This is a genomic window from Roseateles sp. GW821-FHT09G09, from assembly GCF_059415965.1.
The window spans coordinates 116,604-174,274 of sequence record NZ_JBWKOG010000009.1; the positions used below are offsets into that span (position 1 = coordinate 116,604).

The 57,671-nt window shown below is 67.5% G+C and carries 36 protein-coding genes (2 of these 36 cut by a window edge); 29 read left to right on the top strand and 7 right to left on the bottom strand.

From position 1 onward, the window contains the following. Positions 1 to 2,118: the 5' portion of a TonB-dependent siderophore receptor gene (locus AC07O8_RS22910; protein WP_495050241.1), read on the bottom strand. The gene continues 99 nt to the left of window position 1, outside the view; 2,118 of the gene's 2,217 nt are visible here — the first part of the coding sequence; its start codon is at positions 2,116 to 2,118; its stop codon lies beyond the left edge, outside the window. Positions 2,119 to 2,344: 226 nt separating this feature from the next. Here AC07O8_RS22910 and AC07O8_RS22915 point away from each other — a divergent pair, with 226 nt between their 5' ends. Further along, positions 2,345 to 2,824, top strand: a complete 480-nt coding sequence (locus AC07O8_RS22915) for a VOC family protein (protein ID WP_495050242.1) — start codon at positions 2,345 to 2,347, stop codon at positions 2,822 to 2,824. A 117-nt stretch (positions 2,825 to 2,941) separates the two neighbouring features. Beyond that, the gene (locus tag AC07O8_RS22920) at positions 2,942 to 3,724 is read left to right on the top strand and encodes an SIR2 family NAD-dependent protein deacylase (RefSeq protein ID WP_495050243.1); all 783 of its coding nucleotides are present in this window, start codon (positions 2,942 to 2,944) and stop codon (positions 3,722 to 3,724) included. A gap of 79 nt (positions 3,725 to 3,803) precedes the next feature. On the opposite strand, the gene AC07O8_RS22925 is transcribed toward AC07O8_RS22920, so the two are convergent. Next, a complete protein-coding gene (locus tag AC07O8_RS22925) occupies positions 3,804 to 4,610 on the bottom strand; it encodes a response regulator (RefSeq protein ID WP_495050244.1) in 807 nt (268 codons plus the stop codon). Further along, the gene (locus tag AC07O8_RS22930; RefSeq protein WP_495050245.1) at positions 4,603 to 5,994 is read right to left on the bottom strand and encodes an ATP-binding protein; all 1,392 of its coding nucleotides are present in this window, start codon (positions 5,992 to 5,994) and stop codon (positions 4,603 to 4,605) included. The genes AC07O8_RS22925 and AC07O8_RS22930 overlap by 8 nt, the downstream gene beginning before the upstream one ends. A 228-nt stretch (positions 5,995 to 6,222) precedes the next feature. Here AC07O8_RS22930 and AC07O8_RS22935 point away from each other — a divergent pair, with 228 nt between their 5' ends. The 10 genes from AC07O8_RS22935 (at position 6,223) to AC07O8_RS22980 (ending at position 31,590) form a co-directional block, all read left to right on the top strand. After that, positions 6,223 to 7,629 carry an efflux RND transporter periplasmic adaptor subunit gene (locus AC07O8_RS22935; RefSeq protein ID WP_495050246.1) on the top strand — a complete coding sequence of 469 codons (1,407 nt, stop codon included), beginning with the start codon at positions 6,223 to 6,225 and terminating at the stop codon, positions 7,627 to 7,629. A gap of 4 nt (positions 7,630 to 7,633) precedes the next feature. After that, positions 7,634 to 10,798, top strand: a complete 3,165-nt coding sequence (locus AC07O8_RS22940; RefSeq protein ID WP_495050247.1) for an efflux RND transporter permease subunit — start codon at positions 7,634 to 7,636, stop codon at positions 10,796 to 10,798. A gap of 107 nt (positions 10,799 to 10,905) precedes the next feature. Then, positions 10,906 to 12,321 (top strand): efflux transporter outer membrane subunit, encoded by a 1,416-nt coding sequence (locus tag AC07O8_RS22945; RefSeq protein ID WP_495050248.1) that lies wholly within the window; start codon positions 10,906 to 10,908, stop codon positions 12,319 to 12,321. A 181-nt stretch (positions 12,322 to 12,502) separates the two neighbouring features. After that, positions 12,503 to 13,426, top strand: a complete 924-nt coding sequence (locus tag AC07O8_RS22950; RefSeq protein WP_495050249.1) for a spherulation-specific family 4 protein — start codon at positions 12,503 to 12,505, stop codon at positions 13,424 to 13,426. A gap of 124 nt (positions 13,427 to 13,550) precedes the next feature. Further along, positions 13,551 to 15,767 (top strand): type I secretion system permease/ATPase, encoded by a 2,217-nt coding sequence (locus AC07O8_RS22955; RefSeq protein ID WP_495050250.1) that lies wholly within the window; start codon positions 13,551 to 13,553, stop codon positions 15,765 to 15,767. After that, positions 15,764 to 17,260 (top strand): HlyD family type I secretion periplasmic adaptor subunit, encoded by a 1,497-nt coding sequence (locus AC07O8_RS22960; protein ID WP_495050251.1) that lies wholly within the window; start codon positions 15,764 to 15,766, stop codon positions 17,258 to 17,260. Before AC07O8_RS22955 ends, AC07O8_RS22960 begins: the two co-directional genes overlap by 4 nt. Next, the gene (locus AC07O8_RS22965) at positions 17,260 to 18,543 is read left to right on the top strand and encodes a glycosyltransferase family 4 protein (protein ID WP_495050252.1); all 1,284 of its coding nucleotides are present in this window, start codon (positions 17,260 to 17,262) and stop codon (positions 18,541 to 18,543) included. Before AC07O8_RS22960 ends, AC07O8_RS22965 begins: the two co-directional genes overlap by 1 nt. Continuing rightward, positions 18,543 to 19,403 carry a hypothetical protein gene (locus AC07O8_RS22970; RefSeq protein WP_495050253.1) on the top strand — a complete coding sequence of 287 codons (861 nt, stop codon included), beginning with the start codon at positions 18,543 to 18,545 and terminating at the stop codon, positions 19,401 to 19,403. Before AC07O8_RS22965 ends, AC07O8_RS22970 begins: the two co-directional genes overlap by 1 nt. 8 nt (positions 19,404 to 19,411) lie before the next feature. Next, entirely contained in the window at positions 19,412 to 20,320 is a 909-nt protein-coding gene (locus AC07O8_RS22975) for a hypothetical protein (RefSeq protein ID WP_495050254.1), read from the top strand. A 125-nt stretch (positions 20,321 to 20,445) separates the two neighbouring features. Next, the gene (locus AC07O8_RS22980) at positions 20,446 to 31,590 is read left to right on the top strand and encodes a calcium-binding protein (RefSeq protein WP_495050255.1); all 11,145 of its coding nucleotides are present in this window, start codon (positions 20,446 to 20,448) and stop codon (positions 31,588 to 31,590) included. A 114-nt stretch (positions 31,591 to 31,704) separates the two neighbouring features. On the opposite strand, the gene AC07O8_RS22985 is transcribed toward AC07O8_RS22980, so the two are convergent. Beyond that, positions 31,705 to 33,354 (bottom strand): glycoside hydrolase family 64 protein, encoded by a 1,650-nt coding sequence (locus AC07O8_RS22985; RefSeq protein WP_495050256.1) that lies wholly within the window; start codon positions 33,352 to 33,354, stop codon positions 31,705 to 31,707. A 385-nt stretch (positions 33,355 to 33,739) separates the two neighbouring features. Here AC07O8_RS22985 and AC07O8_RS22990 point away from each other — a divergent pair, with 385 nt between their 5' ends. The 3 genes from AC07O8_RS22990 to AC07O8_RS23000 all read left to right on the top strand — a co-directional run bounded on the left by AC07O8_RS22990 (position 33,740) and on the right by AC07O8_RS23000 (position 38,238). Beyond that, positions 33,740 to 34,954 (top strand): MFS transporter, encoded by a 1,215-nt coding sequence (locus AC07O8_RS22990; protein ID WP_495050257.1) that lies wholly within the window; start codon positions 33,740 to 33,742, stop codon positions 34,952 to 34,954. A 44-nt stretch (positions 34,955 to 34,998) separates the two neighbouring features. Next, on the top strand, positions 34,999 to 35,643 hold the full coding sequence (locus AC07O8_RS22995) for a GNAT family N-acetyltransferase (RefSeq protein ID WP_495050258.1): 645 nt from the start codon (positions 34,999 to 35,001) through the stop codon (positions 35,641 to 35,643). 183 nt (positions 35,644 to 35,826) lie between these two features. Next, on the top strand, positions 35,827 to 38,238 hold the full coding sequence (locus AC07O8_RS23000) for a TonB-dependent receptor plug domain-containing protein (protein WP_495050259.1): 2,412 nt from the start codon (positions 35,827 to 35,829) through the stop codon (positions 38,236 to 38,238). 67 nt (positions 38,239 to 38,305) lie between these two features. Here AC07O8_RS23000 and AC07O8_RS23005 read toward each other — a convergent pair whose 3' ends face one another. Then, on the bottom strand, positions 38,306 to 39,046 hold the full coding sequence (locus tag AC07O8_RS23005; RefSeq protein WP_297524854.1) for a LuxR C-terminal-related transcriptional regulator: 741 nt from the start codon (positions 39,044 to 39,046) through the stop codon (positions 38,306 to 38,308). 93 nt (positions 39,047 to 39,139) lie between these two features. Continuing rightward, the gene (locus AC07O8_RS23010; protein ID WP_495050260.1) at positions 39,140 to 40,117 is read right to left on the bottom strand and encodes an NADPH:quinone oxidoreductase family protein; all 978 of its coding nucleotides are present in this window, start codon (positions 40,115 to 40,117) and stop codon (positions 39,140 to 39,142) included. A gap of 116 nt (positions 40,118 to 40,233) precedes the next feature. Between AC07O8_RS23010 and surE the strand changes: the two genes are divergently transcribed. The 9 genes from surE to AC07O8_RS23055 all read left to right on the top strand — a co-directional run bounded on the left by surE (position 40,234) and on the right by AC07O8_RS23055 (position 52,550). Further along, positions 40,234 to 40,989 (top strand): 5'/3'-nucleotidase SurE, encoded by a 756-nt coding sequence (surE, locus tag AC07O8_RS23015; RefSeq protein WP_495050261.1) that lies wholly within the window; start codon positions 40,234 to 40,236, stop codon positions 40,987 to 40,989. Further along, positions 40,986 to 41,831: a protein-L-isoaspartate(D-aspartate) O-methyltransferase gene (locus AC07O8_RS23020; protein WP_495050262.1), complete on the top strand. Its 846-nt coding sequence runs from the start codon at positions 40,986 to 40,988 to the stop codon at positions 41,829 to 41,831. The genes surE and AC07O8_RS23020 overlap by 4 nt, the downstream gene beginning before the upstream one ends. A gap of 78 nt (positions 41,832 to 41,909) precedes the next feature. After that, a complete protein-coding gene (locus AC07O8_RS23025; protein ID WP_495050263.1) occupies positions 41,910 to 42,791 on the top strand; it encodes a peptidoglycan DD-metalloendopeptidase family protein in 882 nt (293 codons plus the stop codon). 375 nt (positions 42,792 to 43,166) lie between these two features. Beyond that, positions 43,167 to 44,093, top strand: a complete 927-nt coding sequence (gene rpoS, locus AC07O8_RS23030) for an RNA polymerase sigma factor RpoS (RefSeq protein ID WP_495050332.1) — start codon at positions 43,167 to 43,169, stop codon at positions 44,091 to 44,093. 80 nt (positions 44,094 to 44,173) lie between these two features. Next, positions 44,174 to 45,694, top strand: coding sequence for a 23S rRNA (uracil(1939)-C(5))-methyltransferase RlmD (gene rlmD / locus AC07O8_RS23035; RefSeq protein ID WP_495050264.1), 1,521 nt, complete (start codon positions 44,174 to 44,176; stop codon positions 45,692 to 45,694). A 120-nt stretch (positions 45,695 to 45,814) separates the two neighbouring features. Further along, complete coding sequence (gene aroC, locus AC07O8_RS23040; protein WP_495050265.1) at positions 45,815 to 46,924, top strand: chorismate synthase; 1,110 nt, start codon at positions 45,815 to 45,817, stop codon at positions 46,922 to 46,924. A 300-nt stretch (positions 46,925 to 47,224) separates the two neighbouring features. After that, positions 47,225 to 48,379, top strand: coding sequence for an efflux RND transporter periplasmic adaptor subunit (locus AC07O8_RS23045; RefSeq protein WP_495050266.1), 1,155 nt, complete (start codon positions 47,225 to 47,227; stop codon positions 48,377 to 48,379). An 80-nt stretch (positions 48,380 to 48,459) separates the two neighbouring features. Next, a complete protein-coding gene (locus AC07O8_RS23050; RefSeq protein ID WP_495050267.1) occupies positions 48,460 to 51,720 on the top strand; it encodes an efflux RND transporter permease subunit in 3,261 nt (1,086 codons plus the stop codon). A gap of 116 nt (positions 51,721 to 51,836) precedes the next feature. After that, positions 51,837 to 52,550 carry a hypothetical protein gene (locus tag AC07O8_RS23055; RefSeq protein ID WP_495050268.1) on the top strand — a complete coding sequence of 238 codons (714 nt, stop codon included), beginning with the start codon at positions 51,837 to 51,839 and terminating at the stop codon, positions 52,548 to 52,550. A 16-nt stretch (positions 52,551 to 52,566) separates the two neighbouring features. Here the strand turns inward: AC07O8_RS23055 and gntR are convergent, their stop codons facing one another. Then, positions 52,567 to 53,589 (bottom strand): HTH-type transcriptional regulator GntR, encoded by a 1,023-nt coding sequence (gntR, locus tag AC07O8_RS23060; protein ID WP_495050269.1) that lies wholly within the window; start codon positions 53,587 to 53,589, stop codon positions 52,567 to 52,569. Positions 53,590 to 53,864: 275 nt separating this feature from the next. Between gntR and AC07O8_RS23065 the strand changes: the two genes are divergently transcribed. From AC07O8_RS23065 to AC07O8_RS23085, 5 genes are all read left to right on the top strand, one after another. After that, positions 53,865 to 54,359 (top strand): gluconokinase, encoded by a 495-nt coding sequence (locus AC07O8_RS23065; RefSeq protein ID WP_495050333.1) that lies wholly within the window; start codon positions 53,865 to 53,867, stop codon positions 54,357 to 54,359. Then, the gene (locus AC07O8_RS23070) at positions 54,356 to 54,898 is read left to right on the top strand and encodes a TRAP transporter small permease (protein WP_495050270.1); all 543 of its coding nucleotides are present in this window, start codon (positions 54,356 to 54,358) and stop codon (positions 54,896 to 54,898) included. Before AC07O8_RS23065 ends, AC07O8_RS23070 begins: the two co-directional genes overlap by 4 nt. Before the next feature lie 18 nt (positions 54,899 to 54,916). Further along, positions 54,917 to 56,209, top strand: a complete 1,293-nt coding sequence (locus AC07O8_RS23075; protein ID WP_495050271.1) for a TRAP transporter large permease — start codon at positions 54,917 to 54,919, stop codon at positions 56,207 to 56,209. 106 nt (positions 56,210 to 56,315) lie between these two features. Further along, on the top strand, positions 56,316 to 57,356 hold the full coding sequence (locus AC07O8_RS23080; RefSeq protein ID WP_495050272.1) for a TRAP transporter substrate-binding protein: 1,041 nt from the start codon (positions 56,316 to 56,318) through the stop codon (positions 57,354 to 57,356). A gap of 203 nt (positions 57,357 to 57,559) precedes the next feature. Beyond that, positions 57,560 to 57,671, top strand: partial view of a substrate-binding periplasmic protein gene (locus AC07O8_RS23085; RefSeq protein ID WP_495050273.1) — the beginning only. Its footprint extends 767 nt past the window's final position; 112 of the gene's 879 nt are visible here — the first part of the coding sequence; its start codon is at positions 57,560 to 57,562; its stop codon lies beyond the right edge, outside the window.

Below are 57,671 nucleotides of genomic sequence, written 5' to 3' on the forward strand. Positions count from 1 at the left end.
CTCGCCGTTGACCTGGACGGACACCTTGGGCGAGACCTGGTACCGCGCCATCAGCGACAGGTTGGTGACGCTGCCTTGACGCAGCGTCGTCCCGCCGCCGGGCGAGCCGACCGCGGTCGAGCTCGCCGACTGCCAGTTCACGCCGCCGCCCAGCGTCAGGCCGGACACCCATCGGTAGGCCTCCCAGGTCGCGAACAGGCGCACCTGCGTGTTGGGGATGAAGGTGCGGATGGTCTGCCCGTCGGCGTCCTTCGTCAGATGGCGCGTCCAACCCAGCGAGGCCTGCACGCCGTCGGTCAGGCGGCCGGCCACCTCGACCTCGAAGCCGCGCGTGCGCGTGCCGTCGACGCCCTGCGTCACCGACGACCCGTCGGGCAGCAGCAGCGGCTCGCCGGTCTCCGGATCGAACACCGGCGCGGCGATGTTGTTCTGCTTCGTCTTGAAGAAGGTCAGCGCGGTGTTCAGGCGCTTGTTGAAATGCTCGCCCTTGATGCCGACCTCCATCGAGGTGCCGTCGATCGGATCGAGGTAATGGCCGTTGATGTCGCGGCTGTTCTGCGGCTTGAAGATGCCGGTATAGCTGGTGAAGACCGAGTAGTCGGGCAGCACGTCCCACACCAGCCCCGCATACGGGATCGCCTTCGCGTAGTCGTAGCGCGAATCCTCCGGCGAGTCGTAGACGTAGAAGGAGTCGATCTTCCAGCGCCCGTAGCGCGAGCCGCCGATCAGCTTCAGCGAGTCAGTCAGCGACAGCCGCGCCGCCGCGTAGACGGCGTCCTGGTTGATCTTGATGTGCGCGGCCGTCGTGGGCTCGCCCCAGACGGGTTCGGGGTAGCTGCCGTTCCATTGGAAGAAGTTGCCGACGGGCGCGAGCTCGCCGTCGGGCGACTGCTCGGTGCCGACGTTCTTCATGCGCGAGCCGTTGTAGCCGACGACCAGCTCGTGCCGGCGTCCCATCAGCTCGAAGGGGCCGGCGGCGTGCAGGTCGAGCGAGGTCTCGGTGATCCTGCTCTTGCTGCCGTAGGCCGAGGGCTCCAGGCCTTCGCCGGTGACCGGGTCGGGGAAGCCGAAGACGTAGAAGAGCTTGGCGTCTTCCTTGTAGGTGCGCCGGCTCAGCGTCGAGCGCAGCGCCCAGCCGTTGTCGAACTTGTGCTGCAGCTCGCCGAAGACGGTCTGCGTGCTGCGGTCCCAGTAGGACCAGTCCGGCGCGGTGGTCACCGACCTCGACCAGTTCGCGGGCGTTCCGTCGCCCAGGAACAGCGGGAACGAGCCCCAGGTGACGCCGCGCGGCTTGTTCTGCTGGTAGTCGAAGCCCAGCGATACGCGCGTGGCCGGGGTCAGGTCCGCGTCGACGATGCCGTAGAGGATGTTGCGGCGCTTGTGATAGATCGACTGGTAGGACTCAGTGTCCTCGACCACGGCCACGCCGCGTGCGCGGATGCGGCCGTCGGCGCTCAGTGGCACGGTCGCGTCGAGTTCGGCGCGGCGGTTGCGCCACGAGCCCAGCGACAGGTCCAGCGACGCGGTTGCCGTGCGGCTGTCCGCGTGCTTGCGCACCAAGTTGATCGACGCTGCGGGATTGCCGGCGCCGGTCATCAGCCCGGTGGCGCCTCGCACGACCTCGATGCGGTCGTAGAGCGCGGTGTCCAGCGTCTCGTCGATGGAGCCGGTATTGAAGTTGCTCGTCGCCGGCACGCCGTCGTACATCAGCGTGTCGATGAGGAAGCCGCGCGCGTAGAACAGCACGCGCTCGGAGTCGTAGGCGTTCGAGTAGACGCCGGGAGTGATGTCCAGCACCTGGCGCAGGGAAGTCAGGTTCTGGTCGTCCAGCCGCTGGCGGGTGATCACCGTCAGCGACTGCGGCGTCTCGCGCGGCGTCAGCGTGAGCTTGGTCGCCGACGCCGTCTCGGCGGTCGTGTAGCCCGCGCCGCGCTGGCCGCTGACGGTCACGGGGGCGATGACGACGGGCTTGTCGGCGGAGATGGGTGGGTCGTCCTGGGTGGCTGCCGACGAGGCCGACGAGGCCGACGAGGCAGGCGCGGTTTGTGCCGCGACCGTGGCGGCGAGCAGCGATGCCGCGGCGGCGGCGGCGGTCCGGGAAGCGAGGCGATGTCTCATGGCGAGGGCACGCGTCCGGAACGGTTGCCGGACGGTGTTCGGAAAGTGCGAAGTTGTTGATAGTAATTCGCAAATGAGAAGTTATCTCATTGACGGCGTACGGGCGACGTGTCGAGGTGTTGTTGCGCTGTTGTCGCGCTGATGTCGCGCTGATGTGCGGGACTGTCGAAATCGCCCGTGGCCGCTCGTCGTGTCTACGATGACCCCCCAACCCCAAGGAGACCCCATGCAAGCGAAGAACACGATCTGCGTCTGGTACGACAAGGACGCCGAGGAGGCCGCGCGCTTCTACGAAAAGACCTTCCCGGACAGCCAGGTGGGCCGCATCGCGCGGGCGCCGGGCGACTATCCCTCGGGCGTGGAGGGCGACGTGCTGGTTGTCGAATTCACGGTGATGGGCATTCCCTGCATCGGCCTCAACGGTGGCCCGGCCATGAAGCACAGCGAGGCGTTCTCGTTCCAGGTCGCGACGGACGACCAGGCCGAGACGGACCGCCTCTGGAACGCGATCGTCGGCAACGGCGGTCAGGAGAGCGCTTGCGGCTGGTGCAAGGACAAGTGGGGCATCTCGTGGCAGATCACGCCGCGCGTGCTGTCCGAGGCGCTGAACAATACGGACCGTTCAGCGGCCAAGCGTGCCTTCAGCGCGATGATGGAGATGCGCAAGATCGACGTCGCGAAGATCGAGGGGGCGTTGAAGGGCTGACGGGCTGCTGGCTGCTGCCTCCTGGCTCCTGGGTCCTGGCTGCCGGGCCGAGGAGGCCGCCGTCCTCGGGCCGTTTCGCGCGGAAAGCACGCCGTGCAAATGGACTGACTTCCGAAAATGAATGGCAAGAACGAATGGGCTGACCTGCCCGCAACATTGAGTCAACTGCTGAATCGCCGCTTCGAGCACATCGTCGTGTTCAGCGGCGCCGGCATGTCGGCCGACAGCGGCATCCCCACCTTCCGTTCAGGCAGCAACGGGCTGTGGGGGGAGTTCGATCCGCAGCAGCTGGCAACACCCGACGCCTGGCAACGCGACAAGGAGACCGTGTGGGGCTGGTACGAATGGCGCCGCGGCCAGGTGATGGCCGCAACGCCCAATCCTGGCCATGTCGCGGTGGCGCGCCTGCAGCGCGAATTCGGCGCGCAGGTGGTGACGCAGAACGTCGACAACCTGCACGAGCGAGCGGGCGTTGAAGGCGCGTTGCATTTGCATGGCAGCCTCTTCGCCGCCCGGTGCGACCGGTGCGGCGCGCGCGCGAGCTTGAAGGACCCGCCGCCGAAGGCACAGCGACGGCTGGCGCCGCCGACCTGCGCGGCGTGCGGTCACGGATCGATCCGGCCAGGCGTCGTGTGGTTCGGTGAGCAACTCGACGACGAGGTCGTGAACGCGGCGGCGCAGCGCATCGCCGACTGCGACCTGCTGCTGATCGTCGGCACGTCCGGCGTCGTTCAGCCGGCCGCGGGCATGGTGCGGTTGGCGCCGAAGGACGCGGTGATCGTCGAGATCAATCCGCAGCCGGGGGAAGTGGCCGCGAAGCTCAGCCACCGGTGGCAGACGACCGCGGCGGCCGGGCTGCCGGCTGTCGCCGCACGCTTGTCGGCGGCCGCCTCCGTCTGACCGGTGGACTGCCCAGGGCGCTGGCCCTCACCCCCGCCCTCTCCCGCAAGCGGGAGAGGGAGTCATACGGCAAGACCTGTCACCGCTCGAAGCGGTAGCCCACGCCGTAGATCGACCGGATCCGGTCGGTGCCGGCGCCCGCGCGCTCCAGCTTGCGCCGCAGGTTCTTGATGTGGCTGTCGACGGCGCGCTCGGTGACCTCGCGGCCGTCGACGTGCAGCAGGTCCAGCAGCTGCGTGCGCGCGTACACGCGCCCCGGCTGGGCCGCCAGGATGTGGAGCAGGCGGAACTCGATCGGCGTCAGGTCCAGCGGCTCGCCGCGCCAGCTGGCGGTCCAGCCGGCCTCGTCGATGAGCAGCGCCTCGCTGCCGGCCGCGAAGGCGGCCACGGCGGCGGCCGTCGCCATCTCGTGCGCGCGACCGCGGCGCAGCGCCGCCTTCACCCGCGCCATCACCTCGCGCGGGCTGAACGGGTTCTTCGCGATGTAGTCGTCCGCCCCGGTCTCCAGGCCGGCGAGCCGGTCCGACTCGTCCGCCCGCGCCGTCAGCATCAGGATCGGCACGCTGCTCATCCCGCGCAGCGTGCGGCACAACGTCAGCCCGTCGATGCCCGGCAGCATCAGGTCGAGCAGGATCAGGTCGTGCCGCCGCGCCGTCCACGCCGGGATCACCTCGCGGCCGTCGGCCACGCACTCGGCCTCGTGCCCGGCCGCGCGCAGGTAGTCCGCCAGCAGCGCCGCGAGCTTGGGTTCGTCCTCGACCACCAGCACCCGCGACGGGCCCGGCTCCATCGGCATCGGCGCCAGGCCCGATCCGGATCCCGATCCCGATCCGGAGCTCGACCCAGAACTCGATCCGGTCCCCGATTCGACAGCGTTCTCAGCCATGGACCGGCAGCTCCACGCGCATCCACAGGCCGCCCAGCGGCGAGGGGCGCGCCTCGATGCGGCCCTCGTGCGCCTCCGCGATGCGCTGGCAGATCGACAGCCCCAGCCCCGATCCGCCGCCGCGCCGGCTGCGCGAGGCGTCGACGCGGAAGAAGCGCTCGAACAGGCGCGGCAGGTGCTCCGGCCCGACGCCGGGCGAGGTGTCCTGCACGTCGATCACCGCGTGTTCGCCGCTGCGCCGCGCGCTGATGCTCAGCGCGCCGCCCGCGTCGGTGTAGCGGCAGCTGTTCTCGACGAGGTTGCCCAGCAGCTGCCGCAGGCGGCGCTCGTCGCCGAAGACGCGCAGCGGTTGCTCCGGCAGGTCCAGCTGCAGCTTCAGCCCGCTGCCGTGCAACCGCTCGCCGAAGGCGCCGGCCGTCACGTCGATCAGCTCGCGCAGGTCGACCTCCGACTTGCGGTAGGCGAGGGCGCCGACGTCCGCCATCGAGAGTTCATGAAGATCGTCGACCAGCTTGTGCAGGATCGCGACCTCGCCCTGCAGCGAGCGCAGCGCCTGCGCGTCGAGCTTGCGCACGCCGTCCTCCAGGGCCTCCAGCTCGCCGTGCAGCACGCCCAGCGGCGTGCGCAGCTCGTGCGAGACGTCGGCGAGGAACTCGCGCCGCATCGCCTCGTTGCGCTGCAGGGTCAGCGCGAGCTGATTGAAGTCGCGGCCCAGGCCGGCGATGTCGTCGTTGCGGCGCGTCTCGGGCACGCGGACCTCGAAGTCGCCCGCCGCCAGCCGGTGCGTGGCGACGGCGACGCGCCGCACGGGGCTCAGCAGCCGGCGCGAGATCCAGTACGCGACCGCGCCGGCGAGCAGCACCGCCGCGCCGCCGACCACCCACGCCGAGCGCAGCTGCGCGTCGTAGAAATGCTTTTCGGCGCCCGGGCTCACCGATTCGATCGGGGTCAGCGTCAGCCAGCCCACGGTCAGGCCGTCGACGATGATGGGCCGCTCCACGGTCGGCTCCACCGGGCCGGCGTAGCCGGCGACGCGTTCGCGGTTCTCGTCGAAGAGCGTGAAGCGCCGCGTCGCGCCCGTCAGCTCGGCGGGCCCATGCTTGACCGCCGGCATCTCCGCCTCCGGCACCAGCGGGCGCAGCAGGCGGCCCCAGAGCTCCGGTTTCTCGCGCAGGAAATCCCAGCTCTTCCCGTGCTCGCGGTAGCCGGCGGTGACGCTGGTGCGGGCCAGTTCGAGCCGGTTCACGCCCTGCTCGTTGAGGTAGCCGATGAAGTCCCGGTTCAGGTTGATGTGCGAGAACACGCCCATCGCCAGCGCCACCGCCATGGCGGTGCTGAAGACGGCGGCGAAGAGCCGGGCGGTGAGGGTGAACGAGAGCTTCATCCGGAAGAGGGGCGAGAACGCGGCACGGACCGCGGAACGAGCGGCGCCAATCGCGTTGGCGCGGGAGGGGTCGACACGGGTGGCAGTGTGCCGAAAGTGATGGGACCACCGTCGACGGACGGGATGATGAGGGCGTCGGCGTGCGACGGGCAAGCCATCCGGGCGGAGGCCGCGCGCCTGACGCGATCTTCAAGGTCTCTCCACATTCATGGCCGAGCATCCGCCGCCATGCCGAAGAAGATTCTGACATCCACGTCCTCGCTGTCGATGGACGCGTTGAAGCCGTCCCACGCGCCGCGCGCCCCGACCCTCGGACCGGTCGCCGCGGCGCTGGCCGCCCTGGCCGTGCTGGTGCTCGCCGGCTGCGGCGAGAAGAAGGAGGAGACCGCCAAGCGCGCCCCGCCGGAAGTCGGCGTGGTCGTGGTCACGACGCAGGACGCGCCCTTGGCGCTGGAGCTGCCGGGCCGCCTGTCCGCCAGCCAGGTGGCCGAGATCCGCCCGCAGGTGACCGGCATCGTGCAGAAGCGGCTCTTCGAGGAAGGCAAGCTGGTCCGTGCCGGCCAGCCGCTGTACCAGCTCGACGCCGCCACCTACGAGGCCGAACGCGCCCGCACCGCCGCCGCGCTGCAGAAGGCCGAGGCCCAGGTGGCCGTCGCCCGCAGCCGCGCCGAGCGCGACGCGGAGCTGCTGAAGGCCGACGCCCTCAGCCGCCAGAGCGCCGACGACAGCGCCAGCGCGCTGCGCCAGGCGCAGGCCGACGTGGCCGTCGCCCGCGCCGCGCTCGACGCCGCGCGCGTGCAGCTGGACCGCACCCGCATCACCGCGCCGATCGCCGGCCGCATCGAGGTGTCCGCGGTGACCGCCGGCGCGCTGGTCACCGCCGCCCAGACGCAGGCGCTGACGACGGTGCAGCAGCTCGACCCGATGCATGTGGACATCGTCCAGAGCAGCGCCGAGATCCTGCAGCTGCGCCGCCAGCTCGATGCCCGCAGCGGCAGCAGCAGGATCAAGCTGGTGCTGGAGGACGGCACCGAATACGCCCGTCCCGGCACGCTGCAGTTCAGCGGCGTGACGGTGGACCGCGGCACCGGCGCGGTCACGCTGCGCGCGATCGTGCCCAATCCGGACGGCGCGCTGCTGCCCGGCATGGTGGTCCGCGCGAAGCTGCTGGCCGGCGTCGACAGCGGCGTGATCCTGGTGCCGCAGCAGGGCGTGACGCGCTCGCCCACCGGCGAGGCGACCGCGCTGGTCGTCGGGCCGGAGAACAAGCTGCAACTGCGCCAGCTGGTGCTGACCCGCGCGGTCGGCAACCAGTGGCTGGTCGCCAGCGGCCTCAAGGCCGGCGACAAGCTCGCCATCGAAGGCCTGCAGCGCGTGCGCGCCGGCCAGCCGGTGACGCCGGTGCCGGCAGGCATGAAGAAGGGCGGGGCGGCCGGTTCGGCGGGCTCCGGCGGCAAGCCGGCCGCGGCCTCCGCGGCGGCCGCCGTCGCGGCGGAAACCGGCGGGCCGGCTGCTTCGGCCGCCACGCAACCTGGATCGCCTGGATCGCCTGGATCGCCTGGGGCGCCTGGGGCGGCGACGTCCGGTCCGATGCCTGGGTCGAGCTCCGTCTCGGCCTCCGGCGCGGGACGCTGACACCATGGCTTCGTTCTTCATCGACCGGCCCATCTTCGCGTGGGTCATCGCGATCGTGATCATGCTGGCGGGCGCCGCCGCGGTGCGCATCCTGCCGCTGGAGCGCTATCCCGACATCGCGCCCACCCGCATCTCCATCAACACCAGCTACCCGGGCGCGGCCGCCAAGGCGATCGAGGACTCGGTGACGCAGGTCATCGAGCAGAACCTCAAGGGCATCGACGGCCTGTTCTCGATCGAGTCCAACAGCAACGCCTCCGGCGGCGCCAGCACCGTGCTGAGCTTCGTCGCCGGCACGGATCCGGACCTGGCGCAGATGCAGGTCCAGAACAAGGTCTCGCAGTCGCTGTCGCGGCTGCCGCAGGCGGTGCAGGCGCAGGGCGTGCGCGTGACCAAGGCCGGCACCGAGAACCTGATGGTCATCATGCTGACCAGCGACAACCCGGCCGTGACCTCGGCCGACCTGGGCGACTACCTGTCCAGCACGCTGCTCGACATCGTCAGCCGCATCGAGGGCGTGGGCGACATCAACGTCTTCGGCTCCGGCTACGCGATGCGCATCTGGCTGGATCCCGCGCAGCTGCAGCGTTACGCGCTGGTGCCGGGCGACATCCGCAACGCGCTGCTGGCGCAGAACACCGAGGTCTCGGCCGGCCAGCTCGGCGCCCAGCCGGCACCGGAAGGCCAGCGCCTGACGGCCATCATCACCGCGCGCGCCAAGCTGACGACGGCCGAGCAGTTCCGCAACATCGTGCTGCGCGTGCAGCCGGACGGCTCCGCGCTGAAGCTGGGCGACGTCGCCCGCGTCGAGCTGGGCCGCGACAGCTACACCACCAACGTCAAGAGCACCGGCCAGACCGCGGCGGGCATGGCCATCCTGCCGGCCAGCGGCGCCAACGCGCTCAAGACCGCGGAGCTGGTGAAGGCCAAGCTGGCCGAGCTCGAGCCCTTCTTCCCGCACGGGATGAAGTCGACCATCACCTACGACACGACGCCCTTCATCAGCGTGTCCATCGAGGGCGTGGTGCACACGCTGATCGAGGCCATGGTGCTGGTCGTGGCGATCATGTACCTGTTCATGCAGAACCTGCGTGCGACGCTGATCCCCGCGATCGCCGTGCCGGTGGTGCTTCTGGGGACGTTCGGGGTGCTGGCGGTGGCGGGGTACTCGATCAACTCGCTGACGATGTTCGGGCTGGTGCTGGCCATCGGCCTGCTGGTGGACGACGCGATCGTGGTCGTCGAGAACGTCGAGCGCCTGATGCGCGAGGAAGGCCTGAGCCCGCGCGACGCGACCCGCGAGAGCATGAAGGAGATCAGCGGCGCGCTGGTCGGCATCGCGGTCGTGCTGTCGGCGGTGTTCATCCCGATGGCCTTCTTCGGCGGCTCGACCGGCATCATCTACCGCCAGTTCTCGATCACGGTCGTGAGCGCGATGATCCTGTCGGTGCTGGTGGCGATGAGCCTGTCGCCGGCGCTGTGCGCGACGCTGCTCAAGCCCGTGCACCAGGGCGAGCACGCGGCCCACGGCGGTCCGTTCGGCAAGCAGCTGGACTGGTTCTTCGGCGGCTTCAACCGCCAGTTCGACAAGTTCAGCGACCGCTACGTCGTGCGCGTGCGCTGGCTGACGGCGCGCGGGGTGCGCAGCTTCCTCGTCTACCTGCTGCTGATCGGCGGCATGGCGCTGCTCTACAGGTCGCTGCCGACCTCCTTCCTGCCGGACGAGGACCAGGGCAGCCTGCAGATGCAGGTCCGCATGGCGCCGGGCGCCACGGCCGAGCGCATGGAAGCGGTCGCGCAGGCGATGGAGGCCTACCTCGCCGAGCAGAAGGAAGTGCAGTTCTACAACCTCGTGCGCGGCGCCAACGGCGACCAGGGCTCGGGGCAGGGCTTCATCCGGCTGACCGACTGGAAGGAGCGCCCCGAGAAGCAGCAGGGCGCCGCGGCGCTGGCCGAGCGCTTCAGCCGCGAACTCGGCAAGAAGGTGCGCGACGCCAACATCTTCATCGTGCAGCCGCCGACGGTGCGGGGGCTGGGCGGCAGCGCGGGCATCCAGCTCTTCCTGCAGGACCTGGGCGGCGTCGGCACCGAGGCGCTGGCCGAGGCGCGCGAGCGCCTGATCGACGAGGCCAACAAGCATCCCGAGCTGGCGCGCGCCCGCATCAACAGCCTGACCGAGACGCCGCAACTGCAGATCAACATCGACGACCAGAAGGCCGGCACGCTGGGCGTGGCGACGACGACGATCAACGACACGCTGTCGATCGCGCTGGGCAGCAGCTACGTCAACGACTTCATCGACCGCGGCCGCGTCAAGCGCGTGCTGGTGCAGGGCGAGGGCGCCTACCGCGCCGATCCCGACGCGCTGCGCCACTGGTACGTGCGCAACGCCAGCGGCGCGATGGTGTCGTTCAACGCCTTCGCCACGGCGACCTGGCAGAACGGGCCGCGTCAGTTGGTCCGCTACAACGGCAGCGCCGCCTACGAGATCCAGGCCGACGTGCCGCCGGGCGTGAGTTCCGGCGCGGCGATGAAGGCGATGGAATCGATCCTGCGCGAGATGCCGCCCGGCATCGGCTTCGAGTGGGCCGGCCGCAGCTACCAGGAGCGGCTCTCGGGCGACCAGGCGCCGATGCTGTATGCCGTGTCGGTGCTGTTCATCTTCCTGTGCCTGGCGGCGCTGTACGAGAGCTGGTCCGTGCCGTTCAGCGTGATGCTGGTCGTGCCGCTGGGCATCATCGGCGCGCTGGCGGCCAGCCACCTCGGCGGGCAGCAGAACGACGTGTTCTTCCAGGTCGGCCTGCTCACGACGGTGGGCCTGTCGGCGAAGAACGCGATCCTGATCGTGGAGTTCGCCGAGACCCTGCGCGGGCAGGGGATGGGCGTGCTCGAGGCGACCTTGAAGGCGTGCCGGCAGCGATTGCGGCCGATCCTGATGACCTCGTTGGCCTTCATGATGGGCGTGCTGCCGCTGGCCTTCGCCAGCGGCGCGGGCTCCGGCTCGCAGCGCGCCATCGGCGTCGGCGTGCTCGGCGGCATGGGCAGCGCGACGCTGCTGGGCATCTTCTTCGTGCCGCTGTTCTACCTCTGGGTGAAGCAGCGATTCAGCCGGGCGAAACACCCGGCCACGCCGTCCGAAGGACACAAGGATCCGGAGGTGCGGGCATGAGCCGCGTTCTGGCACTTCGCCCGTCGGCGCAAGCCGGCCCGGGGGCTCCTCATACGCTGTCGCAAATCGTCTCCCCCGGGCCGGCTTGCGCCGACTCGACATCGAGCGTGTTCACGAGGTGCCTCCTGCTGCTGCCGGTGGTGCTTGCGCTGAGCGGCTGCGGCAGCCTCGTTCCGAGCACCGACACACCGCGTCCCCCGCTTCGGGAAGACTTCCGTCCGAAGGCTGCATCGGCCGCCGAGCCGGCGGCTTCTGCGGCTGCGGCCTCGCACGAGTGGCGCGGCTTCTTCGCCGATGCGCGGCTGGACGAGGTCGTCGCGACGGCGCTCGACCAGAACCGCAGCCTGCGCGTGAGCGCGGCCGCTGTCGAACGCGTGCGGGCGCAGTACCGCGTGACCGCCGCCGAGCGACTGCCCGAGATCGGCGTCGGTGGCTCCGTCACGCGTCAGCGCACGATCAACGGCGAAGGCGCGACGACGACCTACGGCGTCAACCTCGGCTTGGCGAGCTACGAGATCGATCTGTTCAACCGCCTGGGCAGCCTGGAAGGCGCGGCACTGTCGCGTTTCCTGGCCGAGCAGGAGACGCAGCGCAGCACGCGACTGAGCCTGGCCGCGGAAGTCGCGACCGCCTGGCTGTCGCTCGCGGCCGCGCAGCAACGCCTGGCCCTCAACCAGGAACTGCGCGACAGCCAGCAGCGCTCGCTGGACTTGGCGGAGCGGCAGTACGCGCTCGGCGCAGCGTCGGGGCTGGATCGGGCGCGCGCTCGCGCGGCCTTCGAGTCCGCGCGCGGCGACGCGGCGGAAAGCGTCGGCGCAGTGACGCAGGCGCGATTGCAGCTGGAGCTGCTCGTCGGCCAGCCGGTGCCGGATCGGCTGCTGCCGACCGCGCAAGGCACGTCGTCCACGACGGGCGGCGTCGACATCACGGTGCTGCCGGCGGTGCCGGGCGGATTGCCCGCCGACGTGCTGCTGCAGCGACCCGATCTGCGAGCGGCCGAGCAGCGCCTGCGCGCGGCGGCCTTCGACGTGGGGGCGGCGCGCGCGGCGCGTTTCCCGCGCCTGACGCTGACGGCCAGCGCCGGCACGCGCAGTCCGGACCTGGACGGCTTGTTCAAGAGCGGCAGCGGCGTGTGGAGCATCGTGCCGCAGATCGACCTGCCGATCTTCGACGGCGGCCAACGCCGCGCGCAGGTCGAGGTCAGCGAGGCCAGCCGGCAGGAAGCGTTGGCGGGCTACGAGTCCGCGCTGCAGTCGGCGTTCCGCGAGGTCGCGGACGCGCTGGCGGTGCGCGATCAACTGGCCGAGCGGCTCGCTGCGCAGCAGGCGCAGGTCGATGCGGCCGAGCAGTCGCAACGCCTCGCCGAGCGCAGCTACCGCCTCGGCGGCAGCAGTCAGCTGGAGCTGCTCGATGCGCAGCGTCAGTTGACGACCGCGAAGCGCGCGCTCGTGACGCTTCGTCAGACCGAGCAAAGCAATCGCGTAGCGCTGCTGAGAGCGCTCGGCGGTCGCTGGACGCAGTGACCGGACGATGCGGCGCGCCGGAGCCAGATCGATCAGCCAGAGCTTTCGCTTTCGAATAAATCGAAAATAAAACTTTCGATTTATCTTGTAAGGAAAGAAAAAAACGTGGCGTAAACCATATTCGAAAGAATTCGATGACTTCCTAGACTCCGCTGGTCATTCACCACGACCAGGGGATCTCATGAAGCAAGCCACACGGCCGACCTCGCGTCTGAACGTCTCGTTCAGCACGTTCTCCCGACTTTCCGCCGTCGTCGCGCTCGCGGGCGCGGCGGCCGGTTTCGCGACCACGGCCACGGCGGCGCCGACCGGTTTCGGGCTGATCGCCTACTGGGGCGAGACCGCCAGCACCTATGGCGGTCAGGTGCCGACCGGCAGCTACGTCGTCATCAATCCCAACAGCGGCGCGCAGGGCCTGAGCGCGAGCCAGATCACCAACTGGAAGGCGGTCATCGCCAACATCCGCGCGCAGGGCGGCAAGGTGCTGGGCTACGTGCCGACCGGCTACGACCGCAACACCGCCGACGAGCTGACCCGCTACAACGCGATCCCGACGGAGCTGTCGGCCTACAAGAACACGCTGGGCGGCGTGGACGGCTTCTTCTTCGACGAGGCCGCGCACGACGACGCGTCCCTGACCGATGCGCAGAAGTGCAGCGGCACGCCGACCAAGTGGGCCAACGTGCGCTCGATGGTGTCGGGCTCCGGCGCGGGCGGCATCAAGGTCTGGAACGCGGGCTGGCCGGGCGCGAGCGGCTGCTTCGTCAGCGCGGCGCAGTCCGGCGAGCACATCGTGATGTACGAGGCTGCGTATGCCGACTACCTCAACGGCGCGAGCTGGCTCAACGGCGACGTGCAGAACCTGGCGACCTCGCTCAACGTCAAGACCTGGCTCCTGATCCACTCCGCGACGCAGGCGCAGATGCAGGCGGCGCTGCGCGGCACCACGGCCAACTACGTCTACGTGACCAGCATGACCTACAACCCCAGCTTGCCGTGGGGCGGTCCGATCTGGAACTACACGCCCACCTATTGGGGGAACGACACGACCAGCGGGACGGAGCGGTGGTGTCTGAAGAGCTTGAAGAGCGGCGGGAGCTGCTGACGGTCGACGTTTCCCTGACACCCCTCCGAGGAGGGGGTATCCCTGGTACTCGGGTCCGTTAGCATCCCGTTGCTTTGACATTAAGCCGCCGCAGACGGCAACAGGGATGGCCTCAAATCAGGGAATGGCGGACGCGCTCGGGTGCGCGTCCGGCTCGGCTGCCGCATTGGCGACCGGAGAGGGTGTCGATGGCACGTCGTCGTCGACGGACCGGGACGGACCGTTGCGCGCGCTGTGCATCGTGGCGCGGATGCACCATGTGGCGGCCGACGCGCCGTCGCTGCGTCACGGGCTCGGCCTAGGCGCCAGCGATGCGCCGACGACCCAGGACCTTCTCCTGGCCGCCAAGCGGCTGGGACTCAAGGCCAAGCGTTCAAGCACGACGATCGACCGGCTGAGCCTGGCGGCGCTGCCGGCGCTCGCGACGCTGCGGGACGGACGCACGATGGTGCTGGCGCAATGCGACGGCAAGCGGGTGCTGTTCATGGATCCGACTGGCGATGAATCGTCGGCGCGACCCACGATCGAGCCTGTGGAGACCTTCGCCGCCGAATGGACCGGCGAGCTGATCCTCGTCACCAGCCGCGCCAGCCTGGCCGGCGATCTCGCCAAGTTCGACTTCTCCTGGTTCATCCCGAGCATCGTCAAGCACCGGCGCCTGCTGGGCGAGGTGCTGACGATCTCGCTGTTCCTGCAGCTCTTCGCGCTGGTCAGCCCGCTGTTCTTCCAGGTCGTGATGGACAAGGTGCTGGTGCACCGCGGCCTCACCACGCTGGACGTGCTGGTGATCGGACTGGTCGTGATCATGGTGTTCGAGAGCGCGCTGAACATCCTGCGCGCCTACGTGTTCAGCCACACGACCAGCCGCATCGACGTGGAACTCGGCTCGCGGCTGTTCCGGCATCTGCTGAGCCTGCCGCTGGCCTACTTCCAGGCGCGTCGCGTCGGGGATTCCGTGGCGCGGGTGCGCGAGCTCGAGAACATCCGCCAGTTCCTGACCGGCAACGCGCTGACGCTGGTGCTGGACGTGCTGTTCTCTGTGATCTTCATCGCGGTGATGTTCAGCTACAGCGCCACGCTGACGCTGATCGTGCTGATCTCGCTGCCGCTGTACCTGATCCTGAGCCTGTCGATCGTGCCGGTGCTGCGCGGGCGCCTGAACGAGAAGTTCGCGCGCGGCGCGGAGAACCAGAGCCTGCTGGTCGAGACGGTGACCGGCATCCAGACGGTGAAGGCCAGCGCGCTGGAGCCGCAGATGGCGCGCAAATGGGACGAGCAGCTGGCCGCGTATGTGTCGGCCTCGTTCCGGACGCAGACGCTGGCGCAGTACGGCAACGAGGGCATCAACCTGATCGGCAAGCTGGTGAACGCTGCCACGCTCTGGTGGGGCGCCCACCTGGTGATGCAAGGCGACCTGAGCGTGGGCCAGTTCATCGCCTTCAACATGTTCGCCGGCCGGGTCGCGCAGCCGATCATGCGCATCGCGCAGATGTGGACGGACTTCCAGCAGACGGGCATCTCGATGGCGCGGCTGGGCGACGTGCTGAACACCCGCACCGAGCTTCGCTCGCAGAGCGCCGGCGCGATGCCGCGCGTGCGCGGCGACGTGACGCTGGAGAACGTCACCTTCCGCTACCGGCCCGACGCGCAGCCGGTGCTGCGCGGTGTGGACCTGTCGGTGACCGCGGGCGAAGTCATCGGCATCGTCGGTCGCAGCGGCTCTGGCAAGAGCACGCTGACCAAGCTGCTGCAGCGGCTGTACGTGCCGGAGTCCGGCCGCGTGCTGGTCGACGGCCAGGACATCGCGATGGCGGATGCGACGCAGCTGCGCCGCCAGGTCGGCGTGGTGTTGCAGGAGAACATGCTGTTCAACCGCTCGGTGCGGGAGAACATCGCGATCGCCGATCCGGCCGCGCCCATCGAGGCGGTGATGCAGGCGGCCAAACTCGCTGGCGCGCACGACTTCATCGCGGAGTTGCCCGAGGGCTACGACACCGTGGTGGGGGAGCAGGGCACGGGCCTGTCGGGCGGACAGCGGCAGCGCATCGCGATCGCGCGGGCGCTGTTCGGGCAGCCTCGGGTGCTGATCTTCGACGAGGCCACCAGCGCGCTCGACTACGAGAGCGAGGCGATCATCCAGAAGAACATGCGGGCGATCTGCCAGGGGCGGACGGTGTTCATCATTGCCCACCGGCTGAGCGCGGTGCGTCATGCCCACCGGATCATCGCGATGGAGAAGGGCCGCATCGCCGAGATGGGCAGCCATGACGAGCTGATCGCCAAGCCGCAAGGGCTCTACGCGCACCTGTGGCGCATGCAGGGCGAAGGAGGCTCGGAATGAGCGCCGAAGTGATCGAGGGAACGGGGACGCCCGACATGCGGGCGACACGCGAAGGTGCGGATATGCCGCAGGCGCCGCGCCACCCGCTGCGCGAGCTGCTGGGCCGCTACGCTGCTGTCTTCAAGGCTGCCTGGGAGCGGCGCGAGGAACTCGCCGGACCGCGTCGCATGGCCGACGAGCGCGCATTCATGCCCGCCGCGCTGGAGCTGCAGGAAACACCGCCGCATCCTGCGCCGCGCCGCATGGCGATCGCGATCTGCGCGCTGTTCGTGATCGCGCTGGTGTGGGCCATCGTCGGACAGATCGACATCGTCGCGGTGGCGCAGGGACGGATCATCGTCAGCGACCGCAGCAAGACGATCCAGCCGCTGGAGACCAGCGTCGTGCGCGAGGTCTTCGTCAAGGACGGCGACAAGGTGAAAGCCGGGCAACTGCTGATCGCGCTGGACTCGACGATGACGGAGGCGGACAGCCACCGGGTCGACAAGGAGCGCGTGGCGGCGTTGTCCGAGGTGCTGCGCTCGCGCGCGCTGCTGCAGGCGTTGACGGGCGGCGGAGCGCCGCAGTTGACGGAGGCGTCGATGAAGTCGATGCCGCGCGAGGACGCGGACAGCGCGCGCTTCCAGCTGCAGAGCGAGTGGGCGGACATCTCGGCCAAGCTCGCGAAGCTGCAGGCGGAGCTGGAGCGCCGCGATGCCGAGATCGCGACGGCGAAGCAGGTCGTCGAGAAGCTGCAGAGCACGGTGCCGATGGCGCAGCAACGCGAGCGCGACTACAAGGCGCTGAGCGACCAGGGCTTCGTCGCGGGCCATGCCGGGCAGGACCGGACGCGGGAGCGGATCGAGCAGGAGAAGGATCTCGGCACGGCGATTGCGCGACATCGCGAGGCGCAGGCGGCGCTGGCGGAATCGCGCGGATCGACGGCGTCGTTCAAGGCGGAGACGCTGAGGACGTTGCGCGACCGCGAGGCTCAGGCCGACCTCAAGCTCAAGCAGCTCGCCGAAGAGGGCGCGAAGGCGAACAAGCGCAATCAGCTGACGAAGCTCACCGCGCCGGTCGACGGCACGGTGCAGCAGCTCGCGGTGCACACGGCCGGCGGCGTCGTGACTGAGGCGCAGGTGCTGCTGGTGCTGGTGCCCGACGAGGCCGAGGTAACCGCGGAGGTCGTGCTCGAGAACAAGGACATCGGCTTCGTGCGCGCCGGCCAGGAGGCGGAGATCAAGCTCGAGACCTTCCCGTTCACGCGCTACGGCACGGTGCCGGCGAAGGTGAAAAGCGTCAGCGCGGATGCCGTCAACGACGAGAAGCGCGGGGCGATCTTTCCGGTGACGCTGGTGCTGGGGAAAGGCGCCATCGACATCGATGGACGTCCGGTGCGGCTGACGCCGGGGATGAACGTGACGGCGGAGATCAAGACTTCGCAGCGGCGCGTGATCCGGTATCTGTTCGACCCCGTCAAGCAGCACGTCGACGAGAGTCTGAAGGAACGTTGATGCGCGTGTTGATCATTCATCAGAACTTTCCGGGGCAGTTCCGGCATGTGGCCAAGGCGTGGTCGGAGCGGCCGGGCTGGCAGGTGGTCGGCATCGGCCGGGACACGGCGCCCGGCATGCCCGAGCTCGAACGCAGCGGCCGGCTCACGCTGATCCGCTACAAGCCGCATCGCGGCGTGGGCAAGGACCAGCACCACTACCTGCGCCGGATGGAGGAGGCGGTGCTGCACGGCCAGGCGGTCGCGCGGGTGCTGCTGAAGCTGAAGGTCAAGGGTCTTGTTCCCGACGTGATCCTGGCGCATCCTGGCTGGGGCGAGACGCTCAACGCCAAGGACGTGTTCCCGGACGCGCGACTCGTGCATTTCTGCGAGTGGTTCTACAACGCGCCCGCCAGCGGCAACGGGCTCGACCCGGACTGGCAGGGCGCGGACATCGGCTTCGATCCAGAGTTCCCGGCGAGCTTCGACGACCGGGCTCGCATCCGCGCGTGGAATGCGCTGCACCTGCTGAACCTGGAGAACTGCGACGCGGCGGTCAGCCCGACGCATTGGCAGAAGGCGCAGCATCCCAAGGCCTACCTCGACAAGATCACAGTGGCGCACGAGGGGATCGATCTCGACGGGCTGAAGCCCGATCCCGAGGCGCGGATGACGATGCCCAACGGCGCGGTGTTCAAGGCGGGTGATCCGGTAATCACGTATGTCGCGCGCAACCTGGAGCCGTATCGCGGTTTCCATCAGTTCATGCGGGCGCTGCCGGCCATCCAGCGGGACCACAAGACCTGCCACACGGTGATCGTGGGTGGTGATGAGGTGAGCTACGGCAGGGCGCCCGCGCCAGGCAAGACCTGGCGCCAGGTGATGCTGGAGGAGGTCGGCGATCGGCTCGATCCGGCGCGCACGCACTTCCTCGGCAAGCTCCCCTATGCGGACTACAAGCGCGTGCTGCAGCTGTCAGCGGCGCATGTGTACCTGACCTATCCGTTTGTGCTGAGCTGGTCGATGTTGGAGGCGATGGCAACGGGGTGCGTCGTTGTTGGGTCGGATACGGCGCCGGTGCGGGAGGTGATTGAGGATCGCCTGAATGGCAAGCTTGTCAGCATGTTCGATCGGGCGCAATTGGGGGAGCGAATGCTGGAGGCGCTGACGATGCAGACAGACGGGCGCGAACGTATGAGTCGCATGGCAGGGCATCGTGCGACGAGCTTCGACACAGCCGCTGGCATCAATGCAGTGGAGGCGCTCTGCGTCGGCGAAGAGCAGCGAGCGAGGTGGAGGGCTTGATGCGAGTTGTAGCTTTGAAAGCCAGTTTGACGCGTGGATTTCGCGGGCTGATTGGTTTGGCTTCGATCTTGGCCCTTGCTTTGTTGACCGCATGTGGCAGCTCGCCAGCCAAGCAGAAAGTCAACGTTGAGCTGCAAGAGCGGCAGCAACGGGCAAGGGCAATGTGGAAAGCGCGCTGCGAGAAATCCGGCGTATTCATCAAAAGGACGGTTGAGAACGTCGATGGGATCTACCTCATGAACGTTCGGACCAGGACCAACTATGGCGAATCGGAGCAGGATCAATTCTCGTTGGATGATCCATATGGCCACGATTCGCTTGGCGATAATTACATCCTCAATTTCTTGTTCGGGGCATATCACCATCCGGCGGGCAAGCCATCACCATTCAGGGACGCATCTCGGATTGGTTATCGGTTTGTCGAGGCAATAGATGCCAAGGATGGGAAGCTGTTTCGATTTACCGGAAAGATTGAAGAGCCATGGCAATTTGATAAATCTTATCGAAAAGGGTATACCCAGTTCATAATGAATAAGACTTCCATTGAGAGGCGTACGGCGCGTTACGGAGTAAGGTTTGAAGATATTTCTACGAGAGAGGAGCGTCAGTACTGGATTGCAGGTAGTTCTCTGAAAGTTATTGACCTCGATACGCAAGAAGTGCTGGCCGAGCGGATTGGTTATATGGTGGATTGGGCGCAAGGAAGTCGAGTAGGTCAGAGGTCTCCGTGGCTGCTTGCTGCCGATAATGCTTGTCCAGACTTTCTGCACGGCGAACCAAAAAAAGGGCCTTCATCCGTCAATCAGCCTGGCCAAACACTTGATTTTGTAGAACTCGTCCTTAAAGCTACGAACGGATAGAAGTGAACGTGACGATCAAGAAATTCTTCGAAAGCCGCAGAATGGAAATGACAAATATTGAAAGCCTCGGCCCCCGTAATTCTGGGCGGCCAAGCCTAAAACGATTGGAAGTGCTTGCGACGTCCATGCTCAGCCTAGTGTTGCTTGCAGGATGCGGGGGCTTGACGTCGAAGGGGAGTGAACAACAAACCTCAAGCGCGAAGCGCCAACGCGCAATGGAGATCTGGAAGACTCATTGTGAGAAGTCCGGAGAGTTTGTTCATGAAGTCGCCGATAAAGTCGAAGGAATCTATCTATTAAATGTTCGAGTAAGCAGAAATTTTGGCGATCAGTATAGGCTGGATGACCCCTATGGACGGGATCTTATAGGCGATGCTTATATTTGGACGCTTTTAAAAGGCAGCTATGCCGTCGATAGGCCAGGGCCCGTGCCAGAAGGATGGCCTCTACATGCTGGTTACAGATTTGTTGAAGCGCGTGATCCCCAGGATGGGGAGCTGTATAGATATACCAGGCGCGCGGTCGATTCGCTGAATAGTGAAAAAAGGGTCTCCAGTGGTGATTTGAAGCTGGTAATCGATCGTAAGCCAATTTCGGCGCCGTCTGCTCAATATGGAGTTGCCTTTGAAGATATCTCAACGCGGCAGGATCGCGACCATTGGATAGCTGGGAGTAAGCTTCGAATAATTGAGCTTTCTAGCGGAAAGCTGATGGGAGAACGCATTGGTTATATGGTGGATCTTGCTCAAGGCGCTGATTCGGCAGGGCGATCGCCGTGGCTTTTTGCTGCTGACAACGCGTGTCCTGCATTTGATCGGGATTTCAATGTTCCCAATAAACAGGCAGGCTATAAGTTCACTAAACAGCCCTATCAAACGGAACGGTTCGTTGAGAAGGTTTTGAGGCCTGCGCCGTGATTTGATCAAGGCAATGCAATCGGCCGCCAGACGATAAAAGGCGGCTCTTGTTGATTGAAATAAATAAATATATTCAGGGGGTGTTTGTGTCTGAAAGTCAACTTAATTCTCCAACTGTTTCCGAGATGTTGAAGCTCTCTAATCTGCAGATGGCTGCAGAGGCGTTTCTGACTGATCGGGATGATGCCACTGAAACACCTTTTCAAGGTCAAGTTCTCATTGATGCGCTAATCGCGGGCAACGGTCGTTCCAGTAAATTTACGAAGTCGGCGGCGATCGATTTTGAAGCTCATTGGGAGGTCAAGGCTCAGCATAGTAGTGCAACAGGTTTTAGTGGAACTGTTTTTAAGTGCCGAGCAGATGACCCTGTCACTGGTGCAAAGGAAGGCGAGACAATCGTCTGCTTTAGAAGTACCGAATTCGTTGACGATGCGGCTCGCGATAACTGGGCAACTAACACCCTTGAAATCAAAGACACCGGATTCGCTTGGGGTCAATTGCGCGATATGGAAGCTTGGTACGCCAAGCTGAAAGACGAAAAGATCCTTAAGCCGGGTGGATTTACTGTTACCGGCTACAGCCTGGGCGGGCATCTCGCTACCGCCTTCAACATGATGCACAACAGCGAGGTTGCCCAAGTGGTGACCTTCAATGGTGCAGGCGTTGGCGCGGTGGATCCGCAGAAGACTCTTAAATTCCTCATCGACATCTTCGCGAGCAAGACCAAAACAAACGACGACAAGAGCGGAAACTTCACCTTTTCAACGCCCGAGCTCGATGGCATCTACGACGGCATGCGCCGCGCGCTCCTCGCCGGAATTGAGATCGCCGATACCGATCGCAAAGCGCTGGCCTCCATCCTCACGTTCGGTGTCAATAATGGCCTCACGGAATCTCTGGAATACAAAGAAGCGCAACGGATTGCAGCTGCGTTGAGAGTCTCCGATTCCATTCGCGTCGAAGTCGGCCGGGTGGCTGGACTGAGTTCCGGAGATCCGAGTTCCCCGGCACCTGCCAAGGTCCTATTCAAAGACATCGATCAGATGGGCTTGGACTATCAACTGGCTCTGCAGGAGGTGACGCGAAGCACCAACGCCACAGGGATGCTCCAAGGTTTGATCCAGACATTCGGCGACAAGGTTGTGCGCCCGGATCTGAAGAATCAATTCGATGTTCAAGGGGATACGATTCCCTCCGCGGTTGCAAATTCTCAGAATCACGTCGGCAAAGATGTTCGGGTCTTCATCGAGGATCAGCCCCTCTACCGCGGCCCTTATGGATGGGTCATGGGTTGGGAATCTCTGAAGTATCTTGGCGCCAAGACGCTGCTCAACAACTACGCCAAGGTCGACTTTGGAGATACACACAGTCTCGTGCTGTTAGTCGATTCTCTGAAGGTTCAGAACGTGATGCTTGGCCTTCTGCCGGAAGAGCAGCGAAATACGGAGGCGGTAGTAACGCTCTTCAAGCAGATGCTGAGAGAGGCATCGAACCGTCGGACGGAGGCAAGTACGTTCTCGGAAGGGAAGGCAGAGGGTGACGTTCTAGAGAATATCGTCAATGCGCTGGCGAACCTGGTGCTTGGAGTCCAGGAAGGCGGAAAGGACCGCTTGAAGGGCGACAACAAGGGTGCGACGTGGGCAAGAATCGAAGATAAGGCAGATGTTTCGACTGGACGCGAAGCCCTTCATCAGACTTTGAAGGATATTACCGAGAGTAAGTTCTATAAGGACGCTGTCGCGGGCAAACTTCAGAAACCGCTGACTTTAGGTTCCTACTCGACGGCCGATCTGACGAAACTCGCACGAACCGACTTCGGAGTATTCGCGGCCCTCTATACCGCGAGTCCATTCATCATTCAGTTGGGAGACGGCCCGCTGAAGGACGCCGAGATGGCGCTCAAATGGGGCGCAATCTACGAGCATTGGAACGAAGACCGCAAGCGCGTGACCGGCGCAGAGGGCACGACGATTGAGCAGCCGAAGTACGTCTCCAATAAATGGCTGAGGGAGCGCGTCCAATACATGGAGCGTCTGACCGCATTGAACGGTCTGAACCTCGACTACGAGAAGTACGTCCAGGGCGACAACGGAAATCTCTTCGGGTCCAACACCTCCAAGTACGACAGCGAAGACATGGTGTGGCAGGACCTCATCCGAAACGTCACCATCGATCGCCGAACTGTGCAAGGTGGCGATCCGCTCGACTCGACGAACACCAAGTTCTTCCATTTCGGTTCTGACATGAACGAGATGGTTCCTGTCGTTGCGGGAAACAACGCGGGCCGCAGCGTGGTCGCGAGCGAGGGACGCACGGAAGTCATTGCGGGAACGTCAGGGAGCGACGTCAGCTTCGGCGGACTCGGGAAGGACGACATCAGCGGAGGCAAGTCGAACGACTACCTTGACGGCGGCGAAGGCGCGGACACCTTGAGCGGCGGCGAAGACTCCGACATCCTCATCGGCGGGCTCGGGGATGACGAGCTCAGCGGAGGCGAAGGCTCGGACGCCTTGAATGGGGGCGACGACAACGACACGCTCGACGGCGGCGACGGCACCGACTTCCTGAACGGAGGCAAGGGCCAGGACGAGATCCGCGGCGGCGACGGTGTCGACTACCTCTTCGACCAAGGCGGCACCGACACCACCCAGATGTGGGGCGAGGACGGCAACGACGTCCTCGAAGTCAAGGCCGGCGAGGGCGAGGCCACGCTCGAAGGCGGTGACGGCAATGACATCCTGATCGGCGCCGAAGGCAAGAACACGCTCAACGGCGGCACCGGCAACGACAGCATCCGAGGCGGCGGCGAGGTCGACACCATCGACGGCGGCGACGGCGCGGATGTCATCGACGCCGGCGGCGGCAACGACAAGATCACTGGCGGCAAGGGCGCCGACTACCTGAAGGGCGGCGCCGGCAACGAAACCTACAACGTGGCCGGGCGTGACTTCGGGGTCGACCTGATCGAGGACGCCGCGGGCGACGACAAGATCCTCGCCAACGGCGCCAGCCAGGGGGGCGCGAGCTACGACGCCAACAAGCTCGCCTGGATCGGTGCCAACGGCATGGAGATCCGCAAGTACGACACCGGCGGATCCACCACCCTCTCGCTGAGCTACGCCGGCGACAAACTCAACACCATCTACCTGCGCGACTGGACCCCCGGTCGATATGGCATCACTCTGGCGGGGGAAGCGGCGGAGCGAACGCGGCCCGACGTCTCGCTGCATTCGTTCGAGACACTCGAGGTCCACAACTTCGTCGACATCCCCCATGCACCTGTCTTCATGGATGCCTTCGACGGCGGCGAGGGAAACGACATCCTCTATGGCACCGACGAGAAGAGCGTCATCGTCGGAGGCAACGGCAACGACCTGATCGACGGTTGGGGTGGCGATGATTGGCTGGAAGGCGGCGAAGGCAACGACGTCATCTTCACCGGCGAAGGAAAGGACGTCGCCTATGGCGGAAAAGGCGACGACATGCTGCGCGCCGGCCTCGACTTCGACGTGCAGCGCAGCGTCACGGATGACCTGTACTGGGTGCAGGGCATGGAGGACAACTGGTGGCTTCGCTCGAACGAAGATTCGTTCTACACGACCCTGCCTTTCCGCTTCAGCGTCAATGGCCAGGGGCGGGAAATCGCGCATCCCGAGCTCGCGCTCTTCGACATCAAGGTGGAGCGGGAGCTGGCTTCGAATCCGACATACGAGGGCTATCTCTGGTGGCTCAACACGGACGCCGTCGATGCCAGTCTGGAACCGGTGCTCAAGTTCACCCTGCAGGTCGGTGACAGCAAGGTCGGGGATCGAGGCGTCCAGTCCGGCGACTACCTGCTGCAAGAACCCGGTCCGAACTTCGGGAAGCCGATCAGCCTTAAGGTGGCCTGGACGCAAGGCGAAAGACTGCTCTACGCCGGTGCCAGTCTCGAAGGCGCCCAGCTTCACGGCGGCGACGGCGATGACCTCGTCTATGGCGGCAACAACAACGACAAGCTGTACGGCGACGCTGACGACGATGTGCTGGTCGGCTATGACGGCGACGATGAGCTGGACGGTGGCGACGGGAAGGATGAACTGTCCGGCGGCGCCGGTCGGGACTTCCTGCAAGGCGGCAAAGGCGACGACTACCTGGTCGGCGGCTATGGTGCCGATGTCCTGTACGGCGGCACCGGCAACGACACCTTGGTCGGCGATGCCACGGGCTTGTATCCCTCGACGGCGCTCCCGCCGGGCATGGATACCGCGCGCATGGGCGGGGACTACCTCGTCGGCGGCGAGGGCAGTGACCTCCTGGTTGGGAACTTCGGCGACGACTACCTGTTCGGTGGCATCGGCAACGATTCCATCGCCGGCGGCGAGGACAACGACCACGCCTTCGGGGAGGCCGGCGCCGATGCGCTGTGGGGCGGATCGGGCGACGACTACCTGGACGGCGGCACGGAGAACGACACGCTTTACGGCGGCGAGGACAACGATCTGCTCGTCGGCGGGGAGGGCGCCGACAATTTGAAAGGCGAGGACGGCGACGACATCCTCGACGCAGGCGTCGGCAACGATCTGCTCTTCGGGGGAGACGGCAAGGACATCCTGCGCGGCGGCGAGGGCAACGACAAGCTCTATGGCGACGGCGGCGACTCAGCGGACGACGACGACATCCTTGAGGGCGGCGCAGGCAATGACGACCTGAACGGCGGTGGCGGCAATGACATCTACGTCTTTTCCAAGGGCGACGGCCAGGACATCGTCCGCGACGATGCGTTGAACGGTACGCGCAACCTCTTGGTGTTCAAGTTCGACAGCAAGGAGATCCACTCGCTGAAGCGCGAGGGCAAGGATCTGCTGATCCGGTACGGCGTGAACGACCAGGTGCGCGTGACCGGCTTCTACGACGGCAAGTCCTTCGGACTGGGCGACTCTTCGGCGAACGTGGGCATGTCGGACACCGGCGTACCCGGTTCGATCGCTGAGATCGCTTTCGAGGACGGCACGGTCTGGGACCGCGGGGATATCTTTGCCATGGCGCCGCCGCCCGAAGCGGGTGAGGTGCCGCCGGATCCCTTTGCTTCGCTGTCTTCCGTCTACTTCGTCAATGCATTGGTGTCGCGAGAGGCGATCAAGGCCGCTGGCAAACATGTCTTGAGCTTCTCGTTCGCAAGCATGGCCCCCGCAGGCGTCACCGGCGCCTATGCGTTCTCCGCCGAGCAGAAGCAGGCAGTACGCGATGCGCTCGCACGCTTCAGCAACGTGCTTGACCTGAGGTTCGTGGAGATCGGCGACAACTCGGCGTCCGACCTCAGCTTCCATCTCGACGATCTGACCGCCAACGGTCTCGGTGCTGCCGCCGGTTATGCGGCGCCCTCGACCGGCGAGATCCACCTCAACAGCACGTTCTTTTCGAAGATCGTCGAGGACGAGTTCGGCAGCGCAAAGCCAGAGCGCACCCTGGATGTCGGCACGGCCGGCTTCGAGACCCTGCTGCACGAGATCGGCCATGCGCTGGGCCTTAAGCACCCGTTTGAAGCGCCGGTGCTGCCCAACGCCGAGAACACGAACGTCAACACCGTCATGTCGTACACGCGGCCCGGCGGTCCGGCGACGCAGCTGGCGGCGTTCGACGTCGCGGCATTGCAACTGCTGTTCGGCGTATCCACCAGCCTGCATGGCGGCAACGATGTGCATGGATTTGGCACGCGCTGGGTTCAGGACAGCGGCGGTCACGATGTGTTCGACGCCAGCGCCGAAACTCAAGGCGTGTCCGTCGACCTGAGCCCGGGCTCCTGGATCTACAGGGGCTCAAAGGCCACGAGCATCCTGGCCGACAACCAGGCGTTCATCGGCTTCAACACCGTCATCGAAGACGCGACCGGTGGCTCCGGCGACGACACGTTGACCGGCAACGACGGCGCCAACCTGCTGCAGGGCGGCGTCGGCAACGACGTGCTGCGCGGCGGCGCGGGCGCCGACACGCTGGTGGGCGGCGAGGGCGCCGACGCCTATGTCTGGGGCGTCGGGAGCGACACCGACGTGATCGCGGACGGCGGCACCTCGTCGTCGGATCTCGACACGCTGCGCGTGGCGGGCGGCCTCGGCGCCGCCGACATCGCGCTCGCGCGCATCGGTGACGATCTGGCCGTCCTGGTCCGCGGCAGGGAAGACCTTGCCCTCATCACCAACCACTTTGCGGGCAACGCGATCGAGCGCGTCGTCTTCGATGACGGCACCACCTGGGACGCCGCTGCCATCCTGGCGCATGTCGCGACCGGTACCGGTGAGGGCAGCGACTTCTATCCCGGCACCGACGGCGACGACCTGATCGACGGCTTCGGCGGCGACGACGTGCTGATGGGACTCGGCGGCGCGGACACCCTCCGCGGTGGCACCGGCAACGACACGCTGCGCGGCGGCGACGGCAACGACTTGCTGTACGGCGACAGCGGCGTCGATCTGCTGGATGGCGGTGCGGGCGACGACCTGCTGGCCGACGGCGAAACCATGAGCGGCGGGACTGGTTCCGACACGTACGTCTGGGGCTCCGTCTCCAAGCTGTCGGTGATCCGCGACGTCGTCGACAACGGTGAAGGCGTCGATACGCTGAAGTTCTCCGGCGGCATCCTGCCCAGCGATGTGGTGCTGAGCATGTCGGGCAACGATCTCCAGATCTGGGTGAAGGGCACCGGGGGCGGCCTGACCGTCGCGGGCCAGTTCGCCTGGGGCAACGCCGGTGTCGAACGGTTCATCTTCGAGGACGGCACGATCCTGGACGGCGGCATGCTCTGGGGCTACATGAACGTCCCGATGCAGGGCACCGCCGGCAACGACAACGTCGTGCTCGGCCCGTTCGCCAACAACTTCTCCGCGGGCGCGGGCGATGACGTCGTCGACGGCCTCGATGGCAACGACGTCCTCAAGGGCGAGGCCGGCAACGACACCCTCAAGGGCGGTGCAGGCTTCGACGACCTGGCCGGTGACGCGGGCCAGGATCTGCTCCTGGGCGGCGACGGCGACGACTACCTGGACGGCGGCAACGGGAATGACACGCTGTATGGCGAGGCCGGCAGCGACCGGCTCAACGGCGGCAGCGGCCTCAATGTCCTGTATGGCGGCGACGGGAACGACTTCCTGTCATCCACCGTCGCCTTCGCGCGGGACACGATGTATGGCGGTCAGGGCGAAGACAACTACGACGTGTCGTATAGCTACAGCCAGACCAGCGACGTGGTGTCCATCGACGAGTCGTCGACTTCGAATGAGCGGTACACGGCCTCGGCGGCGGGGCCCGTGAGCACCTTCGTCAATCAGACCTGGACCATCAACGACGCTGGCGGTTCCGACGACCAGCTGAACTTCATCGGCTACTACATCAATGCGGCATCGACGGCGATCCGCGTCGCAGGGACCAGTCTCACGATCACGGGGATGAACCTGAAGATCGTCGTCAACAACGCCTTCGACGCCTACGGGAACAAGGCCGACGGGGCGATCGAGAAGCTCACCCTCGGTGACGGCACCGTCTACACCTTCGACCAGATGCGGGTGGCCGCGCTGACGTCCACCAGCGGCAACGACTCGATCACCGGTTTCGCGGGCAACGACGTGCTGGACGGCGGCGGGGGTCGGGACACCTTGGATGGCGCGGCGGGGAACGACGTCCTGCGCGGGGGCGCCGACTTCGATGTCCTGAGGGGCGGTCTCGGCGACGACACCTTGGAATCGGGCGTCGGCGGTGGCAGCCTGAACGGCGGAGCCGGCAACGACACCTTTATCGTCCGCGGTGGCGACGGCGCGGTCGATATCTCCAACGACGCGAACGACAGCGGCTTCGATACCTTGCTCGTCGACGCCGCGCCTGCGGCGCTCACGCTGTCACTCGAACCCGTCTCGCAAGGCTCGGATGAAGATGTGATCGTCATCCGCTGGCGTGACGGGTCGGCATCGGTGCGATTCGTTCTGGACGCAACCGTGACGTCCCAGTCCTCGGTGATCGAACGAGTGCGCTTCAGCGACGGCAGCGAACTCGATTTCGCCGCGTTGACCGCCGCGCAGCTGACGGTGCCGACGGGCGCAGAGGATTTGCTGCGGGGCACGGGCGCCGGCGAACTGCTTCGAGGCCTTGACGGCAACGACACCCTCTACGGACGGGGCGGGCCGGACACGCTGGACGGCGGCGCAGGCGACGACCTGCTTGTCGGCGGCAATGGTGATGACACCCTGATCGGAGGCGTCGGCAACGACACGTTCAACGGCGGTGCTGGCCACAACGTGATCGAGCTGTCCAGCAATTCCGGCCAGGACAGCGTCCGGGTCGAGATGGACGCTTCGAACACGTTGCGCTTCACGGCTGACGTCGTGCCCGCCTCCGTGCATGTGCGTTGGGGCACCGCGGCCCCGACGTACATGAACGCCTACGAGTCGCAGGGAGGACTGGTCCCCGCGCTCCGCTGGGCGACCACGCTGGAGATGACGTATGGGTCGGGCGGCGGTTCCCTGACGATCGACGCCGCGAACTACTTGTGGACACCGCAGGAGGCCATCTTCCCGCTAGGACGTTTCGGCATCGATGGCGTCCAGTTTGCAGACGGATCGACCCGATCGCTAGGGAGCCTTGTCGCTGAGGCCAACACCGTGACGGCTGGCGACGACCTGTTGTTTGACGCTCTGGAAACCAACATGTTCTCTGCCGGTGCCGGCAACGACACCGTGTACGGCGCGGGAGGCGCCAATCACCTCGAAGGGGGCGCCGGCGACGACCTGATCATCGGCGGTGACGATGACGACGTCCTGCTGGCGGGAGGTGCCGGCAACGACAGGCTGGTCGGCGGCCTGGGCTCGGACCGGCTGGATGGAGGTGACGGGAACGACTCGCTGTCCGGGGGAACCAATCCGTTCGGCGTGGGTCTGCCGTGGAACTCGCGTCTTCCGAATTCGGAACACGCGACCGACTGCGACACGCTCATTGGCGGGGCCGGTGACGACGCGCTCTCCGTCGGTGATCGAGACGCCGTACTTGTCTTCGGGAAAGGCTTCGGGCACGACTCCGCGTATGGATCGCAGAACCGCGGCTACACCACGACGTTCCGCTTCGACGGCAGCATCAATCCGGCGGATGTCAGGTTCTCTCGAGGTACCGAGAGGACGCTGCTCGTGTCCATCGCGAACACCACGGACCTGATTTCGGTCGCCGGATTTTTCGATGATGACGAACGGGGGACGACGCCCAGTCCCTCCCACGCCAGTGTGCGCTTCGAGTTCGCCGACGGGAGCGTCGTGTTCGCCGGTGATGTCGCCAGCCGGCTGGTGGCCATCCACACGGCAGAGCCGGACGCGTTTCTCGGAACGGCCGGGGACGATGTGCTGGTCGGTGGGAAACCGTTGGACCGACTTTTTGGTGGCCTCGGCAACGACACTTTGAGCGGACCGGGCGTGCTGCTCGGAGACGCTGGAGACGACACATACCGCTTCGACTTCGTCCGGCATCCGCTTACGCCTGACACTTTGCTGCCGGACGTGATCATCGAGGACTACGCGATGGACCAAGGCAACACGCTGATTGTCGGAGCGGGTGTGGAACCCGACGACATCGTCGTGTCGTACGGTTGGGTGGCGGGGTCCCACAACAGCACTTACGGCTACACGCTGACGTCCCGCAACACGGGGGCTGCAGTGAATCTCCTCGGCTATGTCTCGGTGCAGTTCGCCAACGGCGTCGTGTGGGGGGAGGCTGAGTTGCTGGCAAAGTCCTCCGAACGCTATGGCACCGCCGGCAACGACACGCTGGAAGGTGATGGCTACGACAACCGGATGAGCGGTCTGGCCGGCAACGATTCGCTGCTCGGCTACGAAGGCAATGACACGCTCGACGGCGGTCAGGGCGTCGACACGATGAAGGGCGGCGTCGGCGACGACCTCTATATCGTGGACAACACCGGCGACGTGGTCACCGAATCCTCCAACCAGGGCACCGACAAGGTCCTGTCGGGCGTGACATACACCTTGGCCAGCAACGTGGAGCAGTTGACCCTGACAGGAACCGGGGACATCAACGGCACGGGCAACACCCTGGCCAACGTTCTCGTCGGCAACGCCGGCGCCAACGTCCTGTCGGGCGGCGCCGGCAACGACGCGATGAGCGGCGGTCTGGGCAACGACACCTACGTGGTCGACGTGGTGGGCGATGTCGTGATCGAGAACGCCAACGAAGGCATCGACCTGGTCCAGAGCGGCGCGACCTGGACGCTGGGGGCAAACGTCGAGAACTTGACGCTGACCGGTTCCAACGCCATCAACGGGACCGGCAACGGGCTCGACAACGTGCTCACCGGCAACGGCGGCGCCAACAAGCTGGACGGCGGATCGGGCAACGACTCGTTGATTGGCGCGGGCGGCGCCGATTCGCTGACCGGCGGCACGGGCAACGACACGCTGGACGGCGGTGCCGGCAACGACACGATGCTGGGCGGCGCCGGCGACGACAGCTATGTCGTCGATGCCACGACCGACGCGATCACCGAGAACGCTTCCGAAGGCACTGACACCGTGCTGACCTCGGTCACGCTGACGCTGGCCACGAACGTCGAGAACGTGACGCTGGCGACCGGCGCCACGGCCCTCAGCGCGACGGGCAACGCCTCCAACAACGTGATGATCGGCAACGTCGGGGCCAACACGCTCACCGGCGCGGCGGGCAACGACACGTTGCAAGGCGGCCTGGGCAACGATTCGCTTGTCGGCGGCGCGGGCGCGGACCTCTACCTGTTCAACAAGGGCGACGGCACCGACACGATCCAGGACAGCGACTCGACCTCAGGCGTGCTGGACCAGTTGACCTTCGGCGCCAACATCACGCGCAGCGGCACGACCTTCAAGAAGGTCAGCAACAACCTGGAGATCACGTTCTCGGGCACCACGACGGACAAGGTGGTGGTCAAGGACTGGTACCTGGGGGCAGCCAACCAGGTCGAGCGCGTCGTCTACGCGGACGGCACGGTGATGACCAACGCGCAGGTCAACACGGCGGCCGGCCAGGCCGCCGGCGCGAAGACGGCGATGGTCCGGACCACCGCCGATCGCGAGTTCGTCGAGACCTTCCAGGAGCGCCTGATCGCTTCTGGCGCGGACAGCGCCGGATTCGACCAGACCGTGACGCGACAGGCCGACGCGCTGATCGAGGCGATGGCCGCGTTCTCGGGCTCGTCCGGCAAAGCCACGAACGCGTCGCTTCCCGTCTACACGGGCGAGCAGCGCGACCAGTTCGCGGTCTCTGCACGCTGAGGGACAGGCACTACACGGCCTCCGGAGGCGACCGGGGGCCGCGCGTGACCTCGGACCAATGCAAAAGGCCCCGCCGGGAGGCGGGGCCTTCGCGTCGATGAGACCCGAACCGGCTTACCAGCCGATCGTGTACGTCACCGTCGTCGGCACATTCGTATGCAGCGACGGGCTGAAGCCGCCGACGTCGTCGTAGGCGAAGCCGTAGGCCAGGCCGTAGCCGTTCGCGGCGCCTTCCGTACCCTTGATCGAATGGTCATGCCAGAACTTCGCGAACCAGTTGCCGCGCGTGCCGGCCGGGTAGAAGGCCGCCGGGCGGTACCAGTCGGCCGGCGTCGCCAGCACATGGCGGTTCAGCGCCGCGCACACCTGCGCCTGGATCTGCAGCTGGATCGACTTGGCCGCATCGGCCGGCGTGTCGACCTGGAAGCTGCCGTCGGGCTTGCGCGGATCGTCCAGTTTGCCCGCGCCCAGGAACACCTCGGCCGTGTTGGGCTTGCCGTTGATGTAGTACGTGCCGTTGGAGCGCCCGCCGGTGAAGACGAAGCGGTTGGTGCTGCCGTCCACGCGACCGCGGAAGGTGCCCAGGTTGTCCAGCGTGAAGACCAGGTCCTGCGTCTTGAAGCGGTTCCACATGTCGCCGATGTAGCCGTCCAGGTAGGCGCCGTTCACGTCGCCCGGGCGGAAGGTGAAATGCGCCGGCGCCAGGATGCGGGTGCGGTAGGGCACGTTCGGGAAGTTGGGATCCGCCAGGCTGCGGAACTCGACCGGCACTTCCTGCTGGAACTTGGTGAAGAGCGTGTCGCGCGATTCGGTCAGCGGCTCGCCGACGGTCTTGTCGTAGCCGCCCAGGCCCTGCACGCGCAGCTTCAGCGGGAAGCCGAAGTGGTCCACGCGGGTCGTGTTGATGAAGATGCCCTGGTCCGGCTGGCCCTTGGGGATCAGCGCGAATTCACCGAAGTCGAAGACGACGTCCAGGTTGGGATCGCTCGCGTTCTCGATGTTGGCGCCGGCGTAGGCGATGTTGCCCGCGCCGTCGGTGTTGACCTCGATGAACATCGGGCTGCCCACCGACATCAGCACGCGCGCCGAGTTCACCGGCGGGATCGTGATCTGCTTCGTCTGCGACAGCGGGAAGAAGTAGTTGGCGTACTTGCGGCCGTTCTTCGTCACCGTGTTGTCGGAGAGGCGCATCGGCACGACGTTGCCGCCCGCGTCGACGTGCACGAACTCACCGGTCTGCCAGCTCTTGCCGATGATGGCCCAGTAGACCTGCGAATCGGGCCAGCGGCCGTTGGTCGCGTTCTCGATCTTGAAGGTGGTCCTGGCGTTCCAGTCGGCCGGGTTCGTCGGCGTGCCCGGGTTGCCCGGGTTGCCGGGGTTGGTCGGCGTGCCAGGATCGGTGCCGCCGCCGGTCGTGACGGTCGCGGTGAAGCGCGCGCTGTCGTAGGCCGGGTTGCCGTTGTTGTAGGTGAACCAGTAGTCCACACGCGTGCCGGCTGCCGCGCCGGGCAGTGCCAGTTCATGACGGGCCGCGCCGCCGTTGAAGGGCATGCGCAGGTTCTGCTGCGCGCCGCCGTTCAGCTGGTAATGCGCGTCGACCCAGGTCGTCGCGACGTTGGATTTGAACCAGAGCGTGGCCTGGCTGCCGTTGAACGCGACGCCGTGCGAGAAGCTCGCGTTGGACTGCGCCTGCGCGACGGGCACGCTGAAGCTCAGCGCCAGGAAGGCCAGGCACGCGCCCAGCCAGGAGAGGAGGCGATTCATGAAGTCTCCAAGAGGTTTCGATGGTGTGCTGGAGGGCACCGATCGGCACGGTCCGGCCAGCGCTCTGTGACGCTCGTCCGGGCCCGCGACTTCTCTCCTGCGCCAACCATCCTAGGCAAAAGCCGTGGATTCTGAAAGCGCTTTCACGTTTTCGAGGTATTCGATTGCAACGGCTTGAAAGCGGCGGTTGGGAGCGAGCGTCATGCCGCCGTGCGCAGTCGTGGCGTGAGGGTCGGTGCGATATCCGGGCGGCCCGCACGGGCGCAGGAGGCATGAATGGCGGGTTGCGGGCGAAGAGCGCCGTCCACTGGCACGGACCTCGCTTATCGTCATGGCCGCCTTTGCCGGTTGCCCCTGTGTCCGATTCATTCCCGATTCACGCCCGATGTCGACACCTTCCGCAACGACTGATGCCGAGTTCTCGTTCCGCCGGATCGCGGTGCCCGCCTTTGGGCCGTCGCTGCTGTTCGGGCTGGGCGAAGGCGCGATCCTGCCGATAGTGCCGCTGATGGCCCGGGACTTCGGGTCGTCGGTGTCGATGGCGGCCTTCGTGGTGACGCTGATCGGGCTGGGCTCGCTGCTCAACAACATTCCGGCGTCGGTGATCACCATGCGTTGGGGCGAGCGCTGGGCCATCGTCGCGGCGGGCGTGTGGAGCGCGCTGGGCATGGCCTTGGCCGTGCTGCTGCCCGGCGTGCTGACGCTGGGCATCGGCTGCTTCATGGTGGGCATGTCCCAGGCCGTCTACAACCTGGCCCGGCAGAGCTACCTGACCGAGGCGGTGCCCGCCGCGTACCGCGCGCGGGCGCTGTCGACGCTGGGCGGCGTGATGCGGATCGGCATGTTCATCGGGCCGTTCCTGTCGGCGGCGGCGGTGCATGCGTTCGGGCTGCAGGCGGCGTTCGGTGTCGGCATCGCGGGCGTGCTGGCCGCGGCGGCGATCGGCGCGCGGCTGCCGGACCTGGAGGCGCCGCCGCATCCCGCCGGCGCGGCCGCGCCGGCACCGGTGTCGCTGAAGACCATCGTGGCCGATCACCGCCGGGTGTTCCTGACGCTGGGCCTGGGCGTGATGCTGGTCAGCGCGGTGCGGGCCTCGCGTCAGGCGGTGATCCCGCTGTGGGCGGATCACCTGCTGCTGGCGCCGGCGGTGACCTCGCTGATCTACGGCATCTCGGGCGGCATCGAGATGCTGCTGTTCTACCCGGCCGGACGCGTGATGGACCTGAAGGGTCGCCGCTGGGTGGCGGTGCCGTCGATGGCGATCATCGGGCTGGCGCTGCTGGCCATGCCCTTCACCGTCGGCTTCACCACGCTGCTGATCGCCGCGACGGCGATCGGCTTCGGCAACGGCATCGGCTCGGGCCTGATCATGACGCTGGGCGCCGACCATGCGCCGCGCCACGGTCGCGCCTACTTCCTCGCGGTGTGGCGCTTCCTGTCCGACTTGGGCGGGTCCTGCGGACCCGCGCTGTTGTCGGCGCTGGTGGCGACGGCGTCGCTGGCCGGCGGCATCGCGGTCACCGGCCTGCTGGCGATACTGGCGGCGGCGCTGCTGGGGATGTGGATTCCGGCGAAGCAGGCGGTCGAGCGATCGCGTTGAGGTCGATGCACCCGACGGACGGATTGGACGACTACAGTGGCGCCATGCCTGCTCCCCCTGACGACTCTCCGGCCGGTTACCGTCCTGGATCACCTCTCAAGCTGCTGCGCACCGAGCGCCTGCTGATGCGGGCCTCCACGCCCGCGCTGGCCGAGGCGACGATCGACTACCAGTCGCGCAACGTCGCGCACTTCGCCCAATGGGATCCGACGCGGCCGGCCGATCATTGGGAACCGGCCGTCACGCGGGCCCGTCTGGCCCGTGAGGAAGCGGCCTTCGACGCGGGCACGATCTGGCGCTACTGGCTGTCGCTGGCGGATGCGCCGGACCGTGTGATCGGCGTCTGCGCGGTGTCGGACGTCTCGCGCGGCGTGTTCCAGAGCGCGATGCTGGGCTACAGCCTGGACGAGGACTGCGTCGGCGGCGGGCTGATGCAGGAGGCGCTGAAGCACCTGATCGACGAGGCCTTCGCGCCGGCGGTGTCGCTGCATCGCCTGCAAGCGTCGGTGAGGCCGGAGAATGCGCGCAGCCGGCGCGTGCTGGAGCGTCTTGGCTTCCAGCGCGAAGGCTTCAGTCCGCGCTACCTGTTCATCGACGGCGCCTGGCGCGATCACGAGACCTTCGCGCTGATCAATCCGCAGTGGGGCGATCAGGGCGATCATGGCGATTCGGGCGATAGCCGCCGATAGGCACCCACGTCACGACGCCTCTCAAGAACCGTTGCTCGATCCGGACGCCGAGGCGCCTTGAGCCAGCGGGGCGTTGTCGACCTCGACCTTCGCATGAGCATGTGCGCGTAGCTTCGTTGGCCGGGCACGCCAACGCCCGCAGGCTATGGGCTTGTCGTGACTGATGAATCCCCGAAAGTCCCCATGTCTCCTCGCTTGCCCCGTCGTTCGTCCTTCCGCCCGCTGATCTCCGGAATCCCGCTGAGCGCCGTGGCGCTCGCCGCCATTGCCAGCCTTGCGCCCGCTGTGCAGGCTCAGACTCAAACGCAGACGGCACCGCCGTCGGCCGCCTCCGGCGATCAGCTCCAGCAGGTCGTCGTCACCGGCACCCGTCGCGTGAACCGGACGGTCGCGGAGTCCGAATCCCCCGTCGACGTCCTCAGCGTCGCCGACCTGCAACGCACCGGCACCTCCGAACTTGCGACCGCGCTCGGCCAACTGCTGCCGTCGCTGAACTTCCCGCGACCGTCGCTGACCGACGCCTCCGACGCCGTGCGGCCCGCCCAGCTGCGCGGCCTCTCGCCGGACCAGACCCTGGTGCTGATCGACGGCAAGCGCCGCCACACCACCGCCGTCGTCAACATCAACGGCACGCAGGGCCGCGGCTCGGCGCCGGTGGACCTGAACACGATCCCCTTCGCGGCCATCGAACGCGTCGAGGTCCTGCGCGACGGCGCCGCGGCGCAGTACGGCTCCGATGCGATCGCCGGCGTGATCAACATCGTGCTGAAGAAGGGCGCCAAGGGCGGCGGCGTCAACGCCGAGGTCGGACAGACCGATTCCGGCGACGGCTTCCGTCATACCGAGTCGGCCAGCGCCGGTTTCGCGCTCGGCCAGGACGGCTGGGTGCGCTTCGCGCTGGAGAACCGTCACCAGCAGCGCACCAACCGCGCCGGCGTCGACACGCGCGAGGCGGCGACCGAACCCCGCTTCGGGCAGGTCAACAACCGCCTGGGCGATCCGGACAGCCATCAGCAGTCGGCCGTGATCAATGCGGCGATCGCGTTGACCGGCAGCCTGCAGGCTTACGCCGTCGCCACCCTCAGCCATCGGGACACCGTCTCCGCCGCGTTCTGGCGCACCCGCGCGACTGCCGTGGCCAACAACGTCGCGGGCTTGTATCCCGAGGGCTTCCTGCCGCTGGAGCAGAGCACCACCGTCGACACCGGCATCGTCGCCGGCCTGCGCGGCGAATTCGCCGGCTGGTCCTGGGACGCGAGCGTCAACCACGGCCGCAACCGCTTCGACATCGATGTGGCCAACACGGCCAACTACTCGCTCGGCAACGCGAGCCCGACGCGCTTCGACGCCGGTCGCCTCAGCAACCAGCAGACGGTGCTGAACCTGGACCTGTCGCGGGACGTGGACATCGGACTCGCGGCGCCGTGGACCTTGGCGCTCGGCGCCGAAGCCCGCCGCGAGCGCTATGAGATCGACGCCGGCGAACCCGCGTCCTACCAGAGCGGCGGCGCCTCCGGCTTCCCCGGCTTCCAGCCGAGCAACGCCGGCGCGCACTCGCGTCACGACGTCGCCGCCTATGCGAGCCTCGAGGGTCAGGTGACGAAAGCCTTCAGCGCCTCGGCCGCCCTGCGGGCCGAGCACTACAACGACTTCGGCAGCGCGACCTCGGCGAAGCTGTCCGGCCGCTACGCGTGGTCGCCGGCCGTGGCACTGCGCGGCACCGTGTCGACGGGCTTCCGCGCGCCGTCGCTGGCGCAGCAGTACTTCGCCACCACCTCGACCAACCTGATCAACGGCGCGCTGGTCGATGCCGGCACCCTCCCGGTGGAGTCGGCGCCGGCGGCGGCGCTCGGCGCCAAGCCGCTGAAGGCGGAGAAGTCGCGCAACCTGAGCCTGGGCCTGCTGCTGCAGCCGCTGGCGCAGTGGCAGACGACGGTCGACGTCTACCAGATCGACATCGACGACCGCGTCCTGCTGTCGGCCAACCTGACGCTGCCCGTCGCGCTGCGCAACCAGTTGGCGGCGCAGGGCGTGCTGGTCAGCGCGGGGCGCTACTTCACCAACGCGCTGGACACGCGCACGCGCGGCGTGGACATCGTGAGCACCTGGCAGCAGGACTGGGGCGGCGCGGGTCGCGGCCAGTACACCGTCGCGTACAACCACAACAAGAACTCGATCCGGCATGTCGACGAGAACCCGGCGATCCTGACGGCCAACAACCTGGAGCTGATCGACCGCGTCTCGCTGGCGCGCGCCACGATCGGGTCGCCGAAGGACAAGCTGGTGCTCGGCGCCGAGCATCGCTGGGGGCCCTGGATCGGCCGCGCGGCGGCGAGCCGCTACGGCAGCTTCGTGATCCGGCAGTCCAACGCGGCCAACGACCAGACCTTCGGTCCGGCCTGGCTGCTCGATCTGTCGGCGGGGTGGGAGCAGGGCGCCTGGTCGCTCAGCGCCGGTGTCGACAACGTCACCAACCGCTATCCCGATCGGGTGATCACGGCGAACGCCATCGGCGGCATCCTGGCCTACAACCAGTTCTCGCCGTTCGGCGCGAACGGGCGCCAGTACTACGCGAAGGCGGGATACCGGTGGTGATCCACCAGTCGGACTCCCTCTCCCGCTTGCGGGAGAGGGCAGGGGTGAGGGCCCGCGCCCTATGCAGTCAGACCAGGCCCTGCTTGGACGCCAGGACGGCCGCTTCCGCGCGGCTCGAGACATTGAGCTTCTTGTAGATGCTCTTGATGTGGTCGTTGACGGTGAACCACTTGATGCCCATCAGGTTCGCGATCTCCTTGATCGTGAAACCCTTGCTGAGGTAGGTCAGCACCTCGTTCTCGCGCGGGGTCAGGCGTTCCCATTCGGGCACCGGATCCAGCGTGACGCCGCGCGTGCTGGGCGTGGCCGACGAGGTCAGGCTGCCGAAGCCGGAGTTCAGTCCCATCGGACCCGAATCGCCGGTCGAACCCGGACGGAAGTGCGACAGCAGGCGCCGCGCGATCGCTGGCGACAGCGGCGGCTGGCCGCGCACGATGCGCTGCAGCTCTTCCACCAGCACCTCGAAGCGGTCTTCCTTCAGCAGGTAGCCGTCGGCGCCGCGCTGCAGGGCGGGGAAGAGGTGGTCGTCGTCCGAATACAGCGTGGTGACGATCTTGACCGCCGGCCGGCCGGCCAGCTCCCCGAGGAACTCCATGCCGTTGCCGTCCGGCAGCTCCAGGTCGATCAGGATCAGCTTGTAGCCGGTGGCGGGCGACTCGGCCTCCACCTTGGCCAGATTCCGGCGGGCGCCTTCCAGGTCGCCCGCCTCGGTGATCTCCATGCCGTCGCTGAAGCTTTCACGCACCACGCGGCACAGGAAGCTGCGGGCGACGGGGTTGTCTTCGACGATGAGAACTTTGACGGCCATGGTGTGGGGAGCGATAGCTGGCCGCATCCTAGCAGCGCCCCCCGGGCTTGCATGCCCCGTGAAACAGGGTGTCGGCGGCGGCCGGCGCAGGGCTCAGCCGTTGACCACCACCAGCTTGCCCACCACCTGCCGCGACGCCATGCGCGCGAAAGCCTGCGGGAGCTGTTCCATGGGCAAGACCTGGTCGATCACCGGGCGGATCTTGCCCGCCGCGTACCACTGGGCCAGCGCCATCATCATCGCGGCGTTGCGCTTGGGTTCGCGCTTCGCGAACTCTCCCCAGAAGACACCCACCAGCGACGCCCCCTTGAGCAGCGCCAGGTTCAGCGGCAGCGCCGGGATGCTGCCCTGGGCGAAACCGACCACCAGGTAGCGCCCGCGCCAGCCGATCGAGCGGAAGGCCGCCTCGGCCAGGTCGCCGCCGACCGGGTCGTAGATGATGTCCGGACCCTTGCCTTCCGTCAGGACCTTGATCTCGTCGCGCAGCGAGCCGGTCGCATAGTTGATCGTGGCATCGGCGCCGATCTCGCGGCAACGCGCGCACTTCTCGTCCGACGAGGCCGCGGCGATCACCCGCGCCCCGGCCGCCTTCGCGATCTGGATCGCCGCCGTGCCGACGCCGCCCGCCGCGCCCAGGATCAGCACCGTCTCGCCGGGCTGGAGCGCGCCGCGGTCGATCAGCGCATGGTGGCTGGTGGCATAGGTGCAGATGAAGGCGGCCGCGTCCTCGAACGGGAAACCGGGCGGCAGCGGCAAGGCCAGCGCGGCGGGAACCAGCGCCTCGGTGCCGAAGCCGCCGGTGCCGGTGAACGCCGCCACCGCGTCGCCGGGCTTGAAACCGGTCACGCCGTCGCCGACCGCCTCGACGATGCCCGCGAACTCGGTGCCCGGCACGAAGGGCAGCGGCGGCTTCATCTGGTACTTGTTCTGGACGATCAGCAGGTCGGGGAAGTTCAGGCTCGCCGCCTTGATCGCCACCTTCAGCTGGCCCGGGCCGGGCTGCGGGGAGGGCAGTTCCTTCCACTGCAGCGCCTCGACGCCGACCGGGTTCTCGCACAGCCATGCCTTCATGTCTCGTCTCCTCGTTCCGATAGGGCGGGACCCGCCGCGGGGTCGCCGGGCGCATGATAGGCAGCACGGGTGGACCCTCGCGTCGCCGGGGTGACGGCCTGCCTACAATGCCGCCCATGCGCATCCTCATCGCCAACGACGACGGCTACCTGGCCCCCGGACTCGCCGCCCTGGTCCGCGCCTGCGAAGGGCTCGGCACGGTGGAAGTCATCGCCCCCGAGCAGAACGCCAGCGGCACGTCCAACTCGCTCACGCTGCACCGGCCGCTGTCGGTCTACACCGCCTCCAACGGCTACCGCTATGTCAACGGCACGCCGTCGGACTGCGTCCACCTGGCCCTGACCGGGCTGCTGGACTACAAGCCCGACCTGGTGCTGTCCGGGATCAACAACGGCGCCAACATGGGCGACGACACGCTCTATTCGGGCACCGTCGCCGCGGCGACCGAGGGCTACCTCTTCGGCGTGCCCTCCATCGCGTTCTCGCAGGTCGAGAAGGGCTGGGGTCACCTGGACGCCGCCACGGCCGTGATGCGGACGCTGATCCAGGACGTCATCGCCGGCGGGCTCGACAAGGCCTTCCTGCTGAGCGTCAACATCCCGAACCGCGCCGACGCCGCCGCGCTGCCGCGCCGCATCACGCGCCTGGGTCGCCGCCACGCCAGCGAAGCCACCATCCAGCAGCGCAGCCCGCGCGGCGACATGATCTACTGGATCGGCCCCGCCGGCGCCGAGCGCGAAGCGGGCGAGGGCACCGACTTCCACGCGACCGCCAACGGCGCCGTGTCGGTCACGCCGCTGCAGGTCGACCTCACCGAGCACGCCACGCTGGGCCACTGGCGCCAGCAACTGCAGACCGACGGCCGTCCATGACCTCGCTGCCGCCCCGGCCCAAGCGTTTTCCGCTGTCGCTGGACAAGCTCGGACCTGCGCGACCCGGCGCGCCCGGCGCCGCCGCGGCCGCCGAGGCGCGCGAGCCGCTCAAGCCGCAAGGCCATTGGCAGCAGGCCGCCGCCCTCAAGGCGCGGCAGTCGACGCCGAGCGGGCTGGGCCTCGATTCGGCCGGCGTGCGCCAGCGCATGGTCGACCGCCTGCGTCGCGAGGGCTTGAGCGACGAGCGCGTGCTGCAGGCGCTGAACACGGTGCACCGCCATCATTTCGTCGACTCGGCGCTCGCCACGCAGGCCTACGAGGACACCAGCCTGCCGATCGGCCACGGGCAGACCATCTCCAAGCCGTCCGTCGTCGGCCGGATGATGGCCTTGATGCTGGACGCGCCCGGCGCGCGCCAGCGCGGCCATCTGGGCAAGGTGCTCGAGATCGGCACCGGCTGCGGCTACCAGGCGGCGCTGCTGATGCAACTGGCCAAACAGGTCGTCTCGATCGAGCGGCTCAAGCCGCTGCACGACAAGGCGCGCGCGAATCTGGTGGGGCATCACCAGGTCCGGCTGGTCTATGGCGACGGCATGCTGGGCCATCGGCCGTCGGCCCCCTACGACAGCATCATCTCCGCCGCCGGCGGCGACGACATCCCGCAGGCCTGGCTGGACCAGCTCGCGCCCGGCGGCCGGCTGGTCGCGCCGATGACCGCGCCCAGCGGCCGGGGGCAAGTCCTGGTCCTGATCGATCATGTCCGCGACGCCGCGGGCTCGCGTTTCCTGCGCAGCCTGCATGAGGCCGTCCTGTTCGTGCCCCTAAAATCAGGGGTCCTGTAGCGCGCCGGCCTCCCGCTTGCCTCCCGCCTGCGTCCCATTCCGCCCCGCGCTTCGGCTTTCCAAATGACAACTTCGCGCATGCAACCACTCTTCCGTTCCCCGCTGCTTTGGGTCACCGCGGCGGTGCTCGCGCTCTCCGGCTGCCAGAACACCCCGCACCGCGCGCCGGTGGAGGATCGCCCCGTCGGCAAGGCGAGCGCGCCGGCCATTCCTGGCACGGCCGTCACGCCGGCCCCGGAATCGAAACCGCTGCCCGGCGCCGAGAACGCCGGCAAACCCGGCTACTACACCGTCAAGCCCGGCGACACGCTGATCCGCATCGCCATGGACAACGGCCAGGGCTGGAAGGACGTGGCGCGCTGGAACGGCATGGACAACCCCAACCTGATCGAGGTGGGTCAGGTCTTGCGCGTGGTGCCGCCGGGCCTCGACCCGAACGCGGCCACGACCAGACCATTGGCGACCTCCAAGGTGGAGACGCGTCCGCTGGATGGCAAGTCCCCGGCTCCGGCGACGACGACCGCCGCCGCCGCGTCGGCGCCGGCCGGCGCCACTCCGGCCCCGAGCGTGCCCCTGGCCGCCAAGGACGACGACGACATCAGCTGGGGCTGGCCCGCGTCCGGCGCCGTGGCGGCCGGCTTCGACGAGGTCCGCAACAAGGGCATGGCCTTCTCCGGCAAGGCCGGCGATCCGGTCTTCGCCGCCGCCGATGGCCGCGTGATGTATGCGGGCGCGGGGTTGCGCGGATACGGCAACATGATCATCATCAAGCACAGCACGAACTATCTGACGGCTTACGCGCACAACCAGACATTGCTGGTGAAGGAAGACCAGGTGGTGCGCAAGGGCCAGAAGATCGCCGAGATGGGTAGCAGTGACGCGGATTCGGTGAAGTTGCACTTCGAGGTGCGCAAGCAGGGCAAGCCGATCGATCCGTCCAAGTTGTTGCCCGCGCGCTAGAGGCGCTCAAGGAGGCGCCGCAACATGACATTGCATCGCGCCTCTACGACTGACGGACTTCTGCCCGATGGCCTGGATCGACCCGTCCATCCCGGCCGCTTCAAACTGCCGCCCGAACTCGCCGCCGACGGCCACGATGCGGGGCAGGAGGGGGCAGGTGATGCCGCGCAGGATGCCGGGCACGAGGGGGGACATGACGGCGGACAGCCTGCCGGTCACGACGACGGCCGCGACGGCCGCGACGGTCATGATCACCAGGACGGCGACGATCACCAAGATGGCGAGCGCGAACACGCTGCGCGCGATCACGGCGACGACCCCGACGCGCCGGGCGCGGCCGAGGCCGTCACCGACGATGACGACGAGGTGCGCGTCCTGCGCAGCGTCGAGTCGGAAGACGGCAAGGCCAAGGCGAAGCCGGGCAAGGGCGACCTCGGTCCCGCCGACGGCGACGCCACCAACGCCCTGCAGGCCTACTTGCGCGACATTCGGCGCACGCCGCTGCTGACGCCGCAGGAAGAGTACGACACTGCCGTGAAGGCGCGCGCCGGCGACTTCGAGGCGCGGCAGGCGATGATCGAGCACAACCTGCGCCTGGTCGTCAGCATTGCCAAGAACTACCTGGGGCGCGGCCTGCCGATGAGCGACCTCATCGAGGAAGGCAACCTCGGCCTGATGCACGCGATCGGCAAGTTCGAGCCCGAACGCGGTTTCCGTTTCTCGACCTATGCCAGCTGGTGGATCCGCCAGGCGGTGGAGCGCGCGCTGATGCATCAGGCCCGCCTGGTGCGACTGCCGGTGCACATCGTGCGTGAGCTCAACCAGGTGCTGAAGGCGCGCCGCGCGCTGGAGGCGGTCGCGGCGCAGCGCGGCGGCGAAGGCGGCGTGCGCGCCGAGGACGTGGCGCAGGCGCTGGGCCGGCCGGTCCACGAGATCGCCGAGCTGCTGGCGTACGCGGAGCTGCCCAGCTCGCTGGATTCGCCGGTCGACCGCAACGGCGAAGGCGGCGAATCGATGCTGGACCTCGTCGCCGACGAACAGGCGATCGATCCGGCGGGCCATCGCCTGAGCCATGAACTCGAGGACCTGCTCAAGGGCGGCTTGGCCTCGCTCAGCGACCGCGAGCGCGAGGTGCTCGCCGGGCGCTACGGCCTCGCCGACCGCGAGCCGGAGACGCTCGACATCCTCGCCGTGCGGCTCAGCCTGACCCGGGAACGCATCCGTCAGATCCAGATCGAGGCGCTGGCCAAGCTCAAGCGCAACATGATGCGGCAGGGCATCAGCCGCGATTCGATCTTCTGAGGCGCTCGGGCCAGGTTCCGCGCCAAGTCCCTCGTCAGGTCCGGCAAGGTCCTTCCATGGCGCTGGGATAATGCGCCCCCATGACTGATGTATCGGAATGGCTGAAGGTCGATTCGCTGGACCTCGAAGCGCAGGGCGTCGCCCACAACAGCGAAGGCAAGGTGGTGTTCATCGAGGGCGCCTTGCCCGGCGAGGAAGTCCAGGTCGCCGTCGGCCGCAAGAAGAACAACTGGGAACAGGCCGCGCTGGTGGCGATGCGCCGCGAGAGCTCGCAGCGCGTGCGCCCCGTCTGTCCGCACTTCGGCCTGCATCCGGGCGCCTGCGGCGGCTGCAAGATGCAGCATCTGCACACCGGCGCCCAGGTGGCGGTCAAGCAGCGGGTGCTGGAAGACAACCTCTGGCACCTCGGCAAGGTCCGGGCCGAGGCCCTGCTGCGCCCGATCGAGGGCCCGGCCACCGGCTACCGCTATCGCGCGCGCCTGTCGGTGCGCTACGTGCCGAAGAAGGGCCACGTGCTGGTCGGCTTCCATGAGCGCAAGAGCCGCTACATCGCCGACATGCAGGTCTGCAAGGTGCTGCCCGAGAAGATCAGCGCGATGCTGATGCCGCTGCGCGAACTGGTCGGCGCGATGGACGCGCGCGACCGGCTGCCCCAGATCGAGCTGGCCATCGGCGACACCGACGGCACGCAGGTCATCGCGCTGGTGCTGCGGCACCTGGAACCGCTGAGCGCGGGCGACGTGCTCAAGCTGCGCGCGTTCGCCGCGGCGCACGGCGTGCAATGGTGGTTGCAGCCCAAGGGGCCGGACACGGTGCATCTGCTTGACGAGGGCGGTCCTGAGCTGGCCTACACGCTGCCGGAGTTCGGCGTGCTGATGCCGTTCAAGCCGACCGACTTCACGCAGGTCAATCACCACATCAACACAGTGCTGGTCGGGCGCGCGCTGCGGCTCCTGGCCGTGCAGCCGGGCGAGCGCGTCATCGACTGGTTCTGCGGCCTGGGCAACTTCACGCTGCCGCTGGCCACGCAGGCGCGCGAGGTGCTGGGCATCGAGGGCAGCGAGGCGCTGGTGCAGCGCTCGCGCGAGAACGCGGCGCGCAACGGCCTGGATCACAAGGCGAGCTTCGTCGCCCGCAACCTGTTCGAGATGACGCCGCAGCTGTTGGTCGCCGACGGCGTGTCGGACCGCTGGCTGATCGATCCGCCGCGCGAAGGCGCCTTCGCGCTGGTCAAGGCGCTGGCGGAACTGGTCAAGGACCCGTCGCTGGCGCCCGGCTGGACGCCGCCCGAGCGCATCGTGTACGTGTCCTGCGCGCCGGCGACGCTGGCGCGGGATGCGGGGCTGCTCGTCCACGTGGCCGGCTACCGCTGCACGAAGGCGGGCGCGGTGAACATGTTCCCGCACACGGCCCACGTCGAATCGATCGCGGTCTTCGAGCGGGACCCCGACGCGCAGGCGCGCATCGCACGAGGCGAAGCCGCCGTCGATGCGGGTGTCAGCGGCGATATGGGTGCTGAGGTCGGTGCTGACGTCGATGCCGAGGTCGGCGCCCAAATCGGCGCTCAAGTCGGTGCCGGTGCCCTCGCCGACGCATCGTGATCTCCGAGTGCTGGGTTGACCGCTTAATGAGGTCGGCGTCGGGCGCATGACGGGTCGGGCGGGCAGGGGCCGCTCGTAGAATCGATGGCTTCGGTTTCTCCCGCCTCGGCAGGTTCCCAGATGTCCGGCAGCACTTTCGGCAGCTTGTTTCGCGTCACCAACTTCGGCGAGAGCCACGGTCCGGCCATCGGCTGCGTGATCGACGGCTGTCCGCCGGGGCTGGCGCTGTCGGTGGCGGACATCCAGCCCGAGCTCGACCGCCGCCGTCCCGGCACCTCGCGTCACGTGACGCAGCGCCAGGAGCCGGACCAGGTCGAGATCCTGTCCGGCGTCTACGAAGGCCTGACCACCGGCACGCCGATCTGCCTGCTGATCCGCAACGTGGACCAGCGCAGCAAGGACTACGGGAACATCCTGGACACCTTCCGGCCGGGCCACGCCGACTACACCTACTGGCGCAAGTACGGCCTGCGCGATCCGCGCGGCGGCGGGCGCTCGTCGGCGCGTCTGACCGCGCCCATGGTCGCGGCCGGCGCGGTCGCGCGCAAATGGCTGAAGCAGGAGCTCGGCGTCGGTTTCCGCGGCTGCATGACCGCGCTCGGCGAGATCGACCTGGCCTTCGAGGGCTGGGAACACGTCGGCCAGAACCCGTTCTTCGCGGCCAACACGTCGCAGATCCAGGCGCTCGAGGACTACATGGACGCGCTGCGCAAGGACGGGGACTCCGTCGGCGCGCGGCTGATGGTCGAGGCCACCGGCATGCCGGCCGGGCTGGGCCAGCCGCTGTTCGACAAGCTCGACGCCGACATCGCCTACGCGATGATGGGCATCAATGCGGTCAAGGGCGTCGAGATCGGCGCCGGCTTCGAGAGCGTGCGTCAGCGCGGCAGCCAGCATGGCGACGAGCTGACGCCCGCCGGTTTCGCCAGCAACAACGCCGGCGGCGTGCTGGGTGGCATCTCGAGCGGCCAGGACCTGCGCGTGTCGATCGCGATCAAGCCCACCAGCTCGATCCGCACGCCCAAGGCGTCGATCAACCGCGCCGGTGAACCGACCACGGTCGAGACCTTCGGCCGCCACGATCCCTGCGTCGGCATCCGCGCGACGCCGATCGCCGAGGCCATGCTGGCGCTGGTCGTCATCGACCACGTGCTGATGGACCGCGCGCAGTGCGCGGATGTCGAACTGCCGATCCCCGCCATCGCCGGTCATCGCCCGAGCGGCGACTGACGCGCCAACGGCCGGCCATCCCTATCGATGCGTCGAGCCCGAGAGAGGACACCTCGGGCGAAACCCGTCCGTTTCCGGTCCGTTTCCGGTCGGGGTCAATGACTCATCCGTGTCATTTCGTCGGACGGAGCGGCCATCCGTCACCCGTCGCGGCAATTTCAGTCCCGAAGAAGAGCAGGCCATGACGCGCAATCTGCAATTCGTCGCGTCTGGCCGTCGCATCATTTTGGGGATTCCTACACTCCGCCGCATTCAAGGATCATCAATTGGGTGATCCCGTGTCGACGGATGGGGGAGATCATGCGCAAGCAATGGTGGTTGGGTGGTGTGGCGGTGGCTGTCCTCGCAGTCGGCGCCGGCGTGTATGCCACGAGCGGGAGCCGCGCTCCCGCCGCGAAGAAGGACGAGGCCAAACCGGCCCTGGAATTCCAGGCCGGCGAGATCGTCAAGCCGGCCATGGCGCCGATGCCCGGCGTCATCGAGTTCTCGGGCCCGCTGGTCGCGCCGAACACCGTGATCGTGCGCGCCAAGGCGTCGGGCAGCCTGGACCGGCTCGCCGTCGCCGAAGGCAGCCGCGTGAGCGCCGGCCAGTCGCTGGGTCAGCTGGACCTGGAGGAACTGCGCCACAAGGTCGCCGAACGCAACGCCAGCGTCGAGGCCATGCAGGCCATGTACGAGCAGTCCGAGCGCCAGTACAAGGCCAACCAGGGCCTCGCGGCGCAGAACTTCATCGCGCCCACGGCGCTCGACAACTCCCGCGCCCAGCTCGAGTCGGCCAAGGGGCAGATGCTGTCCGCCAAGGCGCAACTCGGCACGAGCGAGGTGCTGCTGCGCCAGGCCGCGCTGATCTCGCCGATCAACGGCATCGTGGCCAAGCGGCACACGCTGCCCGGCGAAAAGGTGGCCGCCGAACAGCCGGTACTGACCATCGTCGACCTGTCCAAGCTTGAACTCGCCGGTCTGGTCGGCATGCACGAGGTCGGCAAGCTGTCGCCCGGCATGACGGTGCAGCTGAGGATCGAGGGGGTCGACGATCCGGTGACGGCCCGCATCGCGCGCATCTCGCCGGCGGCCGAGCCCGGCACGCGGTCGATCGGCGTGACGCTGTCGCTGGACAACCCCGGCGAGCGTTTCCGTGCCGGCCAGTACGCGGTCGCCCGCGTCGAGCTGGCCGACGACAAGCCGCGGCTGACGGTGCCGGTGACCGCGATCGGCGCGGTGTCCGGGCAGGAGCATGTCTGGCTGATCGAGAAGGGCACGCTGGTGCGCCGCATCGTGACCACCGGCCGCCGCGATCCGCGCGAGGGCCGCGTCGAGATCCTCGCCGGCGTGACGCCGCAGTCCCAGGTGCTGGGGGCGCGCTTCGACAACCTCAAGGAAGGCGAACGGGCCGAGATCCGCGCGCCGAAGGCCAGCGTGGCGAGCGCCGCGGCGAGCGGTAGCGCCGCTCAGTAAGCCACCCGGCACGCCACCCGGCACGCCATCCGGCACGACGCTTCACAAGCACAACAACAATTTCCGCCGAGGAGCTTCCCATGTGGATGACCCGCGTCTCGATCCGCAACCCCGTCTTCGCCACCATGGTCATGGTCGCGCTGTGCGTGCTGGGGCTGGTCGCCTATTCCAAGCTGGGCGTCGAGCAGTCGCCCGACATCACCTTCCCCGGCGCGCAGATCGACATCCAGTACCCGGGCGCCTCGCCCGAGGCGGTGGAGCGCGAAGTGGCCAAGCCGCTGGAGGAGGCGCTCAACACCATCGCCGGCGTGGAGCGCGTGCAGTCGCGCAGCTTCGAGGGCCGGGTGCAGACCTCGGTCGAGTTCTCGCTGAACGCCGACATGAACCGCGGCATGCAGGAGATCCGCGACCGCGTCGCGATGGCGCAGGCGCAGTTCCCGCGCGAGGTGAAGCCGCCGATGGTGCAGCGCTTCCAGGGCGAGAACGCCCAGCCGATCATCGTGGCCGCGCTGATGAGCCCGAACCGCACGCTGCGCGAGCTGTCGATGCTGGCCGACCTGAACGTCTCCAAGCGCCTGGGCCGCGTCGAGGGCGTGGCCAAGGTGGACATCGGCGGCATGGCCGTGCGCGAGGTCCGCATCGACCTCGACCCCACCCGGCTGCGCGCCTACAACATCACCCCGGCGGAGATCTCGACCGCGCTGAACGCGGCCAACACGGACGCGCCGGTGGGCCTGATCTCCAACCGCTACGACGACGCGATGCTGCGCGTCGAGGGCAAGGTGAAGGACCCCAAGCAGTTCGTCAACGTCGTCGTGGCGCGCCGCGGCGACCTGGCGCTGACGCTCGGCGACCTGGGCACGCTCAGCGAGCGCGAGCGCGAGCTCGATTCCATCGCCCGCATCAACGGCCAGCCGGCCGTCACCTTCAACATCTTCAAGCAGCAGGACGCCAACATCGTCCAGACCGGCGAGGCGGTGAAGGCCGCCATCGAGGAGCTGCGCAAGACGCTGCCCAAGGACATGGAGCTGCGCCTGGTCTACATCAACAGCGACTTCGTGAAGCACTCGCTCGACGGCCTGCGCCACACGCTGATCGAAGGCGCGCTGCTGACGATCGCCATCGTGTTCCTGTTCCTGCACAGCTGGCGCTCGACCATCATCACCGGGCTGACGCTGCCGATCTCGGTGATCTCCAGCTTCATCGCGATCTACGCCTTCGGCTTCACGCTGAACTTCATGACGATGATGGCGCTGAGCCTGTGCATCGGGCTGCTGATCGACGATGCGATCGTCGTGCGCGAGAACATCGTGCGCCACGTCGGCATGGGCAAGGACCACCACCGCGCGGCCGAGGACGGCACCAACGAGATCGGCCTGGCCGTCATGGCCACGACCTTCGCGATCTGCGCGGTGTTCGTGCCGGTCGCCTTCATGGGCGGCATCGTCGGCAAGTTCTTCTACCCGTTCGGCATCACCGTCGCGGTCGCGGTGCTGGTGTCGCTGTTCGTGAGCTTCACGCTGGACCCGATGCTGTCGTCGGTGTGGCCCGATCCGCCGAGCACCTACATCAAGAAGGTGCCGGTCATCGGCCACCTGATCCGCGCCACCGACGCCGGCATGGACGTGCTGCACACGGTCTACGAGAAGACGCTGCGCTGGGTGTTCTCGCCGCGCCGCTTCCGCATCCCGCTGCCGGCCTTCGGTCGTCCGTTCGGCGCCGACGGGCAACGTTTGAAGGCGTCGCCGCGCCGACTGCGGCTGGCGACGATCACGCCGCGCGGCATCGTCGCGTGGTCGGGCGTCGGCAGCTTCGTGCTGGCGATCCTGCTGGTGCCGGCGGTGGGCAGCGAGTTCCAGCCGCAGATCGACCAGGGCTTCACCCACCTGACGCTGCGCATGCCGGTGGCGACCAGCCTGGAACGCGGCGAGGCCAAGGTCCGGCAGGTCGAGGAGATCCTGGCGACCTTCCCGGAGATCAAGACCGTCGCGACCGTCGTCGGCAGCAGCGGCGAAGGTCTGGCGACCGGCCGCAACCAGGCCAACCTGGACATCGCGCTGGTCGATCGCAAGCTGCGCAAGCGCAGCCAGACGGAGGTCGAGGACGCGATCCGCGGCGAGATCGCGCGCATTCCCGGCGTCGAGGTCAGCGTCGGTTTCAACCGGCCGGTGTGGGTGACGATCCTCGGCTCCGATCCGGAAGTGCTGACGCAGGTGGCCAAGGACTTCGCCGAGAAGGTCAAGAAGATCAAGGGCGCCGTCGACGTGGACACCACCGTCAAGCCCGGCCTCCCGGCCTTCGCGGTCAAGCTGCGCGACAACGCGGTGCGCGAGCTGGGGCTGAACGCGGTGCAGGTGGCCTCGTCGCTGCGCGCGTACGTCAACGGCGACATCGCCACCTACTGGACCACGCCCGACGGCAACCAGGTCGAGGTGCTGCTGCGCCTGCCCAAGGCGCAGCGCCAGAGCATCGAGCAGATGCGCAACCTGCCGGTGGCCTTCGCCAAGGACGGCTCGCCCATTTCGCTGGAGCAGGTCGCGACGATCGAGCCGGTGTTCAACCCGGAGGTCATCCGCCGCCAGAACCTGCAGCGTCGGGAGGCGGTGTACGCCGGCGTGCAGGGCCGCCCGGGCGGCGACGTCAACGCCGACGTGCAGAAGCTGATCAAGGAGACGCAGCTGCCCCCGGGCATCAGCTTCATGGTCGACGGCGACGGCAAGCAGCAGGCGGAAGCCTTCAACGGCCTGCTGATCGCGATGGGCCTGGCGCTGATCTTCATCTACATCGTGCTGGCCAGCCAGTTCGGCAGCTTCGTGCAGCCGATCGCGATCATGGCCTCGCTGCCGCTGGCCTTGATCGGCGTCATGATCGCGTTGCTGCTCTGGAAGACGACGCTGAACATCTTCTCGATGATCGGCCTGGTGATGCTGATGGGCCTGGTGACCAAGAACGCCATCCTGCTGGTCGACTTCACCAACCACCTGCGCAAGGACCAGAGCATGTCGGTGCCCGAGGCGCTGCTGCAGGCGGGCCTGATCCGGATGCGGCCGATCATCATGACGACGGCGGCGATGGTGTTCGGCATGCTGCCGATGGCGATCGCGCTCAACGAGGGCGGCGAGATCCAGGCGCCGATGGGCCGCGCGATCATCGGCGGCGTGATCACCTCGACGATCCTCACGCTGGTGGTGGTGCCGGTGATCTATTCGTACCTGGTGCGGGGTCGCAAGGTGTTCTCGGCGGCCGATGCCGACGCGACCCCGGACGGTCCTGCCGACGACCACGGCCATGACCGGCCGCCCGTGATGCCCGTCACGCCGATGCCCGGAATCGCGGACTGAGAGTGCAACAATAAGTTGGTTCAGGTAACTGGATGACTCGTTGAGGGGATGGGCCGCTTCGAGGCGGGCAGGCAGATTAGCGGCATCGTTTCCAACGCGCTCTGCCGCCGCCCTCCGTGTCCCTCACGCCTCCCCATCCGCCGATCCCACTGCTGCTCAGGCAGTCGCTGAAGCGGCCCTCGCGCACTCGCCTGGCGACGCCCGTCGCCGTGCGGCGGGCCGTGTCGTCGGCCGCCGGTGGTGCCGCCGCTGGTGCCGCCGACAATGCCGCCAACGATGCGGACTTCGAGTCCGGCAACCAGGACCACACCGTCCTGCGTTGGCGCGACCTCCACCTCGCGCCGACGCCGTTGTTCTTCGCGATGCTCGCCTGTGCGATGCCGCTGCTGATGCTCGGGGTCACGATGGCGTCTCCCGTCTCGGCATCGCTCGGCGGCCTGCTGCTGATCGGCGCGCTGGGCTGCCTCTGGGAAGGTGCCCAGACGCTCCGAGGCCTCGAACTGCGCTGCGGCTCGCCGCTGCCGTGCTTCGCGGGCGACAAGGTGATGGTCGATCTCCAACTGGCCAACCCCACGGCGCGATCGCGCTGGGACATCGCGGTGACGCTCGGCCTGAAGTCCAAGCCGGCCGGGAACGGCTGGGTCGATCTGGCACCACGCTCCGGCCAGCAGGTGCTGATGCCGCTGGTCGCGGAGGGCCGCGGTCGGCGGGGACTGCCGCCGATCCGGCTCGAGACGCAGCATCCCTTCGGGCTCGTCGTCGTCAGCGCGTTCTGGGCGCCTCGCGCCGACCTGCTCGTGAGGGAGCGCCCGGCGTTGCCCCGCGTCTAGCAGGGCGTTCGCAGGCCTAGCAGCTCGCTCTCAGCACCAGTTGGAAGCCGAGGTCCATGCGGGCCTCGGGCACCGCCTCGTTGCGCATCAGCGCGACGAGCATCCGCGCCGCCTCCAGGCCGATCTCGCGTCTGGGCGTGCGCACGGTGCTCAGGGGCGGCAGCATCTGGTCGCCGCCGGTCAGGTCGTTGAAGCCGACGACGGCCACCCGTTCCGGCACCTTCACGCCCTGGCGCAACGCCTGCAGCAACGCGCCTTGAGCCAGGTCATCGTTGTTGAAGAAGATCGCATCGACGTCGGGCGCCTCGCGCAGCACGCGTTCGAACATCGCCGCGCCCAGCGCCAGCGACGACGGCGCGGCGTCCATGAACTCCAGCGCCGGATCGTGCGCGGCGCCCAGTGCCGCGCGATAGCCCTCGGCGCGCTGCAGGGTGCGCGGATCCAGCTGCGCCGCGGCGAAGGCGATGCGCCGGTAGCCGCGCCGCACCAGCTCGGCGGTCATCGCATGGCCGGCCGCCTGCTGCGAGAAGCCGACCGAATGCAGGCCGGCATCGGCACGGTTCTCCATGACATGGACGCAGGGCACGCCGCTGCCCTGGAGCAGCGCGCGCGCCGCGTCGGTGCGGTCGAAGCCGGTGACCAGCAGGCCGGCCGGGCGGTTCATCAGGTAGGTGCGCAGCAGCGCCTCTTCCTCGTCGGGGTGGTAGTGCGTGACACCGATCAGGCTCTGGTAGCCGGCGGCCAGCAGCGTGCGCTGGGCGGCGTCGAGCAGGTCCACGAACAGCGCGTTCGACAGCAGAGGGATGAGCACCACGACCTGGTTGCTCCGCGCGGAGGCCAAGGCGCGCGCCGCCGGATCCGGCACGTAGCCCAGTTGCGCGACGGCGGCGGTGACGCGCGCGACCAGCTCGGCCGCCACGCTGCGCTCGCCGCGCAGCGCGCGCGAGGCGGTGATCGGGCTGACGCCGGCGGCGGCGGCCACGTCCTGCAGCGTGGCCCGGCCGGTGGCCCGGCGGCGTTTGGAGGAGGGCGCGTTCATGGAGGGGAGGATAGCGCTGTCCTCCTGGGTGAGGAGCCCGGTGCGACCCCAGGACCGTGCGTGCGCACGGTCCGAAACCCAGCGTAATCCCTGATCTGGTGCTTCGATGCACCACCTAAGATAGCGCTATCCCGTCTGCATGCCTGTGCGACGAGGGCTCGACGGCGACCCCGGATCCTCCGATCGCCGTCTCTTTTCCGACTTTGGGATAGCGCTATCCAATGACTTCGCCGACCGTCCCCGCCGCCTCGATCCCTGCGCGCGCCATCGTCGTGATGGGCGTCGCCGGCTGCGGCAAGACCAGCGTCGGACAGGCGCTCGCCCAAGCCCTCGGCTGGCCCTTCATCGAAGGCGACGCGCACCATGCCCCGGCCTCGATCGCCAAGATGCAAGCGGGTCAGGCCTTGACCGACGAGGACCGTTGGGGCTGGCTGGAGCGCCTCGGGCTGATGCTCGCCGAGCAGTCGCCGGTCGTCCTCAGTTGCTCCGCGCTCAAGCGCGCCTATCGCGACCGCCTGCGCGGCGCCTGCCCGGCGTTGCGCTTCGTGTTCATCGACATCGACCGCGCGCTTGCGCTCCAGCGCGTCGCCGATCGTGCCGACCGGCACTTCTTCTCGACCACGCTGGTGGACAGCCAGTTCGCCACCTTGGAATCGCCCCTCGGCGAGCCCGGGATCGTCACCGTGCCCGCGGCGCTGGCGCTGCACGCGCAGGTCGACCTGGCGCTCGCGCTGCTGACCTCGAACGACAACCCGGAGACCGGACCATGACGCCCCCCACATCGGATGCTCCCGCCGCCTCGGCGGCTTCGGCGGCGGCCCCGCGCCGCACTCGCCTGCAGACCGCCAGCGAAGCCGCGATGGCGCTGTGCCTGGGCGTGATGGCGCTCGCCGTGTTCATCAACGTCGTGCTGCGCTACGGCTTCGGCAGCGGCATCAACGCCAGCGAGGAACTCTCGCGCCTGCTCTTCGTCTGGATGGTCTTCATCGGCGCCACCGCCGCCTATCCGCTGGGCGAGCACATGGCCTTCACCAGCCTGCTGCTGCCGCTGCGCAAGAAGCCCGTCGTGCTGCGCGCCATCACCGCGCTGATCCGCATCGCCGTGATCGGCGCGGCGGGACTGGTGGGGTGGGGCGCGTGGCAACAGGTCGTCGTCGGCCTGGACAGCCGATCGGTGGTGCTGGGTTATTCCAACGCCTTGCTGCCGCTGCCCGCGCTGCTGTCCTGCGGCGCGATCGCGCTCATGGCCGTGTGGGAGTTGATCCGGAACAAGCCGATCGATCTCGACCACGAGTCGGACGTCGAATAAGGGCAGGGCGCATCGATCATGAGCAACGAAGCACTCGCCTTCATCGTCTTCTCGGCCGGCATGCTGCTGCTGATGGGCCTGGGCATCCCGATGGCCTTCGCCCTGGTGCTGACCGGCGCCGGCATGGCCTGGGCGCTCGACTTCTGGGACACCCAGCTGCTCGCGCAGAACCTCGTCGCCGGCATCGACAGCTTCCCGCTGCTGGCCGTCCCGTTCTTCATCCTCGCCGGCGAGTTGATGAACGCCGGCGGCATCAGCCGGCGCATCATCGAGATGGCGCAGGCCTGGGTCGGCCACATCCGCGGCGGGCTGGGCTTCGTCGCGATCGGCGCGGCCGTGCTGATGGCCAGCATGAGCGGCTCGGCGCTGGCCGACACCGCCGCGCTCGCCACCATCCTGCTGCCGATGATGCAGCGCCACGGCTATCCGATGGCGACGTCCGCCGGCCTGATCGCCTCGGGCGGCATCATCGCGCCCATCATTCCGCCGTCCATGCCCTTCGTGATCTACGGCGTGACGACCAACACCTCGATCTCCGCGCTCTTCATCTCGGGCATCGTGCCGGGCCTGGTGATGGGCCTGGGGCTACTGATCGCATGGAAGCTGCAGTTGCGCAAGATCGACCTGCCGCCGGGCACGCCGATGCCGATGGCCGGCCGGCTCAAGGCCACCGCCAAGGCCTTCTTCGCGCTGCTGATGCCGCTGATCATCATCGGCGGCATGAAGACCGGCGTGTTCACGCCCACCGAGGCCGCCGTCGTGGCCGCCTTCTACGCGCTGGTGATCAGCTTCGCGGTGCACCGCGAGATGAGCCTGCGCGACCTGCACGGCGTGCTCGTGCGCGCGGCCAAGACGACGGCGATCGTGATGTTCCTGTGCGCCGGCGCGCAGGTCGCGAGCTACATGATCACACTGGCCGACCTGCCGGGCGTGCTGACCGGCTGGCTCGGCGGCCTGATCGACTCGCCGCGGCTGCTGATGGCGCTGATGATGCTGATCCTCGTCGTCATCGGCACCGCGCTGGACCTGACGCCGACGATCCTGATCTTCGCCCCGGTGATGCTGCCGATCGCCGTCAAGGCCGGCATCGACCCGGTGTACTTCGGCCTGATGTTCGTGCTCAACGGCGCCATCGGCCTGATCACGCCGCCGGTGGGCACGGTGCTCAACGTCGTGGCCGGCGTCGGCCGGCTGTCGATGCACCAGGTCATCAAAGGCGTGAACCCGTTCCTCATCACCTATGCGCTGATCCTGGTGATGTTCACCGCGTTCCCCGAACTCGTGACCGCGCCCGTGAAGTGGATGCGCTGAGTCCGTCGAAGTGCCCGCCGAAATGCCCGCCGAAGTGTCCGCCGAATTGCCCCTCGATGTGCCCCTCGATGTGCCCGTCGAGATCCGTTCCCCCAAGGAGACAAGCATGAGCCTGAAGAGCCTGACCACACGCCGCAAGATCCTGGCCGCCGCCTCGGCGCTGAGCGCCGCGATGCTGGGCGCCGCGCTGCCCGCCCACGCCGCCGACATCAAGCCGCGCCTGATCCGCTTCGGATATGGCCTGGCGGAGAACAGCAACCAGGGCCGCGCGGTCAAGGTCTTCGCCGACGAGGTGAACAAGCTTTCCGGCGGCAAGATGAAGATCCGCGCGATCGGCGGCGCCGCGCTCGGACCGGACACGCAGATGCAGCAGGCGCTGATCGGCGGCGCGCAGGAGATGATGGTCGGCTCGACCGCGACGCTGGTCGGCATCGCCAAGGAGATGGCGCTGTGGGACACGCCCTTCCTGGTCAACAACGTCCGCGAAGCCGACGCGCTGCTGGACGGACCGGTCGGCGACAAGGTCAAGGCCAAGCTGACGGACAAGGGCCTGGTCGGCCTCGTGTACTGGGAGAACGGCTTCCGCAACCTGACCAACAGCAAGCGCGCGGTCAACAAGCTGGAGGACCTCAACGGCATCAAGCTGCGCGTGATGCAGAACAACGTGTTCCTCGACAGCTTCAAGCAGCTGGGCGCGAACGCGGTGCCGCTGCCGTATTCGGAGCTGTTCACGGCGCTGGAGACCAACGCCGTCGACGGCCAGGAGAATCCGTACAACACCATCCTGTCGGCCAAGTTCTACGAGGTGCAGAAATACCTGACGGTGACCAACCACGTCTACAGCCCGTGGATCGTGACCGTGTCCAGGAAGTTCTGGGACGGCCTGTCCAAGGACGAGCAGGCGGTGCTGCAGCAGGCCGCGGTCAAGAGCCGCGACTTCGAGCGCAAGGACACCCGCGACGAGGCCGCCAAGGCGCTGGCCGAACTCAGGGCCAAGGGCATGGCCGTCAACGAGCTGAGCCCGGCGGAAACCGCGCGCATGCGCGACAGGCTGACCCGCGTGAACGCCGGCGTGGCGACGCAGGTGGGGATGGACCTGTGGAACGACACGCAGGCGCAGTTGGCGAAGCTGCGCGGCGGCAAGTGAGGGCGTGACGCAAGCGCATGGCGTGAGCGCATGACGCGAGCCTGGCGTGAGCACATGACGCGCGGGCGACAACGCGGCTCGGTGTTTTCCCCGTCCGCGTCTGCGCACGAATGCGCATTGCGCGTGTCGCTTTCTCCCCGACGCGTGGGAGACATTTCGTTACCGCCGCCTATCATGGTTCGAACGCCTTACCTGATTCGCGGATGCATCGACGACACCTGACCCTGGCGGGTCTGGCCTGGTTCAGCGGCGCACACGCCACCGGCCGCGCCACGTTGTCGCCTCCGGCCCTCGGGCCGGGGTCGGCCTCGACAT

Coding starts and splice junctions, on each gene's coding strand:
- gntR (WP_495050269.1), bottom strand. CDS start 53,589: ATGAACGCGCCCTCCTCCAAACGCCGCCGGGCCACCGGCCGGGCCACG.
- AC07O8_RS23010 (WP_495050260.1), bottom strand. CDS start 40,117: ATGAAGGCATGGCTGTGCGAGAACCCGGTCGGCGTCGAGGCGCTGCAG.
- surE (WP_495050261.1), top strand. CDS start 40,234: ATGCGCATCCTCATCGCCAACGACGACGGCTACCTGGCCCCCGGACTC.
- AC07O8_RS23005 (WP_297524854.1), bottom strand. CDS start 39,046: ATGGCCGTCAAAGTTCTCATCGTCGAAGACAACCCCGTCGCCCGCAGC.
- AC07O8_RS23075 (WP_495050271.1), top strand. CDS start 54,917: ATGAGCAACGAAGCACTCGCCTTCATCGTCTTCTCGGCCGGCATGCTG.
- AC07O8_RS22980 (WP_495050255.1), top strand. CDS start 20,446: ATGTTGAAGCTCTCTAATCTGCAGATGGCTGCAGAGGCGTTTCTGACT.
- AC07O8_RS22935 (WP_495050246.1), top strand. CDS start 6,223: ATGCCGAAGAAGATTCTGACATCCACGTCCTCGCTGTCGATGGACGCG.
- AC07O8_RS22995 (WP_495050258.1), top strand. CDS start 34,999: ATGCCTGCTCCCCCTGACGACTCTCCGGCCGGTTACCGTCCTGGATCA.
- AC07O8_RS23025 (WP_495050263.1), top strand. CDS start 41,910: ATGCAACCACTCTTCCGTTCCCCGCTGCTTTGGGTCACCGCGGCGGTG.
- rlmD (WP_495050264.1), top strand. CDS start 44,174: ATGACTGATGTATCGGAATGGCTGAAGGTCGATTCGCTGGACCTCGAA.
- AC07O8_RS22990 (WP_495050257.1), top strand. CDS start 33,740: ATGTCGACACCTTCCGCAACGACTGATGCCGAGTTCTCGTTCCGCCGG.
- AC07O8_RS23020 (WP_495050262.1), top strand. CDS start 40,986: ATGACCTCGCTGCCGCCCCGGCCCAAGCGTTTTCCGCTGTCGCTGGAC.
- aroC (WP_495050265.1), top strand. CDS start 45,815: ATGTCCGGCAGCACTTTCGGCAGCTTGTTTCGCGTCACCAACTTCGGC.
- AC07O8_RS23070 (WP_495050270.1), top strand. CDS start 54,356: ATGACGCCCCCCACATCGGATGCTCCCGCCGCCTCGGCGGCTTCGGCG.
- AC07O8_RS22940 (WP_495050247.1), top strand. CDS start 7,634: ATGGCTTCGTTCTTCATCGACCGGCCCATCTTCGCGTGGGTCATCGCG.
- AC07O8_RS22950 (WP_495050249.1), top strand. CDS start 12,503: ATGAAGCAAGCCACACGGCCGACCTCGCGTCTGAACGTCTCGTTCAGC.
- AC07O8_RS23065 (WP_495050333.1), top strand. CDS start 53,865: ATGGGCGTCGCCGGCTGCGGCAAGACCAGCGTCGGACAGGCGCTCGCC.
- AC07O8_RS23000 (WP_495050259.1), top strand. CDS start 35,827: ATGTCTCCTCGCTTGCCCCGTCGTTCGTCCTTCCGCCCGCTGATCTCC.
- AC07O8_RS23080 (WP_495050272.1), top strand. CDS start 56,316: ATGAGCCTGAAGAGCCTGACCACACGCCGCAAGATCCTGGCCGCCGCC.
- AC07O8_RS22915 (WP_495050242.1), top strand. CDS start 2,345: ATGCAAGCGAAGAACACGATCTGCGTCTGGTACGACAAGGACGCCGAG.
- AC07O8_RS23045 (WP_495050266.1), top strand. CDS start 47,225: ATGCGCAAGCAATGGTGGTTGGGTGGTGTGGCGGTGGCTGTCCTCGCA.
- AC07O8_RS22970 (WP_495050253.1), top strand. CDS start 18,543: ATGCGAGTTGTAGCTTTGAAAGCCAGTTTGACGCGTGGATTTCGCGGG.
- AC07O8_RS22960 (WP_495050251.1), top strand. CDS start 15,764: ATGAGCGCCGAAGTGATCGAGGGAACGGGGACGCCCGACATGCGGGCG.
- AC07O8_RS22925 (WP_495050244.1), bottom strand. CDS start 4,610: ATGGCTGAGAACGCTGTCGAATCGGGGACCGGATCGAGTTCTGGGTCG.
- AC07O8_RS23050 (WP_495050267.1), top strand. CDS start 48,460: ATGTGGATGACCCGCGTCTCGATCCGCAACCCCGTCTTCGCCACCATG.
- AC07O8_RS22920 (WP_495050243.1), top strand. CDS start 2,942: ATGAATGGCAAGAACGAATGGGCTGACCTGCCCGCAACATTGAGTCAA.
- AC07O8_RS22930 (WP_495050245.1), bottom strand. CDS start 5,994: ATGAAGCTCTCGTTCACCCTCACCGCCCGGCTCTTCGCCGCCGTCTTC.
- AC07O8_RS22955 (WP_495050250.1), top strand. CDS start 13,551: ATGGCGGACGCGCTCGGGTGCGCGTCCGGCTCGGCTGCCGCATTGGCG.
- AC07O8_RS22965 (WP_495050252.1), top strand. CDS start 17,260: ATGCGCGTGTTGATCATTCATCAGAACTTTCCGGGGCAGTTCCGGCAT.
- AC07O8_RS22985 (WP_495050256.1), bottom strand. CDS start 33,354: ATGAATCGCCTCCTCTCCTGGCTGGGCGCGTGCCTGGCCTTCCTGGCG.